50 protein-coding genes (1 of these 50 running past the window's edge) are annotated in these 41,029 nt (G+C 36.2%); 39 read left to right on the plus strand and 11 right to left on the minus strand.

The features are described from left to right. The 3 genes in view from ACFX5D_RS13370 to ACFX5D_RS13380 are tightly spaced (at most 7 nt apart) and all read right to left on the minus strand, a layout consistent with a single transcriptional unit that may run on beyond the window. Window positions 1-102, minus strand: partial view of a hypothetical protein gene (locus ACFX5D_RS13370; RefSeq protein WP_379858710.1) — the start only. The gene continues 1,413 nt to the left of window position 1, outside the view; only the first 102 of its 1,515 coding nucleotides appear in the window; the start codon lies at window positions 100-102; its stop codon lies beyond the left edge, outside the window. Next, the gene (locus ACFX5D_RS13375) at window positions 102-338 is read right to left on the minus strand and encodes a hypothetical protein (RefSeq protein WP_379858711.1); all 237 of its coding nucleotides are present in this window, start codon (window positions 336-338) and stop codon (window positions 102-104) included. Before ACFX5D_RS13375 ends, ACFX5D_RS13370 begins: the two co-directional genes overlap by 1 nt. A 7-nt stretch (window positions 339-345) precedes the next feature. After that, a complete protein-coding gene (locus tag ACFX5D_RS13380; protein WP_158614927.1) occupies window positions 346-807 on the minus strand; it encodes a terminase gpP N-terminus-related DNA-binding protein in 462 nt (153 codons plus the stop codon). A gap of 197 nt (window positions 808-1,004) precedes the next feature. Here ACFX5D_RS13380 and ACFX5D_RS13385 point away from each other — a divergent pair, with 197 nt between their 5' ends. From ACFX5D_RS13385 to ACFX5D_RS13545, 33 genes are all read left to right on the plus strand, one after another. Next, complete coding sequence (locus ACFX5D_RS13385; RefSeq protein ID WP_379858712.1) at window positions 1,005-2,150, plus strand: ATP-dependent Clp protease proteolytic subunit; 1,146 nt, start codon at window positions 1,005-1,007, stop codon at window positions 2,148-2,150. A 104-nt stretch (window positions 2,151-2,254) separates the two neighbouring features. Next, entirely contained in the window at window positions 2,255-3,256 is a 1,002-nt protein-coding gene (locus ACFX5D_RS13390; RefSeq protein ID WP_379858713.1) for a hypothetical protein, read from the plus strand. 44 nt (window positions 3,257-3,300) lie between these two features. Further along, entirely contained in the window at window positions 3,301-3,711 is a 411-nt protein-coding gene (locus ACFX5D_RS13395) for an N-acetylmuramoyl-L-alanine amidase (protein WP_379858714.1), read from the plus strand. 1 nt (window position 3,712) lies between these two features. Next, a complete protein-coding gene (locus tag ACFX5D_RS13400; protein ID WP_379858715.1) occupies window positions 3,713-4,192 on the plus strand; it encodes a hypothetical protein in 480 nt (159 codons plus the stop codon). Between the two features lies 1 nt (window position 4,193). Beyond that, window positions 4,194-4,526, plus strand: a complete 333-nt coding sequence (locus ACFX5D_RS13405; protein WP_379858716.1) for a hypothetical protein — start codon at window positions 4,194-4,196, stop codon at window positions 4,524-4,526. A gap of 2 nt (window positions 4,527-4,528) precedes the next feature. Then, window positions 4,529-5,731 (plus strand): DUF2586 family protein, encoded by a 1,203-nt coding sequence (locus tag ACFX5D_RS13410; RefSeq protein ID WP_379858717.1) that lies wholly within the window; start codon window positions 4,529-4,531, stop codon window positions 5,729-5,731. A 4-nt stretch (window positions 5,732-5,735) separates the two neighbouring features. Beyond that, window positions 5,736-6,170 (plus strand): hypothetical protein, encoded by a 435-nt coding sequence (locus ACFX5D_RS13415; RefSeq protein ID WP_379858718.1) that lies wholly within the window; start codon window positions 5,736-5,738, stop codon window positions 6,168-6,170. A 1-nt stretch (window position 6,171) separates the two neighbouring features. After that, window positions 6,172-6,534: a hypothetical protein gene (locus ACFX5D_RS13420; RefSeq protein WP_379858719.1), complete on the plus strand. Its 363-nt coding sequence runs from the start codon at window positions 6,172-6,174 to the stop codon at window positions 6,532-6,534. A 214-nt stretch (window positions 6,535-6,748) separates the two neighbouring features. After that, complete coding sequence (locus tag ACFX5D_RS13425) at window positions 6,749-8,698, plus strand: phage tail tape measure protein (RefSeq protein WP_379858720.1); 1,950 nt, start codon at window positions 6,749-6,751, stop codon at window positions 8,696-8,698. Beyond that, window positions 8,695-9,354 (plus strand): DUF6046 domain-containing protein, encoded by a 660-nt coding sequence (locus tag ACFX5D_RS13430; RefSeq protein WP_379858721.1) that lies wholly within the window; start codon window positions 8,695-8,697, stop codon window positions 9,352-9,354. Before ACFX5D_RS13425 ends, ACFX5D_RS13430 begins: the two co-directional genes overlap by 4 nt. After that, on the plus strand, window positions 9,351-10,316 hold the full coding sequence (locus ACFX5D_RS13435) for a hypothetical protein (protein WP_379858722.1): 966 nt from the start codon (window positions 9,351-9,353) through the stop codon (window positions 10,314-10,316). Before ACFX5D_RS13430 ends, ACFX5D_RS13435 begins: the two co-directional genes overlap by 4 nt. Continuing rightward, window positions 10,313-10,873, plus strand: coding sequence for a hypothetical protein (locus tag ACFX5D_RS13440; RefSeq protein WP_379858723.1), 561 nt, complete (start codon window positions 10,313-10,315; stop codon window positions 10,871-10,873). Before ACFX5D_RS13435 ends, ACFX5D_RS13440 begins: the two co-directional genes overlap by 4 nt. Further along, window positions 10,860-11,141 carry a hypothetical protein gene (locus tag ACFX5D_RS13445; protein WP_379858724.1) on the plus strand — a complete coding sequence of 94 codons (282 nt, stop codon included), beginning with the start codon at window positions 10,860-10,862 and terminating at the stop codon, window positions 11,139-11,141. The genes ACFX5D_RS13440 and ACFX5D_RS13445 overlap by 14 nt, the downstream gene beginning before the upstream one ends. A 2-nt stretch (window positions 11,142-11,143) precedes the next feature. Beyond that, window positions 11,144-11,542 (plus strand): hypothetical protein, encoded by a 399-nt coding sequence (locus ACFX5D_RS13450; RefSeq protein ID WP_126568799.1) that lies wholly within the window; start codon window positions 11,144-11,146, stop codon window positions 11,540-11,542. After that, entirely contained in the window at window positions 11,539-11,835 is a 297-nt protein-coding gene (locus ACFX5D_RS13455; RefSeq protein ID WP_379858725.1) for a hypothetical protein, read from the plus strand. The genes ACFX5D_RS13450 and ACFX5D_RS13455 overlap by 4 nt, the downstream gene beginning before the upstream one ends. Further along, window positions 11,835-12,668: a nucleotidyltransferase gene (locus ACFX5D_RS13460; RefSeq protein WP_379858726.1), complete on the plus strand. Its 834-nt coding sequence runs from the start codon at window positions 11,835-11,837 to the stop codon at window positions 12,666-12,668. Before ACFX5D_RS13455 ends, ACFX5D_RS13460 begins: the two co-directional genes overlap by 1 nt. Then, window positions 12,658-13,122 (plus strand): hypothetical protein, encoded by a 465-nt coding sequence (locus tag ACFX5D_RS13465; RefSeq protein WP_379858727.1) that lies wholly within the window; start codon window positions 12,658-12,660, stop codon window positions 13,120-13,122. Before ACFX5D_RS13460 ends, ACFX5D_RS13465 begins: the two co-directional genes overlap by 11 nt. Continuing rightward, window positions 13,119-13,928 carry a hypothetical protein gene (locus tag ACFX5D_RS13470; RefSeq protein WP_379858728.1) on the plus strand — a complete coding sequence of 270 codons (810 nt, stop codon included), beginning with the start codon at window positions 13,119-13,121 and terminating at the stop codon, window positions 13,926-13,928. Before ACFX5D_RS13465 ends, ACFX5D_RS13470 begins: the two co-directional genes overlap by 4 nt. A 2-nt stretch (window positions 13,929-13,930) precedes the next feature. Then, window positions 13,931-15,700, plus strand: coding sequence for a hypothetical protein (locus ACFX5D_RS13475; RefSeq protein ID WP_379858729.1), 1,770 nt, complete (start codon window positions 13,931-13,933; stop codon window positions 15,698-15,700). A gap of 10 nt (window positions 15,701-15,710) precedes the next feature. Further along, entirely contained in the window at window positions 15,711-16,349 is a 639-nt protein-coding gene (locus ACFX5D_RS13480) for a hypothetical protein (RefSeq protein ID WP_379858730.1), read from the plus strand. A 77-nt stretch (window positions 16,350-16,426) separates the two neighbouring features. Next, window positions 16,427-16,810: a hypothetical protein gene (locus ACFX5D_RS13485; protein WP_379858731.1), complete on the plus strand. Its 384-nt coding sequence runs from the start codon at window positions 16,427-16,429 to the stop codon at window positions 16,808-16,810. A gap of 173 nt (window positions 16,811-16,983) precedes the next feature. Continuing rightward, on the plus strand, window positions 16,984-17,112 hold the full coding sequence (locus ACFX5D_RS13490; RefSeq protein ID WP_379858732.1) for a hypothetical protein: 129 nt from the start codon (window positions 16,984-16,986) through the stop codon (window positions 17,110-17,112). A 122-nt stretch (window positions 17,113-17,234) separates the two neighbouring features. Next, window positions 17,235-17,804 carry a hypothetical protein gene (locus tag ACFX5D_RS13495; RefSeq protein WP_379858733.1) on the plus strand — a complete coding sequence of 190 codons (570 nt, stop codon included), beginning with the start codon at window positions 17,235-17,237 and terminating at the stop codon, window positions 17,802-17,804. A 32-nt stretch (window positions 17,805-17,836) separates the two neighbouring features. Beyond that, window positions 17,837-18,232 (plus strand): GNAT family N-acetyltransferase, encoded by a 396-nt coding sequence (locus tag ACFX5D_RS13500; RefSeq protein ID WP_379858734.1) that lies wholly within the window; start codon window positions 17,837-17,839, stop codon window positions 18,230-18,232. Beyond that, window positions 18,229-18,912 carry a formyltransferase family protein gene (locus ACFX5D_RS13505; RefSeq protein ID WP_379858735.1) on the plus strand — a complete coding sequence of 228 codons (684 nt, stop codon included), beginning with the start codon at window positions 18,229-18,231 and terminating at the stop codon, window positions 18,910-18,912. Before ACFX5D_RS13500 ends, ACFX5D_RS13505 begins: the two co-directional genes overlap by 4 nt. Before the next feature lie 595 nt (window positions 18,913-19,507). Beyond that, the gene (locus ACFX5D_RS13510; RefSeq protein ID WP_379858736.1) at window positions 19,508-20,035 is read left to right on the plus strand and encodes a hypothetical protein; all 528 of its coding nucleotides are present in this window, start codon (window positions 19,508-19,510) and stop codon (window positions 20,033-20,035) included. Between the two features lie 84 nt (window positions 20,036-20,119). Next, window positions 20,120-21,250 (plus strand): methionine aminotransferase, encoded by a 1,131-nt coding sequence (locus ACFX5D_RS13515; RefSeq protein WP_379858737.1) that lies wholly within the window; start codon window positions 20,120-20,122, stop codon window positions 21,248-21,250. Window positions 21,251-21,321: 71 nt separating this feature from the next. Beyond that, window positions 21,322-22,203, plus strand: coding sequence for an SDR family oxidoreductase (locus ACFX5D_RS13520; protein WP_379858738.1), 882 nt, complete (start codon window positions 21,322-21,324; stop codon window positions 22,201-22,203). A gap of 251 nt (window positions 22,204-22,454) precedes the next feature. Then, window positions 22,455-23,063, plus strand: coding sequence for a uridine kinase (gene udk, locus ACFX5D_RS13525; RefSeq protein ID WP_379858739.1), 609 nt, complete (start codon window positions 22,455-22,457; stop codon window positions 23,061-23,063). A gap of 152 nt (window positions 23,064-23,215) precedes the next feature. Then, window positions 23,216-23,539 (plus strand): FtsB family cell division protein, encoded by a 324-nt coding sequence (locus ACFX5D_RS13530; RefSeq protein WP_379858740.1) that lies wholly within the window; start codon window positions 23,216-23,218, stop codon window positions 23,537-23,539. A gap of 36 nt (window positions 23,540-23,575) precedes the next feature. After that, the gene (locus tag ACFX5D_RS13535) at window positions 23,576-24,940 is read left to right on the plus strand and encodes a methylmalonyl-CoA mutase subunit beta (RefSeq protein WP_379858741.1); all 1,365 of its coding nucleotides are present in this window, start codon (window positions 23,576-23,578) and stop codon (window positions 24,938-24,940) included. A 68-nt stretch (window positions 24,941-25,008) separates the two neighbouring features. Next, on the plus strand, window positions 25,009-27,147 hold the full coding sequence (gene scpA, locus ACFX5D_RS13540; RefSeq protein ID WP_379858742.1) for a methylmalonyl-CoA mutase: 2,139 nt from the start codon (window positions 25,009-25,011) through the stop codon (window positions 27,145-27,147). Between the two features lie 346 nt (window positions 27,148-27,493). Next, window positions 27,494-28,027, plus strand: a complete 534-nt coding sequence (locus tag ACFX5D_RS13545; protein ID WP_379858743.1) for a hypothetical protein — start codon at window positions 27,494-27,496, stop codon at window positions 28,025-28,027. A gap of 52 nt (window positions 28,028-28,079) precedes the next feature. On the opposite strand, the gene ACFX5D_RS13550 is transcribed toward ACFX5D_RS13545, so the two are convergent. From ACFX5D_RS13550 to dapF, 5 genes are all read right to left on the minus strand, one after another. Then, complete coding sequence (locus ACFX5D_RS13550; protein WP_379852092.1) at window positions 28,080-28,721, minus strand: peptidoglycan-binding protein LysM; 642 nt, start codon at window positions 28,719-28,721, stop codon at window positions 28,080-28,082. Between the two features lie 97 nt (window positions 28,722-28,818). Continuing rightward, window positions 28,819-29,715, minus strand: a complete 897-nt coding sequence (locus ACFX5D_RS13555) for a DUF2279 domain-containing protein (RefSeq protein WP_379858744.1) — start codon at window positions 29,713-29,715, stop codon at window positions 28,819-28,821. Between the two features lie 26 nt (window positions 29,716-29,741). Then, a complete protein-coding gene (gene mltG / locus ACFX5D_RS13560; RefSeq protein ID WP_379858745.1) occupies window positions 29,742-30,782 on the minus strand; it encodes an endolytic transglycosylase MltG in 1,041 nt (346 codons plus the stop codon). A 21-nt stretch (window positions 30,783-30,803) separates the two neighbouring features. Further along, window positions 30,804-31,355: a GNAT family N-acetyltransferase gene (locus ACFX5D_RS13565; RefSeq protein ID WP_379858746.1), complete on the minus strand. Its 552-nt coding sequence runs from the start codon at window positions 31,353-31,355 to the stop codon at window positions 30,804-30,806. A gap of 1 nt (window position 31,356) precedes the next feature. Then, the gene (gene dapF, locus ACFX5D_RS13570; RefSeq protein WP_379858747.1) at window positions 31,357-32,139 is read right to left on the minus strand and encodes a diaminopimelate epimerase; all 783 of its coding nucleotides are present in this window, start codon (window positions 32,137-32,139) and stop codon (window positions 31,357-31,359) included. Window positions 32,140-32,274: 135 nt separating this feature from the next. On the opposite strand from dapF, the gene ACFX5D_RS13575 reads away from it, so the two are divergent. Then, window positions 32,275-33,675, plus strand: a complete 1,401-nt coding sequence (locus ACFX5D_RS13575) for a trypsin-like peptidase domain-containing protein (protein ID WP_379858748.1) — start codon at window positions 32,275-32,277, stop codon at window positions 33,673-33,675. A gap of 158 nt (window positions 33,676-33,833) precedes the next feature. Then, window positions 33,834-35,282: a glyceraldehyde-3-phosphate dehydrogenase gene (locus tag ACFX5D_RS13580; RefSeq protein ID WP_379858749.1), complete on the plus strand. Its 1,449-nt coding sequence runs from the start codon at window positions 33,834-33,836 to the stop codon at window positions 35,280-35,282. A gap of 130 nt (window positions 35,283-35,412) precedes the next feature. Here the strand turns inward: ACFX5D_RS13580 and ACFX5D_RS13585 are convergent, their stop codons facing one another. Next, window positions 35,413-35,871 carry an Lrp/AsnC family transcriptional regulator gene (locus ACFX5D_RS13585; protein WP_073211776.1) on the minus strand — a complete coding sequence of 153 codons (459 nt, stop codon included), beginning with the start codon at window positions 35,869-35,871 and terminating at the stop codon, window positions 35,413-35,415. A gap of 201 nt (window positions 35,872-36,072) precedes the next feature. Between ACFX5D_RS13585 and ald the strand changes: the two genes are divergently transcribed. Further along, window positions 36,073-37,203 (plus strand): alanine dehydrogenase, encoded by a 1,131-nt coding sequence (gene ald / locus ACFX5D_RS13590; RefSeq protein WP_379858750.1) that lies wholly within the window; start codon window positions 36,073-36,075, stop codon window positions 37,201-37,203. A gap of 136 nt (window positions 37,204-37,339) precedes the next feature. On the opposite strand, the gene ACFX5D_RS13595 is transcribed toward ald, so the two are convergent. Continuing rightward, window positions 37,340-38,746 carry an APC family permease gene (locus ACFX5D_RS13595; protein WP_379858751.1) on the minus strand — a complete coding sequence of 469 codons (1,407 nt, stop codon included), beginning with the start codon at window positions 38,744-38,746 and terminating at the stop codon, window positions 37,340-37,342. A 414-nt stretch (window positions 38,747-39,160) separates the two neighbouring features. On the opposite strand from ACFX5D_RS13595, the gene ACFX5D_RS13600 reads away from it, so the two are divergent. Next, window positions 39,161-39,448, plus strand: a complete 288-nt coding sequence (locus tag ACFX5D_RS13600; RefSeq protein ID WP_379858752.1) for a hypothetical protein — start codon at window positions 39,161-39,163, stop codon at window positions 39,446-39,448. 94 nt (window positions 39,449-39,542) lie between these two features. On the opposite strand, the gene ACFX5D_RS13605 is transcribed toward ACFX5D_RS13600, so the two are convergent. Next, complete coding sequence (locus ACFX5D_RS13605) at window positions 39,543-39,821, minus strand: hypothetical protein (protein ID WP_379858753.1); 279 nt, start codon at window positions 39,819-39,821, stop codon at window positions 39,543-39,545. 238 nt (window positions 39,822-40,059) lie between these two features. On the opposite strand from ACFX5D_RS13605, the gene ACFX5D_RS13610 reads away from it, so the two are divergent. After that, complete coding sequence (locus ACFX5D_RS13610) at window positions 40,060-40,563, plus strand: ankyrin repeat domain-containing protein (RefSeq protein WP_379858754.1); 504 nt, start codon at window positions 40,060-40,062, stop codon at window positions 40,561-40,563. Then, the gene (locus ACFX5D_RS13615; RefSeq protein ID WP_379858755.1) at window positions 40,547-40,897 is read left to right on the plus strand and encodes a tetratricopeptide repeat protein; all 351 of its coding nucleotides are present in this window, start codon (window positions 40,547-40,549) and stop codon (window positions 40,895-40,897) included. Before ACFX5D_RS13610 ends, ACFX5D_RS13615 begins: the two co-directional genes overlap by 17 nt. Window positions 40,898-41,029: the final 132 nt, after the last annotated feature.

Raw genomic sequence — 41,029 nt, forward strand, 5'->3', positions numbered from 1 at the left:
TTCCTCTTTTGATTCGTTTGGATTTCCTTTACCGTCAGATGCACGAATGAGTTTTATCTTCGCGAGTATCCTTTCTTTAGCTATTTTGTCAGCTACTTTCATTAGTCTGCGTCTAGAACTTTGTTTTCGGCCGTGTGATTTATTTTGTTTGTATTAAAGTCATAAAAAAGACCCGTTATCACTTTTACGCGATACCGTTTTCCGTACAATTTTTTTTCTTTAATGATTTGCCCTATGTGAAATCCACACCCTTTTTTTAGAAGATGCGCACCAATTTGTAATTGCCATTCTTTGGCTGAGGCTCTATTGAGCAATAAGTTTAATATGAGTTTAAACATAATTTAATTAGTATTTAAGGGCTAGTTCGTTTGTATGATTTTCAAAAAATTCTAATAACACTAAATGATGTTTTGGTTCAATTTTAGCAATCATGTCGCTCATAATTAAATCCATCACATTTATATAAGTGTTGTACGGAATTCGGTGTTCTTTTTCAAAGCCGTCTTTGGTTTTGTTGAGTTTGGCAATAGCATCTACAAGCTTTGTTTTCTGGTCCTGTTTAGCTTCGGGATCGTTTTCCATTTCAACAAGCTTTTCGGCATACGCATCAATCAGGTTGTTGATATTCAATAAACCATTTTGAGCAGAACCCAGTAACGCATTCCTACGTTCTTTCCACTTGAATTTTTCAACCCAATCGCCTACAGTTTTTTCACTGACGCCAACTAATTGGGCAATGTCCTTGGCAGTTCTTTTGCCTTTGATGTATAAATCCTCTGCGAGCTTTTGCTCTCTAATTTTTGCCATTGATGCTCTGATTATCTCACAAAATTGCATAATCATTACCTAATCAACCGCAGTCAATTTCTAATATCGGGAATGCGCTCCTAGTCAACAGGATTACACTCCTTATGATAGAATTATGATTTTTTTACCCTCTCTTTTTACCCAAATTTTGTCATCTCAATAATTCATTTATCCACATGAAAACAGTAATAATCTAAATGACGAACACATGTAAACATATATGCATTGTAGGTTCCGGTGGAGCCGGTGTAACTGCTGCGGCTTTTGCTGCAATAGCACACGACTATCCTCTTGTTATAACTGCTGAGGCAAAAGAAAACAAAGCCTATTTGAGTATTACAGGCGTAATCTATGAGTGGAATAATTCAGCCGAAGCAATTACCAGGAGAATAGATGAGTTTCTAGCGGAAGGAATTCAAGATGTACACGTTTATTTGAATGGTCCGGGTGGTGATGTTTTTCAAGCTGCCGAAATAGAAAACCAAATCCAAAGATTTCCGGGTTCTAAAACAGGAACTGCGGGAGCACTTCTAGCATCTGCCTACACCAAAATTGCAATTTCATTAGACAGTTGCGAGCAAGCCGAAAACGGACAATTCATGTACCATAAGCCGTCTGGAAGATTAAGCGGCAATGAGGATGCAATTGCGTCCGGTTTAAAGTTGCTTCAAAATATGTCTATCCAATACAAAGAAGCTTATGCCGCCAAAACAGGAATTACAGCTGAAGTAATTGAAGCCAATTGGAAAACGGGCGATGTTTGGCTTTCGGCTAAAGAAGCCGTAGCGCAAAAGTTTATTACCGGCATTACTAAAAATGCTGCGATTACTAAAGAGACCAAAGCTTTATTTAAGGCGTGCGGTTCTCCTAATATTCCACGAATTACAAATCACACAAAACCTTTAAAAACAATGGATCCAAAACTCCTTGCTCTATCCTTAGGGCTTCCAGAAGACGCTTCTGAAGAAACAATCAAAGCAACGATTAAAGCAAATCGTGACGCAGCTGCGGAAGTAGTTGCCTTGAAAGCCGAAAAGGCAAACAAAGAAGGAATTGAAGCTAACGCCAAAATCGAAACTTTGATTAACGGTGCAATTGCCACTAAAAAAGTAAACGCTGCTCAAGGCGAAAGCTTGAAAACTTGGGCTAAGACTGACTTTTCAGGATGCGAAAGTTACATCAATGGGTTAACGGCTCTTGGTAAAGTATCAGCAGCTATTGTTCCGGGCTCGGAAGGAAAAATAAAAGCTTTTGCAGACATGAGCGAAGCCGAACAACAAACCTTATCTGCGGAAGATCCTGAAGCATTCAAAGCGGCTTATGTAGCCTCATTGGAAAAATAAAAGAAAAAGAAAAAGAAAAAACATAGACATACAAAATCAGGCTAAAGAGCCATGAGCAGTAGCCTGATTTTTTTAAAAGTTAGTAAAACCCAATAATTAGAAACATGAAAAACAAATTTGGAATAATCTTCGGATTAGTATTAATGGTGTTAGCAGTAGCTACAGGCTTTGCAAAAGAGCATCCAAAAGGAGTTGCAATGGCAGCCGTAACCATCGTTGATGGTGATTTATTGAATGAATTGAACGAGAAGTTCATTTTAACAAAGTTCAGAAGTTTAGGCACATGGTTGTCTGAAGTAACAAGTAAGGACAGCTGGGTGGGTAATAACGCCATAAAAATACCAAAACGTAAAGGCGATTCCGCACCGATTGTATTAATTAACAATACGGTGTACCCAATGGTATCAAGCGGAAGAGATGACGAAAAAGTTGTTGTTTCCCTTAATAAATATTCTACCGAAAACAGACACGTAACACAAGATGAGCTTTATGCTATTGCTTACGATAAAGAGGGGGATATTAATATGGAGTTGAAAGAAGAGCTTGAAATCAAAGTAACTGAACATGCTTTATATTCTATTTCTCCGGTTTCTAATTCCGCAAGTACTCCGGTTCTTGAAACTTCAGGAGCTGCCGATGGAACCCGTAAGAGATTGTCTAAAGCAGATGTAATCAGGTTGAAAGCCGCATTAGATGCAGGTTCCGTGCCAAAAACAGGCCGTATCTGGGTAATGAGCTCCACACATGCTAATGACTTATTATTAGAAGATGCCGCCTTTGAAAAAGGGTACCATAACAGAGTAGATGGAACTATTTCCATTAACTACTATGGTTTCAAAATTTACGAAGAGGTTTATACACCAACATACCATGCCACCACAAAAGCAAAATTGGCTTTTGATAGTGTAACTGCAGGTAGAACATCCTCTATTATTTTCCACAAATCAAGCTGTGTAAAAGCAAAAGGAACGGTTGAACGTTTCTCCAGAGATAAAAAAGCAGATCCGGAAAACAGAAAATCTGTAGTAGGATATGACTTGTACTTTGGATGTTTTGCAATCCAAGACCAAGGTTTGGCAGCAATCATTGATGGTGTAGTAGCATAAACTAATAATCCCCGTTTCGGCGGGGATATTAATACAAAAGTCCAATGAGGAATATAAAGTATATAGCCGTGCATTGCACCGCCACAGCCCAAACGGCAACTGTTGAAAACATTCAAAAATATTGGCGTGAACATCTTGGATGGCAAATGCCCGGCTACCACTTTATAATTAAGGCTAATGGTGAAATAGCTCACTTGTTAGATATTGAAAAAGTATCGAATGGTGTAAAAGGGTTCAACTCTGAAACGATTAACATTTCTTATATAGGAGGTGTTGATTCTAAGAACAACGCAAAAGATACTAGAACGCCTGAGCAAAAAGCAACTCTTTTAAAATTGTTAAGAGAGATGAAAAATAAGTTTCCAAAAGCCATAATTCAAGGACATAGAGACTTTCCAAATGTCGCTAAAGCCTGTCCGAGTTTTGACGCTAAAAACGAGTACAAAAATCTATAAGATGAAAAAAGCAATAATCTACTTTTCTATTTTTTCAATTTCACTGTTGTCTCTGACGTCCTGTAGTTCTAAAAAAGGAATCATTCAAAAAGAAATAACGAAAGATTCTATTATTGAAACGCTACACGACACGGTTTTCTCGTTGGAGAAAGATAGCAGCTATTACAAAGCACTTTTAGAGTGTCAAAATGGTAAAGTTATTATTAAGGCGATAACCGGAACGAGCTCCGGGCGCAAATTGAAACCTCCAAAAGTAGTTATCCAGGATAACATGTTACAAGTAGATTGTGAAGCGGAAGCCGAAAAGCTTTTTGCTTTTTGGAAAAGTACTTTCATTAGGAACTACAAAGGAGTTACTGAGCCAGTTATTACGAATGAATTGACTTGGTTTCAGAAAACACAAATTTACATAGGGCGCACCGCTCTTGTACTGGTAATGCTTTATCTCTTATTACTATTATTCAAATTCAAAAAATTATAAAATGAATCCAGAAATAAAAAAAGCGGCAATTGCGGTATTTGAACAATACCCAACCGCAAAAGAGTTGTTTATAACTCCTGATGAGCAAGCCTTCCTTAAGGAAGATAGAGCTCGTATGCACAATAAGGATTTTGTAACGGTAAAACGTTCTGATGTTATTGAGGTACCAAAAGAAGGCTCTGCAGTTAAAAAAACCGCAGCTGAATTAATCGAGTTCATTCCAACGGTTGAAACTTTGGAAGAATTAGCCTCCTTGGAAACTGGCGAAAAGAGAGCCACGGTTTTAGCGGCTATTGCCACTAGAAAAGAGGAGTTAACGCCTAAACAAGACTAACGATGAGTTTTGACGGTGTAATAATAAACAAAGGACAAGGCGGATTAAACCGCTCGGAAACGTCAACCGATGCTGTTATGGCATTGGTGGCGTTTGTCAATGATCCATTGACGAATGCGCCAAATGAAGTTATTGAGCTTACGAGCATTTTAGCTGCTGAAGCTTTGGGCTTTGATGCAGCGTATGATGCAAACGAAGCGATTTTACTTCACTATCATATTGCTGAATTTTTCAGGTTGGCACCAAACGGAACTTTGAAATTGATTGTAACTGAAATTGCCACGGCTAAAGCTTTCTTTGAAAGTGCGACCGCCAAAGCTTTGATTAGAGCTAACACAGATATTAAACGAATTGGATTTGTTTATAATGCCGATGGTGTTACCTTAGATATGGTTGCTGAAATCAATGCGTGCCAATTATTTATAAACGAGTTGTTCCTGGATAAGATCTACTTAAACGGGATTTATCTTGAGGCAAGAAACGTTTCTAAAGATGCAATTAGCAGACGCACGCTTACTGCAGGAAAAGTAAGTTTAGTAATTGCTCAAGATCCTGCCATTGCATCACTTGATGCGGCCTATGCTCATTATGCTGCTGTCGGTTCTATTCTAGGAATGCGTGCCGCCAGAAAAGTAAATGAAAATTTAGGATCTGTTGATATCATCACAAAGCCAAACGAAAGAAAAGGCGAACAAACGTATCCATTAACGGATAGCTTGAGAGGCTTATGGCTTTCGGCAGCGTTGAGCGATGGGACACTGGTTTCCTCATTAACCAATGTGGAGAAAAACACATTGACGACAAACGGATACATCTATGCGGGAAGCTTTCAAGGCTTTGCAGGTGTTTACTTAAATGGTGAGCCTACTTGTATTGCAATCTCTTCAGACTATTCAACAGGAGAAAATAACGGTGTTTGGGACAAAGCAGCTCTAGGAATTAGAAACGCTCTTTTACCAAAGGTCCGTGGTTGGTTCCAACGTAATCCTACAACTGGAAAGTTGAAGGACACGGCAATTACTGATTTAGAAAACATTGGTAAAAAACCATTACAGGCTATGCTTGTAGCGGCAGAAATAAGCGGATTTGATTTGGTAATTCCTGCGGGACAAAACCCAAACGATCAAACGCCTTTATTGGTTAAAACGACGGTAACATTAGGAGCAATCATTCACACTTTCGAGGTTGATTTATCATTAAACTAAAAAGATGGCAAAAGTAGTAACATTAATAAACGCCTTTGGGCGTATGGCTGGGTGGAACTCAGTAACCTTAAACCTTTTCGGAAGAGATGCAGAGGGAATAGCTGAAGTATCGTATGACGATACTATTGATAAAGAATTAATCTATGGAGCCGGTAAAATGCCAATAGGTGTTGGTGAAGGAGATTATAAAGCCAAGTTTGGTTTAAAACTCTATCAAGAGGAAGTTATTGCGATCATGGATTCGCTTCCTCCGGGAGTGCGTTTGCAAGATATAGCTCCTACCGATGTTATTGTACAATACACGTATAATACACGTATTTACAAGGACATTATTCGTAATGTAGAATTTACCAAAGTAGGTAGAGCCGTGAAAAAAGGAGATAAAACAGTAGAGCAAGCTGTTGAAGTTATTTGTACACATATAGACTGGAACGTATAACATGGAAAGTAAAACTGCAGAACAAATAGAAGCCATTGTAGATCCAATAGGATACTTAAATGATGCCGAGTTAACCGCTTTGAAAGCGAAAAACGGCACAAAGTACATTCATGAGGTTATCACTGTAGATGACGATAATGAGGCTCACGCTACTTATTTTTTGAAACCAAATCTTGATCAACTGCAAATGTTAGCGGATTATGCTAAGAAAAGCGAAGAGATGGCCGGTTTAAAAATACTTTTCAATACTTGTAGAGTTGGCGGTTCTGACGCTGTACTTACAGATGACGAAATGAAAGCCTCGGCTTATAAAGCACTAGCTCAACTTTTCAAAAGAAGGGAAGCCGTTGTAAAAAAGCGATAGAGGATGAAAAAATTTCATCTGATGACGAACATGATTTTTACAAAAGAGGTAACGCTCTAATACGAAGTTATTTTAATAGAGAGCCCAAAAAGCTCTCTATTAAAAAATGGGCTCAACTCTACCAAGAGGCAATGTATTTGAAAACACTGGATGCCGAAATACAAACTAACATTTTAGGTAAAATATTTGGCGGTAAACCCGCTACTGAGGAATAATGGCAGATCAACAAACAAATTGGATATTAGAACTTGTCGATAAAATCACGGCTCCTGTAAAGGAGATAACCGGAGGCATTGATAAGCTAGAAGATGCAATTACTCACGTTGATGAAAAATTAGAGAAAGTTGGTAATGATAGTGCAAAGGCATTTGACAAATCAAATACTTCATTAAAAATGTTAGCCTTTCAGGCAAGCTCGGAAGCGATTACCAATTTAGGACAACCATTACTAGACGGTGCAAAAGGGGCTTACGCTTATGATGCTTCCCTAAAGGAATTATCTGCTATTACTGGTGTTGTTGGAAACGACTTGAAAGAAATAGGTGGAAATGCACGGGAAAGTGCGGTTGATTTTGGCGGTGACGCTTCGGAATCCGTTAGGAGTTATACATTATTGCTTTCTAAACTTACGCCTGAAATTGCCAAAAGTCCGGAAGCTCTGGACATGATGGGTAATAGTGTCGCTTTACTGAGCGAAACGATGCACGGCGATTTAGTGGGAGCTACAAATGCCGCTTCCAGTGTTATGAATCAATTTGGCGTTGACCTTACAAATCCGGTTGAAGCTGCAAAAACAATGGATGTGATGTTGAATAACATTACCTCCTCTGCTAAAGTAGGAAATCAAGAAGTAACACAAGTTGCTCAAGCGATTGATAATGTAGGTGCCGTGGCTAAAAATGCCAACGTGTCTTTTATAGAAACGAATGCCGCATTACAAGTTCTTGGAAAATATGGTAAGGAAGGTGCCGAGGGCGGTATTGCATTAAGAAATGTTTTAGCCACAATGGGTAAAAAGGAATTTTTACCAAAAGAAGTTCTAAAACAATTACATGATGCCGGCGTTAATGTTGATGTCCTTTCGGATAAGAACAAAACCCTAGCGGAAAGGCTGACAGAACTTAAAAAACTAGGCGGTAACGATGCCCTTTTAGGAGCAATGTTCGGAACTGAAAATACAGTAGCGATTACTGGGCTTTTAGGGAATGTGGCACTGTTAAAAGATTACACCACTCAAATTACCGCAGACCAAACGGCTCTTGCCGATATGGCAGCCACAATGGGTACCAGTTACCAGGAGTCGAAAGATAGAATTGTTTCTTATTTCGATGATATCAAATTGAGTATTTATGGAGCAACCGGCAGTATGTTGCCGTTTATAGATATTGGCTTACAGGGCATAATGGGAATGATCAATCTTGCACCCGGTGTTTTAGCGATAGTAAACATGGTTACATTATTAAAAGATGCCACAATACTTCAAACGGCTGCGCAATGGATGTTAAATATTGCCATGAACGCTAACCCAATAGGGTTGATTATAACGGGAGTTGCCGCCTTAATTGGTTTGGTTGCCGTTGTCATTACATACTTTGATGATTGGGGCGCATCGCTGACACTATTTTTAGGGCCTTTGGGAATGGTTATAAATTTAGTTCAAAGCTTTCGTAGGCATTGGGATAGTATAACTAACGCATTTTCTGCAGGAGGAATTATTGCAGGAATAAAGCGCATTGGTTTAGTCATTTTGGACGCTTTACTTATGCCAGTTCAACAACTTTTAGAGCTGCTTTCGAAAATACCCGGACTTGGTGGTTTAGCCGGTAGCGGAGCAAATTTTATAAAAGAAATTAGAACCAAACTAGAACTTACTGAAGGGGACCCGAAAAAAGAAAAAGTAAAAGCAGCTACTAAAACAGTTGGACCGGAAGGAAAACAACCTGTAGCTCCAATAGTAACGCCGACCTCTCCAAGTTCTATTGGAGCAGATAAATCAGGAGCCGCAAGTTCAACAGGCGGTAAAATTATTACCATGACTTTGAACGTGTATAATACCTATAAAGTGGCAAAAGAAGATTTAGCCAATTTTGAAAGAATAACCGAGCATGTTGTGGGTAGAATTAACGACACAATGAAAGATGCCTTAATAGCTGCAGGATCATGATAGAGTTTAATGTACCACCGTTAGCGGGTTTGTTTTTAGATGCTTTTGGCGTTAAGATAGGCGGTATTTATAGACCGGAGGCCTCAACCGGTAAAGCGGATGATCCTGCGGGTTTGTTTACCGGGATTGAAATTATTGAGGATATCAATGATGCTTATGAAATGAGCGCTCTTGGAACTCCGATATTATGGCCAATACTTTTTTCAAAAAGTGATTTAGCGAAAAAATATAATAATAAAGGAGAGCTAATTGATTTTAACAGTCAGGATTTCCGCTTGCCCATTGCCTCAATTATTTCGTTTAGACGGGACAAAATAATGAGTACGACTAAGGTTAACGGAGGTCGAGGATCTGTAAAAGAAATCTACGGTTTTGATGATTGGCAAATTACGATTAACGGTTTTTTAATTCCTGATGCCTCACAGCCACAAGGATTAAAAAACTCTTTACAGCAGGAAAAAGAATTGATTAAATGGGATAATTGCGCCAGTAGAGTTGATGTTTTTGGGGAGCTTTTTTCAGTCCGTGGGATTAAAAGCTTAACCATTAAAGGAATCAATTTTGAACCGTTGAGAGGTAAGCCAAATATCAGGGCATACACCATTAACGCATTGAGCGATGAACCAATAGAACTGAATATAAAAAGTAGTATATGACACTTGCAATGGTTTCAAAAATAGTATTTGCGGAAACGGATACTCATGGCGAAATCGTCATAAGAAAATGCAACTCGGTAAAAATTGAAACCTCGTGGGAATCTTTAACGGATACCGCTGTTATTGTTTTAGCAAGAAATGTAAAGGATTTTGACAAATTAAATGTCAAATCAATATTTAAAAAAGGGGATCCGGTTGAAATATATTTAGGCTATGACGAAAATCTACTTTTAGAATTCACGGGGTTTATTAGCGAGGTTTCGGCTGACATACCAATTAAAATTAAGTGCGACGATTATATGTATTTGCTCAAGAAACATCCGGTTAACGTTTCGATGCGCAGCACTAAACTGGAGGACTTGATTAAATTGATTATTCCTCCTGGTATCGAGTACGATGTGGCCGATATTAATATTGGTACAAAGCGTTTTCCAAATATGACAGCTGCTAAGGTTCTCGAAGATTTACAGAGCAATAATATCTATTCTTATTTTAAAGGAAAGAAGCTAATTGTTGGAAAGATTTATACCGATGATGCACCAGAACCGGTAACGTTTAACTTTTCTCAAAATGTGGTTGATAGTGCGCTGCAGTATAAAAATAAGGAGGATGTAATTATAAAAATTATCGCTACATCCACCTTGCCAAAAGGAAGAAAGTTGATAGCGGAGTTTGGCGATGATTTTGGGCAGGAGCAACATTTATCCTATTACAATATTACGCTTGAGACGGAACTATTGAAACTGGCTAAAGCCGATTATGATAAGTTTAAAGTAGAGGGCTTTGACGGTAATATTACCGCTTTTGGCGTGCCAAGTGTAAGCCACGGAATGAAAGCCAAAATAATAAGTTACCAGTACCCGGATAGAAAGGGTTTGTATTACATAAAAAAAGTTACAAAGGAATTTGACGATAGTCCAAAGTATAGACAAATCATTGATTTAGACAAAAAAGCAGAATGAGCGGTAAAAAGTTGACAGAGTTTAAAAACCTACTCACCGATAAAATGAAATCACATGTTCCTATGCAAACGGAATGGGTGAAAGTTTCGGAAGTGGATTGGGAAGAAAAAACAATGACTGCCATAGGTGAAAACAACGGTCTGGAATATTTTGACGTAGTACTTGGTTTAGGAGCCATAAATGTGAAACCTAAAATAGGCTCGCTTGCACTGGTTGGAGCCATTCATAATGGTGAGGCTTGTTTTATGATTTCGTGTGAAGAAATTGAAGAAATTGAATTGATAGATCATTCAGGGTTTAAAGTGAATTTAAACGATGGTTTATTACTAATTAATGGTGAAGAGTTCGGAGGCATTGTTAATGCAAAAGAGCTAAAAAAACAGGTGGATAAAAACACATTGATATTGGAGAAAATGCAAACGGCTTTTAACAATTGGACACCAGTTCCAAATGATGGTGGTGCAAGTTTGAAAGGATTAGTAGCCTCATTTGTTTCACTGCAAAGAGCGGATTTATCAGGTATTGAAAACACAACAATAAAGCATGGAAAAGGCTAACGACATATTATTAGATTCTAATAACGATCTGCAGGTTGTTGCCGGTGATTTTGTTGTAGGCGAAAGCTTACTTCAAGAGGTTGGTATCATTTTACAAATGAGTCAAGGAGAGCTTAAAAGCGATCCTTTTATTGGAGCTAATCTTACCACAATGGTGCGAGGCGTTCAAAATAATGAAAAAATAAAACGACACATTGAGACGCAAATGGAACTGGACGACAAAAATTACGATGAGATAAAAGATTTTTTGAAAACAAATATTAGATAGTTATGGATCAATGGATAGTAGTCGTTAGTGCCTTAGTTACAATGGTAGGTGGTACGGGTTATTTCACTTTTATTTTTGCAAAAAGTAAATACAAACAGGAAGTCGAAAAACTGAGATTTGAAGCCCTACAGGCGCAAAAACTTGCTGAAACCACCGATATCGAAAACGGCTCAAAAGTAGTTGATTTATACAAGGAGGCTCTAGATGATTTAGGCATTCGCTATGAAGAAAAATACAAGCACGTTGAAGAGATGTCGAAAAACATTTCGGATCTGTTTGATGCTAAAGAAAAGACTTTACTGCAGGAAATTGAATATCATAAAAAACAGACAGCATTGTATAAAAAAATGTACGATGACAAAGTGAAGGAATTTACAAAATACAAAAAAGAGCACCCATGATTTACGCAATAGAGAATCAATCGGTTTTTGATGTCGCAGTTCAGGAAAGCGGGAGCGTTTTGGCCGCCTTTGACTGGGCTTTGAAAAATGGACTTTCATTGACAGAAGATTTAGCACCAGGACAACAATTGATTTCTCCTAATTCGGATTTTATCAATGCGGATGTTGCCGGTTACTTCAAAGGCAAAAAGCAGATGATAGCTACCGGATTTAATATTGCGGATGGACAGTCAATAATACCAACACTGGGAATAGGAACAATGAGAGTAGGAACAACATTTATAGTAGGATAATGGCACGATCAATAGGAGTTATACAACAGGAAATGCTTGACAGCATTGCAGCAGACGAAAACTTGGCGGGATTGAACTCGCAAAGTAAAGTATCTATTTATCGTTTGATTGTGCTTATAGTTGCCTTTTCTATTTGGGTATTAGAAAACCTTTTCGACACCCATAAAAAAGAAGTGGACGACATCATTGAGGCCAAAATGCCACACCGTCCATCGTGGTACCGAACTAAAGCGAAAGCGTTTCAGTACGGATTTGCTTTGACAACGGACACTGATAACTATGACAATACAAGTTATACGGATGATCAGGTTTTGAACTCTAAAATTATAAAGTATGCGGCGGTAACGCCAAGTGCGGGACAAATATTAATTAAGATTGCCACTGAAGCTGCGGGAGTTTTGGCACCCATTACGCCCGAACAAAAAGCCTCGTTTGATGCTTACATTCTTGAAATTGCTGACTGTGGCGTGAAGTATATTGTTGTCAATCATTTGCCGGATATATTGTTGTTGAATTTGCAAATATTTAGAGACCCGTTGGTTTTGGACTCTACCGGAATGAGCATTTTAAACGGAAATTATCCTGTACAGGACGCCATCAATGAATATATGAAGGAACTGCCATTTAATGGCGAATTGGTTCTTGCACATTTCATTGACAAGCTTCAAAAAGCGGAAGGTGTGGTAATACCGCACATTATAAATGCAGAATCACAGGCGATTGATATAAATACTAATCAATACCTCGCCGCTGAGCCTATCAATGTAAAAACGGTGCCAGTGAGTGGCTATTTTACAATTCCAAACTTTGACAATGTGAGTTATGTGGTATAAAGTAGATTTTGACCGACTGGTTCTTTTACTGCTGCCTACTTTTTTGCGAAAGCCGGTATTGTTTGGGTATGTCCGGGCATTGATTACGCCTATTGCCAGCTTGCATTATAAGTGGTCACGCATGAGGGATGATAACTTGATAAAGCTGTCGTACAACAGCCAAAGGTGTTATTTGAGAAAAGCGTTGAATGATAAGTATGACCCTGATTTAAGACGAATTACTATTGACGGCACGCTAGATACGACTCAAGATTATATCTACACGCCTGCCGAGAATCTCGATGTGTATTTAGGCATTATGTATCTGGAGCAAGATTTTAATTATAGTAATTCTATTGTTGACTTTCTTGTCAAGGTACCAGGACAACTATTGAATGATAAAATAAACGAAATAACGGCAACGATCAACTTTTATAAGTTGGCAGGCAAAAGCTATAAACTATTGGCGATATGAATACAATAAATTTTAATCAGGTTGGCGGGTTTCCACTCTCTACTACTATTTTGGCAAAGCTTCAAACGGCCTTTAGCCTCTTTAATGCTTTGGGCAATATTGTTGGAGAATTGACCATAATTTCAGGATGTGACGTTGCAGGAACCAATGTAGGCAACGGTGTTGTTTATATCAATGGTGAAGTATTGGAGTTTCGAGGCGGTTTAGCCCAAACCAAAGTTATCATTAAAGAAGATGCCGAAAGTTTACTTTTTGAAAACGGAAACTCTTATCCGGTTGTCAAAACTCGCTATGCCACTTTTGGAACCGGAGTGGGTGCGATAAACTGGGTAGATTTTAAACGTGGGTATCAAACCAAGAACCTGTTAGGAGCTCTCGCGTTAAAAGCCGATGATTCCATTGTTACGGCTATTGCCGATGCGGTGGCTTTGATGCTTGAAAAGTTAAACACGATTGAACAAGGTGCGGAGAAAAACGTACAGCCTAACTGGAGCCAAGCAGATGATACTAAAGATGATTTTATTAAAAATAAGCCATCAACCATAAGTTGTCTTGCGAAAGGAACTTTTAATATTGGCGATGCAATAACGGCTGATTCGCTTAGAACGGTAACGTTTGCAGATGTGGGTACCAATAATTATATGGTTGTTGGGTGCATGGTTTCTACTGGAAGCAATTTTGATGCAGACAATGACGTAATATGGATGGTGCGTGAAAAAGGAAATACCTCCTTTAAATTAACCCTGAGAGAAGTTTCCGGAGTAGTACAAAATTTAAGTTTCGAATACATGTTAATTCCTCTATAATAATGGCAGATAAAAACACACTTAAAAACTGGTTTAAAACTGGTTTAAAACCGACACAGGCGCAATTCTGGGCTTTGTTTGATTCGTATCGTCATAACGATGAAAAGATACCGATTACCGCTATAGATGATATTGAAAATATTCTAGCTGACAAAGCGGATGCTGAAGTATTAACCCACCATTTGATAGGTGAAGAGGCTCACGCTGATTTGTTTTTAGGCAAAGAAGATAAAAGCAAAAGAGGTTCCGCACTTGGGTATGCTCCTTTGAATGAGTTTTCGAAACTTGCCAGTGAGTATTTAAACATTGTTAATGATTTAGTTACCGGAGGTGCAACGGCTTTAGCAAGTGCTGAAACGGTTAAAACGCTGAAAACTCAAATCAATTCCATCAATACGATATTGACCTCTAATGATGTTAACCTGGACAACGTTCAGGAACTTGTTGATGCTATAAAAACCGTGCAAACTTCGCTAAGTACCATCTTGGTTAATGACTTGACCACGGGCGGAACCACGAAAGCGTTGACGGCCGAAATGGGTAAGATCTTGAAAGGTTTGATTGATTCTTTGACAACTGTTGTAGGGAACAAAGTAGATAAAGTTGCAGGCGAACGCCTAATAAATGCCGCTGAAATTACCAAACTTGCGGGATTAGGAAGTATTGCAACAACGGTTAAACCAATTCTCTCAACGGCATTAGCTAGCCAAAATGTGGCGGGTATGGTAACTTACATCAATGCGCTTACACCGGTTCTTGTGGTTGGAGGAAGTGAAATTGTAAAATATACAACCACCGATACGGGCAGGGTTTTTCAACTGAATTTAAGAGGCAGAAGTTTTGGAGTTGGACAACCGGCTATTATTGCCGCCGATATTCTAGAAGTTACGGAGTTCTTGAATAAAGACCTTAAATTAAGTAACTACCCAAGCACTAGAAATGATGGACAATTACCAACGAATAAAGTTCTAAGTACCGATGTTAATGGTAACTTAAAAATGTACACCATTGCAACGGCACCGGCTCCGTATTTGGAAATTTTGATTCCTGATTCTACAATGCCAAGTACGACCACAAATTTCACGTTAAAAGGGGCGTTTTTTACACCGGCCATGACCGTTGCCATTGCAGGGCAAACTGTAAACTACATCACTTTCAAAAGCGACAATTTAGTTTTGGTAAACGTAACTACAGGGGCAACGGAAGGAAGTTATGCGGTTACTTTAAATAATGGGATCGAAGCTATTTTCAATAACGCTTTATTGATCGTTTTAGGGACAGTTTACAAGCCTGAAATTACTGATTGGATTAATATCACACAGCCTATTGATTTCGCAAGTGGAGCTGTACTTACTAAAAATTATGGCTCATTAGGTTATGCGCAATGGAATAAAGTATTAAACCATACAAAGAATTTTGAAATAAGATATAAACCTGTTATCAGTCCTTTAGGGGCAAATTCAAGCAATGCAATGACCTTGCAAATAATGAGAATTAGCGACAACAAAAGAATGTTTTATAACAAATCTGCAGGCCCTTACAACGACCTTTATGTTGATGATGCATATATTATTTCGGCTTTTGACTTTAACCAAACGCAATTTCAAGAAGTAAAATGGAGGTATGCTGGAGGTGTTTGGACGATGTATTATAATGGCGTTTTAAAACACACACACAGCGGGGCGTTTAATAGTCTTACATCGGACGTTTATTTGATTTTCGGTGTACAAGGTAAAAATATGATTGATATAAAATACATTGAATTAGTCTAAAAATAAAATTATGAGCGCACAAATAGTATTAGATTATTTTTTAGAAAAGTTCCAAACGCTTGGTAATACTTTGACAGATATAAATTTTGATAACCTTTCTTTTTTTACCACAAAAGAGAAGATAATCGATATGAAAGGCCAATGGGTTTCAAAATCCTATTATGCCGAAAAGGATAAAGAAGCCATCAGGATAACGTATGATAAATTATACGGGATTCACACACATAACGGTGTTGAGTGGCCAAACACGTTTCTAGGTGTTGGGAAGTCTATCCATTACTTGGACTGGGCGGGTGAAATTGCTTACACCAAAAAAAAGCAACCAGAATATTTTGATTTACAGCCGGTGTTTGTAGGTGATGGTACCGAGACGGTTGTTGGTTTTTCAAGCCAAAAACAAAGGCAAATACTGAAAACAGAGCGATACAATGCAGACGATTATTTGCAAGCTAAAAACCCAAATTTGTATGCGCTGCTTTACGCCAGATACACACAGCACTATGATTATTACCTAAAAACGGGAAAGAAAACCAATTTATTAACTGCCATAAATGGAGAAACTGATCCTGATATTAATGCAGTTTTTAATAATCTTGTTTTCGGCACTGATATCACGGTAAGAGAATTAATCTTAATGAATTTACAGTAATGCTAGGCTCAAAATCTACTTACTTTTTACAACATCCGGACACGCTTAAAAAGTGTAGAATAGAGCTTGTGCTCTATATGAAGTCACAGCGATATGATGTTGTAAAGCGGGAGGTTTATTTGAGAGCGTTTGATTATTTCTGTCAAAATCCAAGTGATTACGACGGTGCAACATTTGTAAAAGATTTGTGCCACATACCCGGACTGGATATCAACGCAATGCTTCACGATTATCATTGTGTCGTTTACAACATCGCAGCGGATTATTACACGAAATGGAAAGGAGATTGGTTATATGCTAAAGAAATGGAGCGAACCGGAAGAGGTCAATTGTCTTGGGTAAACTTCTTTTTGTTGAAATTAATTGGCACGCTGCATGTGATGTATGCGAATTATAAACGGGGTAACATCACCGGCCAACAAATGATAAATTTTGAAAAAGATTATAAAGTTTTAATGTAGTTCTCAGGAGGACGGGAAGTAAAAAATAGTCCTCCAACATTTAAAAACTTTCTGAGGGATTTTAAATATAGCAACAAAGCCACACCGTTGGAGGACATAAGTCTTCTATGGTGTGGCTTTGCTATTTTTAATATAATCCCTCAGAGATACAAAAGTAACTTAAATTTAGAAATATGGCAAAAGAATTTCACTACAAACCACAATATGGAGTTATCGTGATTGTTGAAAACGAGGAGGAGCAAAAGAAAGTCTTTGAGGAGCTCCAAAAAAAAGGAATGAAACTAAAAGTAGTAACAACGTGAAAATAGTAATTGAAAACAGTACGAAAAACTTTGAAAGTTATCGTGCGCAAAGGGTAAAATCCCTTTTTAACGCAGAGGACGGCTCTAGCTTTAAGACAGAGGCAAACATTGATATTGAGGACATGGATTGGGGCATTGGCTTAATTGTGGGTGCATCCGGTTCCGGCAAGACCTCGATAGGTAAACAGTTTTTTGGAGTAAATAAAATGCACGATTTATATGCGGGTTGGGATTGCTCCAAACCAATAGTAGATTGTATTTTGCCGGATGGTGATTTCAATACTGCCACCGGAGCATTGGCGGCCGTGGGGCTTGGTGATGTTCCCAGTTGGCTAAGGCCTTTTAATGCATTGTCGAACGGTCAACAGTTTAGAGCGGGACTGGCACGGCTTGTTACCGAGGCACCGGATGAGGCCATTGTTGATGAGTTCACCAGTGTAGTGGATAGGCAAATTGCTAAGATTGGTGCTTTGGCCTTTGCCAAAAACTGGCGGAGAAATAAGGGTAAAAAAGTGGTTTTGTTATCGTGCCACTATGATATTATTGAATGGTTGCAACCGGACTGGGTATATGATGTAAATACCAAAGTACTAAAAAAAAAATTGAAATCGGGAAACGCCCGCACATCAAGCTTGAAGTTTGGAAGGTCAACGGAACTTACTGGAAACTGTTTAAAGAGCATTATTATTTAGATCTCGCACACCCACCTGCAGCGGAGTATTTTGTGGGAGTTGTTGACGGCGAACTCGTGGCGCATCTTGCCGTTTGCCCAATGTTTACCGCCAACGCATACCGAGCGACACGATTGGTTGTTATGCCGGAGTGGCAAGGAGCCGGCGTAGGAACCGCATTTTTAAATGAGGTGATGCAATACCACCTTGAGGGCAACGGCCGATGTCAACGAAAGTATCACACGTTCTTTCATACTTCGCACCCGCAATTGTGCGGTTACCTTCGAAATGCTGACGTTTGGAAACAAACAAATGCCATTCTTTACGGTGCGAATAAGTCAAGGAGTAACGCCAGTATTATGAAGACTGGCAAAAAAGGAACAATTACCGGCTGTGGTTACGGTGGCCACTTTAGAGCCGTACAAAGTTTTAAATATTTAGGAAAATGAAAAAATTGAGAGTTTTTATAAGTGGTCAGAAGTATTTTGGCCAAGAAGTATTCAGGTTATGCAATGAGCTGCCTTTTGTTGAGATTGTAGGCGTTTGTACTCCACTTGATGATAAGTGTATGACTAAAATGGCGCATACGTTTAACGTTCCTATTGTTGCCGGTGGCACGCTCAGAGAGAACACGCTGCCCGATAATGTTGATTTAGGTATAACTGCGCACTCTTTTGATTATATTGGCGTAAAGACCCGATTTAAGACCAAGTTTGGTTGGATAGGTTATCATCCAAGTTTGTTACCAAGACATCGTGGGCGCTCATCCATTGAGTGGGCGGTTCGTATGCGTGACGCAATAACCGGTGGGACGGTGTTTTGGCTCAACGCAGGGATTGATAGAGGCGATATTGCGTATCAGGACATTTGTTTTATTGATCCAAAGATGTACGGCATGGAGCCTAAAAAGGCGGCAAAACTATTATGGGAACATGAACTGCAAGCGATGGGATTAAAACTGTTAGAGCAAGCGCTCACGGATATTAATAACGGTGTTGTTATCAAGAGGCCACAGCGTAAAGAGTTTAGCACGTTTGAACCTAATGCAGACGCAAAGGATGTGTTTAAGCCTGATTTGTTGATGTTAGAGCAATACAGCTCCGCAAGTAAAGAGAAAAGCCCCAATTAGGGGCTTTTTAAGTATTGTTTAAATACTGATTAAATATTTTATATTTGCCACGAAACTGCATGATTCATTTTGGATTTATGCATGTTTCATTTTTTCGATTATACATTTACAGTAATTTATATTGTTTATAAGTTACCAAAGACCCAAAAAATCCTCAATAAAATTATAATTTTCTTTATTTAAAAAATCATTTAAGTCTAAAATAAACACGCATCTATCTTAGAAACAAAATAGTAAATAATATTTTTTATTTAATACTCTTAAACCCTAAAAGCAGTTCCTTTTAAAACAAAACGATCCAACTTTATATTATTATTAACGGTTTTTCCGATTAATAATTAAAAGAAAAAACCAACTTTATTTAACATTAATTATAGAAACCATTAACCCTAAAATTCTAAAAAAAGTGCTAATTTTATTTGTGCCTAACATTTTCTTGATTTTAAAATTTAAGAAAAAAAAATTGTTAATATCCTGAAGAATAATGATTTATATTAATCAAATAAATTAAAAGGGGAAGAAAACCGTAAGCCTTGTCATAGTTAATACATCATTATAATTCTTTGTAAATAACTATAATTTTAAAACTATTATTATGAAATCATTTATTGTTATTTTGTTTTTTTTAAGCATAACTACGATCTCTTATTCGCAAGACACGCTTAAAGTTGATGGGAATATTAAAATAGAAGAATTACCAGCGGTTGTTATTAAAAAAGCTGGAAAAGACTTTTCTGTATATTTACCGGACAGAAACCCTGATTTAAAAGTGAGAAATTTAGAAGATAAATTTATCGCCTACGATCTGGGTAAAGATTATGAAGGATACGAAAATTATTTGGTGATAATGGAAACTAAAAATGGTTCCTTATCCGCTACTTATAACGAAAACGGAAAATTAACACGAGTTATTGAAAAATATCAAAATGTAAAACTTCCTAGTAGTGTCGTTTTCTCAATATATAAAGCTTTTCCAGGATGGCAAATAATTAATGACAAATATTTGTATTCCCAAGAAGAAGGTGATGTAATCAAAAAAGAATACAATCTTAAAATTAAAAAAGATAAAGAAACTCGAAAACTGGTAGTTAGCGCAGACGGAGAAATCATGAAAGACAAGTAACTACAATTAACTTTAATTTTCAGAAGCTGCCTTCGGGTGGCTTTTTTTTTATACATTTCTGAATAATAATAAATGTCTTTTTCTATGAGTAAACTTCCAAATATTGGCACGAGTATATTTACAATAATGTCTAAAATGGCAACCGAGTATAATGCCATTAATCTTTCGCAGGGTTTTCCTAATTTTCCAGTCGATGAACGATTAACAGATATTGTGGCCAAGCTTGCAAAGCAAAATGTACACCAATATTTACCCATGTCAGGATATCCTCCATTATTGTCAAAAATAGCGATACTAGTAAAGAACTCCTATGGAAGAGCTATTCAACCAGAAACAGAACTATTAATTACAGCAGGTGCAACTCAAGCCATTTTTACCACAATTCAAGCTTTGGTAGAAACTAATGACGATGTAATTATTTTAGATCCAAGCTATGATTGCTATGAAGCACCCGTATTGTTATGCAAAGCAAATCCGGTTCGGGTTTCGCTTAACGATGATTATACGCCAAATTGGGACAGGATAGAAAAAGCTTGCAGTTGGAAAACCAAAATGATCATCATCAATAATCCGCATAATCCGACGGGTAAAATTTTAAACGGATCTGATTTTAAAATTTTAGAATTACTACTGGAAAAATATCCAAAAATCACTGTGCTATCCGATGAAGTCTATGAATATATCACTTTCGATGAAAAACATATTTCAGCACATAGTAGAGAAAAATTACTAAATCGCTGCGTGATGGTTTCTTCGTTTGGAAAATCATTTCATGTTACCGGATGGAAAATTGGTTATTTAGTGGCACCAGAATATTTGATGAAAGAAATCAAAAAAGTACATCAATTCTTGGTATTTAGTGTAAATAGCATCTGCCAGGTTGCCATTAGTGAGTATCTAGATTTAGTTTCTGTGAATGAAATCGGAAACTTCTATCAGGAAAAACGGAACTACTTTAGACAATTATTAAAAGAGAGTCAATTTGAACTTATGCCTTGTGAAGGAACTTATTTTCAGGTTGTATCCTATGCCTCCATTTCTAATAAAAATGACGTTGATTTTTGCAAATGGTTGATAATAGAACATGGAGTGGCCGCTATTCCTATTTCGACTTTTTATGCCGATGGAAAAGACCTTAAACTAATTCGTTTTTGTTTTGCCAAAGATAATGACACGCTGGAAGCTGCCGCTAAACGATTGTGTGCTATTCAGTAAAAAAAATATTATTTTTTTTACTATGCACGCATACTATTTAATTATATTTACAATTCAAATTATAGAACATTATGAGTTATACAGATAAAATGTTACGTGATGATGCCCTGAAAGGTAAAGTAATCGTCGTAACCGGAGGTGGTAGCGGTTTAGGCAAAGCAATGACTAAATATTTTTTGGAACTAGGTGCGCAAGTAGCTATTACCTCCAGAGATTTAGAGAAACTAAAGAATACGGCTTCAGAACTGGAAACAGAAACGGCTGGAACTTGTTTACCTCTTCAATGTGACGTACGCCATTATAAAGAAGTGGAAAATATGTTGCAAGAAGTTTTAAAAGCTTTTGGAAAGGTTGATGTATTATTAAACAATGCAGCAGGGAATTTTATTTCACCGACCGAAAGATTATCTGCTAATGCATTTGATACTGTAATCGATATTGTATTAAAAGGTTCTAAAAACTGCACCCTTGCTTTTGGAAAACATTGGATCGATACCAAACAAAAATCATCTACCATTTTGAATATTGTAACGACTTATGCCTGGACAGGTTCCGCTTATGTAGTGCCTAGCGCTACTGCAAAAGCTGGAGTTCTAGCCATGACAAGAAGCCTTGCCGTAGAATGGGCAAAATACGGAATTCGTTCTAATGCAATTGCGCCAGGACCTTTTCCAACGAAAGGGGCATGGGATCGATTGTTGCCCGGAGATTTAGCCGAAAAGTTTGATATGGCAAAGAAAGTGCCTTTGAAACGTGTAGGTGATCACCAGGAATTAGCCAATTTAGCTGCTTATTTAGTTTCTGATTTTTCAGCATATGTAAATGGCGAAGTAGTTGTCATTGATGGAGGCGAATGGCTAAAAGGCGCGGGTCAATTCAATATTCTTGAAGCCATTCCTGAAGAACTTTGGGATCAACTGGAAATGATGATCAAAGCAAAGAAGAACAAATAAGGTCTCCAAGTAAAAAAAACTTCAAATAAATTGCAATTCGCCAAAAAGTTAGTCGCTATTTGGAGGAATTTTTATGAAAAGAAAAGTTTAGTGCAGTTATCTATTTAAACTTTGCGGTGCAGAATACGTTTTAAAAAAACAAAATCCTCATTAACCAATACCTATATGAAATTAGCAAATATTTCTCCAAAATAAAATTCACTCGCAATTTAATTCCTATTTTTGCGTGATAGAAACATAACAAAAAAATTATGCTCATTATTGGAATTGCAGGCGGAACGGGAAGCGGAAAAACAACCGTAGTTCATCAGATTATGAATGAATTACCGGAAACGGAAGTTGGTATTATTTCTCAAGATTCCTATTATAAAGAAAACCATGGTCTATCCTTTGACGAAAGGGCCTTAATCAATTTTGATCATCCGCGCGCCATTGATTTCCCATTACTGGTAGCACATCTTAAGGAATTAAAAGAAGGAAATAATATTAATCAACCCGTTTATTCCTTTGTAACACACAATAGAACTGACGATACCGTTTTCACACACCCCCGAAAAGTGATGATTGTGGAAGGTATTTTAATTTTGGCAAACCCTGAATTGAGAGATTTATTTGATGTGAAAATATACGTTCATGCTGATTCTGACGAAAGATTAATCCGTCGTATGAAACGCGATATTACGGAACGCGGCAGAGACATGCACGAAGTTATCAATCGATATCAAACGACATTAAAACCAATGCATGAACAATTTATAGAACCTACAAAAGCATTTGCCGATATTATAATACCAAACGACAAATACAATACGGTTGCCATAGACGTAGTTCGTGCGGTAATAAATCAAAAAATTCTATAATTTTATTGTAATTTTATTGCATTAATTATTAGGAGCTATTTCCCGCTTTACGTTACAATCTTTGTAGTTCTGAACTTGTTTTCAGTATCCTGAAACAGGTTCAGAACTACAAAGGATTTTCACTTCACTCGGGGCTATAAAAATATATTTAAATGACAAATCCACATAAAAACAAACCTTGGTTTAAATTTTTAAGTAATAAGTATGTTTGGGTCTTGTTATTTTTTAGTACTTGGATGATTTTTCTTGACAACTATTCGTATTTCGATCACCGTTTTCTGGATAAGCAAATGGACGAACTCGAAGACAATGCTACTTATTATAAAGACGAAATAAAGAAAGACCAAGAAAATATCAAACAATTAAAAAATTCAGAGCAAATAGAAAAATACGCCCGCGAAAAATACTATATGAAAAAAGATAGCGAAGATATTTATATCATTGAATTCGAAGGTGACACAGTTGAAAAAAAATAAATTTGATTTTTCACAATACAATAATTAAATAACAAAATGGCTACAATCCTTTTCGATGATTTCAATCCCGTTTCTTCCAAAAAATGGAAACAAAAAATTCAATTTGAACTCAATGGAGCCGATTATAATGAAACATTAATTTGGAATTCCCCTGAAGATATAAAGGTAAAACCATTTTATCATAAAGATGAATTTACGAAAGCTTATCCAGTTTCTACAAAAGCATCTGAATTTAAAATATGTCAAAACATTTTTGTTTTTGATATAGACAAATCCATTGAAAGAGCTTTAGACTCCATAAATAGAGGTGCAGAAAGCTTACGTTTTACGATCGAAAACGATAGCATTGACATCGAAAAATTGTTAGCGAAACTTCCTTTAGAAAAGATAACCATTTACTTTAATTTGACTTTTCTTTCAATCGATTTCGTGAAAAAAATTGAAATAATTGCAAAAGAAAAAAAAGCTGTAATCTTTTGCAATCTGGATCCAATCGGGCAATTGGCCAAAGACGGAAACTGGTTTGTAACTAAAGAAAAAAATAATTTTGAAACACTGAATCTGCTTTCAAAAGCAGAAACAACTACTTCTATAATAAGCATTAATTCTGCACTTTATCAAAATGCGGGAGCTAATATGGTACAGCAAATCGCTTATAGTTTAGCGCATGCCAATGAATATTTTAATAAAATAGCAATCCTAAATCAGCCTATTGTTTTTGAAATTGCCGTAGGCACCAATTACTTTTTTGAAATCGCAAAACTTCGTGCATTACGGTTGCTTTTCAATCTAATTGCAAAAGAATACAATCATAATCTGGATTGTAATATTATAGTTTCGCCAACAAAACGCAACAAAACAATTTATGATTACAACGTAAATATGTTGCGAACGACCACAGAATGTATGTCAGCAATCCTAGGCGGTGCTGACGCCATTGCTAATTTACCTTATGACGCATTGTATCATAAAGACAATGAATTTGGCGATCGAATTGCCAGAAATCAATTATTGATTCTTAAGCATGAAAGCTATTTTAACAAAGTCAATAATCCAGCCGATGGAAGTTATTATATAGAAAACATTACCAATCAATTAGCCGAAAAATCTTTGGCTTTATTCAAAGATATTGAAGCCAACGGTGGTCTCTTAAAGCAATTAAACGACGGTTTAATCAAGCGCAAAATCCAGGAAAGTGCAGACAAAGAACAAGAATTATTTGATCATGGAAAGGAAATCTTATTAGGTACCAATAAATATCCTAATAAGGATGACAAAATGAAGCACGATTTAGAACTATACCCTTTTGTAAAACAAAATCCTAGAAAAACCTTAATCACTCCGATAATCGAAAAACGGCTGGCAGAAAAAATAGAGAGAGAGAGACTGGACAAAGAGTAATTAAGAGTCATAAGAAAATAAAAACATTCCAACTAATAATCCCGACGCTTCGGACTTTAGCAAAAAAAATGAAAAGGAAAGACTTACAACATATAATCCTTGATACATCTAATTTAAATTCGGAAATTGAAACTGTAGATTCCAAAGCATTTATTACTGCCGAAGGTATATACTTAAAAGAAACCTACTCAAAACAAGATATTGAAAATCTTCCTCATCTTGATTTTGGGGCTGGTTTTGCACCAAATTTACGTGGACCATACGCAACGATGTATGTGCGCAGACCATGGACAGTAAGACAGTACGCCGGATTTTCGACCGCTGAAGAAAGTAATGCTTTTTACAGAAGAAATCTTGCCGCAGGACAAAAAGGATTATCAATTGCTTTTGATTTACCTACACATCGCGGATATGATTCAGATCACGAACGTGTTGTAGGCGATGTAGGAAAAGCGGGAGTTGCAATTGACTCGGTTGAGGATATGAAAGTATTATTCGACCAAATTCCTCTGGATGAAATGTCAGTTTCTATGACTATGAATGGTGCCGTTTTACCAATCATGGCTTTTTATATCGTCGCTGCAGAAGAACAAGGTGTAAAACCGGAAAACCTTTCAGGAACGATACAAAATGATATCTTGAAAGAGTTCATGGTGCGTAATACATATATTTATCCGCCTACTCCTTCAATGAAAATAATTGCTGATATATTTGAATTTACCAGCAAAAAAATGCCTAAATTCAATTCGATTTCGATATCAGGTTATCACATGCAGGAAGCCGGTGCCACTGCTGATATTGAATTAGCATACACGCTAGCCGACGGATTGGAGTACATTAGAACCGGACTTGCCACAGGAATGAAAATTGATGAGTTCGCTCCTCGCCTTTCTTTCTTTTGGGCTATTGGGATGAACCATTTTATGGAAATTGCCAAAATGCGTGCCGGTAGAATGATTTGGGCAAAACTAGTAAAACAATTCAACCCAAAAGATGATAAATCATTGGCATTGCGAACCCATTGTCAAACTTCAGGATGGAGTTTAACAGAGCAAGATCCTTTTAACAATGTGGCTCGAACATGTATTGAAGCTTCAGCGGCCGCATTTGGTGGAACACAATCTTTGCACACAAACGCTTTAGATGAAGCTATTGCTTTACCAACCGATTTTTCTGCCAGAATCGCGAGAAACACACAGCTATTTTTACAGGAAGAAACTAAGATTACTAAAACCGTTGACCCGTGGGCAGGCAGTTATTATGTAGAAAGTCTGACGAATGAAATTGCCGAAAACGCCTGGAAACTAATCGAAGAAGTAGAAGAACTTGGAGGAATGACGAAAGCCATTGAATCTGGAATTCCAAAATTACGTATCGAAGAAGCAGCTGCCAGAAAACAAGCAAGAATAGACAGTAGCCAGGATATTATTGTAGGTGTCAATAAATACCGCTTAGAAAAGGAAGATCCTTTGCAAATCCTAGATGTTGATAACCAAATGGTGCGCAAACAACAACTGGCACAATTAGACCGAATTAAAGCAAGTCGAGATACTGAAAAAGTACAAAATTCTCTAAAAAAATTAACCCTTTGTGCTCAAACTGGGGACGGTAACTTACTGGAAATTGCTGTAGAAGCTGCAAGAAACCGAACCACATTAGGTGAAATCAGCGATGCATTAGAAACCGTTTTCGGAAGGTATAAAGCACAAATTAAATCCTTTAGTGGCGTGTATAGTAAAGAAATAAAAGACGATAAAAGCTTTGAAAAAGCGAAACAAATGGCAGATGAATTTGCTGAAAAAGAAGGCCGTCGACCAAGAATTATGATCGCAAAAATGGGGCAAGACGGACACGATCGTGGAGCCAAAGTTGTCGCTACGGGCTATGCCGATGTAGGTTTTGATGTGGACATTGGCCCACTTTTTCAAACGCCAGCAGAAGCAGCCAAACAAGCCATAGAAAATGATGTACATATTCTAGGGGTTTCTTCTCTTGCAGCAGGACATAAAACGTTAGTTCCACAAGTAATCGAGGAGCTTAAAAAATACGGTCGTGAGGACATTATGGTCGTTGTTGGCGGGGTAATTCCTGCACAAGATTATCAATTTTTGTTTGATGCAGGCGCAGTTGCCGTATTTGGCCCTGGCACTAAAATTAGCGAGGCCGCAATCAAGATATTAGAAATCTTAATAGACGGAATGGAATAATTTTTTTTCTAATAATCTATTTTTGTTCCCAATCTCAGAAAAGTACAATCATGATATTTGAAAGCACCAATTTTATTAATTGGTGCTTTTTTTATTTACTTGTAATAATTGCCCATTTTTCCTATTAAAAAAACAACGTAAAGTCAATTTATATTAACAAAACTTATAGTAAATATTAACTGAAAGTTCTTATTAAGAAACATAAATTTACTAGTAACACTTTTATTTTTGTTTAGTGATATAAATACAGGAAATTGATTTACAATTCATTACGAAATAATAAACAAAAATTAAATTAAATATTTTTAAAAGATTAAAAACAATTACTAATTTAAAACTGAACATTATGAAAACATTTACTATTATTTTAGTCTTTTTGGCTATATCAACTTCGTCTTATTCGCAAGAAACTGGAAAAATTAAAATAGAAGAATTACCTGAAGTTATCATTAAAAGAGCAGGAAAAGATTTTTCCGTTTATTTACCAAGTAGTAGTCCAGATGAAAAAGTAAAAGCTGTAGAACAAAAATTCATCGCGTATGACCTTGGAAAAGATGCCGAAGGAGCAGAAGAATATCTTGTGATTATGAAAGCAAAAAATGGTTCTTTGGCAGCAACTTATGATGACAAAGGAAAATTGATACGTGTTGTAGAAGAATTCAAAAATGTCAGACTTCCTAATCAGGTGATTTACTCCGTTTACAGAACCTATCCCGGATGGACAATTGTTAATGATAAATTCCTTTATACCCAAGAGAAAGGAGATGTTACTAAAAAACAGTATAACTTAAAAATTAAAAAAGATAAGGACGTTATTAAATTAGTAGTTAAACCGAATGGAGATATTGTCAAAACAAGTAAACCAACATTAATAAAATAAAAAAAACCTATCTTGCGATAGGTTTTTCTATTTTCAATAATCCAATCAGAAATTATATGCTTTTAATGGTTGCGTTACTATCAGCAACTATAAATGAGGTATCGTATCCACCAAATGCTTTCATATAACTTTGGATTGAAGTACCATAAGCATCACGGAAAAACCGCTTGCCTTTGTTTTTAAAATATTTTTTTACTGACCCTGGGCCGCCAAGATGCGCAGCAGCTAAAATTCCAGATTCTGTGACGTAGATTCCGTTCAATAACGTTCCAGAATATTTTTCAATTTCTTTTTTTAACTCCCATTTATTTTGCGCCAGAAGTGCGATAAATGCTTTTTCTTGCATTTCAGGACTGTTCAAAAACGCGGTGCTGTTATGAACTCCTACCGACTTTAGCGTTTCTATACCAAATTGATATTTACCTAAATATCCTAAAGAATTGATTTTTTTGTATTTGCTTTCAGATTCTCTGTAGCCTATTGCTTCTTTGAAACCAATAAAGAAATTGCCGGTAAAAGGGATATTCAAATTGGTGTAATCATTTTGTTTTTCAGATGGGAATAAGTAGTGTGATCCATCTTGTTCATCAACTAGAAACCATGGGGTAGTCTCTAAATTAAAAGGTTTAAAACCAGAGCTTAAAAAAGCGATAATAAGGCCCAAACCAGTGTAAAAATACCATTTCTTTATCATAAATTGTTTTTCTTCAAAACGCTGTCCCGTTAAGAAATTTCTGCATGCAAAGATACAACAATTTTAATAATACTGAAAATCAATGTGTTAAAGAAAATTAAAAATAGATTAAGTGCCACTTAATTCCGTTGAACTGCCTTATTTCAATCGTTGGAGCTGGAATTTTTACTGTATTCAAAACGGAAAAAATTGTCCTCAAAAAATGGGAATTTGTTTTGATCTTAGTCAAATCAGCATCAAAACTCAAATAAAATTGTCTGAATCTTTGCGGATTTGGGATTAATTTTTGGTCATAATTTTCCTTATTTCCGGTAATCATTCCATCGCCTCCGTAACCTAAAGCCAAATTTAACCATTTGGGGATTTTTGAGTCTTTAGAAAAGGAATATAAATTTACAGATAGCCAATAGGTTTGCCCGTTATAGTCCTTTAATATTTGCTCCGCAAATGAGCTTCCTAGAACTTCTGGCCTTTGATTAGCATATTGCGTGGTATGAAAAGAAAATTTGGGAGTTATACGTTGCTCTTTCCATAGCAATTCTTGTGAAACATACAAAACCGTACCCGAAGCATTGGCAATTAAATCGCCGGATGATGCCCCCCATTCCGAAGAGAATCCATCAAAAACCTCAACAGCGGTCAGAAAGGCAAATCCTAAACCAGCGCCGTAAACCAACTGCTTTTCTTTGCTGGCTCCACTCCAATTCAAGGCCTCAGCACCTACTCTTCCTAAATGATAGGCCGAAAACAGATGACCTGCTTTATCCATTTGAAGCCATTCCGAATTGTCATTTATAAAATGAAAATCAGATTTTGGATAATCCGCATACCAAAGTTGATTTAAACCAATTAAAGTTCCTGAGGCCAATACCGCTTCAGAAATGATTACGCCATTTTGTCTTTTGGTATTTAAGGAATCGGATGGTTTCAGGAAACTATCGATTTTATTTTGACTAAAAACAGCTTGAAATCCTATTAAAAAAAAAATTAGCAAACACCAACTCTTTTTATATTTCAAAACTATCTTTTTACGCCTTGGCTGTTTATCCAATCAGAATATTTTTTGGCATTTTTATTATGTTCTCCCAAAGTAGCGGCAAATTCATGGTATCCAAAACGGTCCACACTAGCACAGAAATAGATATAATTATTCTTTTCAGGATTTAAAACTGCTTCCAATGCGGTAATATCAGGCATCGCGATAGGTCCCGGAGGAAGTCCGGTATTCATATAGGTATTGTAAGGAGAAGACATGGTCAAATCGTTGTAGAATACTCTTTTGATTATTTGATTAAAATCGTTGGACTTCTTTTTTAGGGCATAAATCACTGTTGGATCGGCTTGAAGAGGCATTTGCAGTCTTAAACGATTCAAATAAACGCCTGCAATTCTGGGTCTTTCGTCTTTTTTTACGGATTCTTTATGTACAATCGAAGCTAGAACAGTTGCCTCAATTGGAGTTAATCCTTGTTTTGCAGCTTTAGCTGTTCGTTCTTTGTTCCAAAAATTACGGTATTCTTTAATCATTTTATCTCGGAATTTTTCAGCCGAAGTGTTCCAGTACAGTTCATACGTATTAGGAATGAACATCGCCAAAACATTTTCCTCAGTAAAACCATTTTCTTTCAAAAAGATGGAATCCTTAAAAGACTTTAGTAACGATAAGCTGTCGGCTTCAATTTGCGAACCCACTCTGCCAGCAAAATTCTCTAATCGTTCTTGATTATTAAAGGCCAGATTTACCGGAACATTACTTCTCAAAGACTTCACTAAATTATAGCTGTTCATTCCTTTTGTAAGCAAAAATCGTCCAGGTTTTACATTTTCCGGGTAATTCCTTTTTTCAGCAACCAATTCAAAACGATTCATATTTTGAATATAAGGCGCAATTATTTTTTTTACATCGTCATAATTGGAATCCGTGGGCACATAAACATACACTTGATTCTCCGAAAATTTTGTATTGTCTGAAAAAATCTGACGTACTAAAATAAATCCGTACACTATTAATCCTGTTATTAACACAACAGATATTATCGTTATAATTTTTTTTAAGTTCAAAATATTTATTTTTTAAAATTGCTACGCCAATTCGCTGACGCTCGTGTGACTATTAATTAATTGAAAAATCGCTTCGTCTTTATAAACGCCGTTAACTAAATTCCAATCTTTTTTTATTCCTATTTTTTTAAAGCCAAATTTAGTAAAAAGACCATTACTAGCTACATTTTCGGTGCCAATATTTGCATATAATTGATGTAGATTAAGATGACGAAAAGCATACTGAATCAACAGTCCTAATGCTTCCGAACCAATATTTTGTTTGCGGTTTTCACTACCTTGGATTACAATCCCAACTCCTGCACGATTATTCTTGGGATCAAAATCAAATAAATCGATTAATCCCAGAGCCGGAAAATCCTGATCCTGACAAATCGCCAATCGCAATTGTTTGGCTTCATAAATATCCTGATGCGCATTTTCTAAATATTGTTTTACCAAAAACCGACTATAAGGCGTGTGCGTATTGCTAACTTCCCAAATGCTTTGGTCGTTTTCAATAGCATAAATAAATTCCAAGTCATTAGGCTCTAATGCACGAATGTAAATATTCTCTCCTTTTAATGTTATCATTTTATATTTCGATAGTTCCTTTAAAAACAAACTCCGCTGGTCCTTTCAAGAAAACATTGGTAAATTTCCCTTCTATTTCATCAAAAGAAACAACCAACTTCCCTCCTTCAACATTCAAGTCTATCGAGTTCGCTTTCGTTTCGCCTAATACATTCATCGCTATTGCTACTGCGGTTGCTCCAGTTCCACAAGCCAAGGTTTCATCTTCTACTCCTCTTTCATAAGTACGAAGTGAAAAAGTAGTTTCATCAATTTTTTTTACGAAATTGATATTGCTTCCTTGTTTTCCATACAATTCTCCGTAACGAATGCGCGCTCCATTTTCTTTGACATCATAATGCTCCAAATCCTCTACCAATTGTATATGATGAGGCGAACCGGTATTCATAAACACATAATCAGCAGTTATTTTTACATCTACAACATCTATCATTTGTAAAGAAACGATTCCGTTTTCAGCAACAGAGGCGTGATGCAAACCGTCTGTCGCTATAAAAGTGGTATTATCTTGAATCACATTCAACTTTTTGGCGAAAGCCACTAGACACCTTCCCCCATTCCCACACATCGAACTTTGATTCCCATCTGAGTTGTAATACACCATTTTGAAATCAGTTTTAGTGTCATTTTCTAATAAAATCAGTCCGTCACCTCCTATCCCAAAACGCCTGTCACATAAATGAGCAATGAGTTGAATGTTCTCTTTTGGAAAAAAATTTGAACGATTATCAATCATCACGAAATCATTTCCGGTTCCTTGGTATTTATAAAATTCTATTTGCATTTTATTTTAATTGTATTAGACAAAAGTACAAACTATTAATGATATGTTAATCATTGTTAAAGAGCGTTAAACTCTTTTTAAAAAAAATATTTTAACGCTATTTTTACTTAAATTAATTTAAAACAGTATTGTAATATGAAACGATTTTTAACCTTATTTTTAGTGTCATTGTTGAGTGGCGCCACTACATTAGGCGCATACAAGTTATTGTTTGACAATAATGGGTATTTTTCTAAAAACAACAACAAAATTGTTACACTTGCCACGGATTCAAATAATAAAAATGTTGGATTATCAGCCGAGAATGTTGATTTTACCGAAGCTGCAGAAAAAACGATTCACACTGTGGTTCACGTGAAAAATGTATCCCGAAAAACAGTCACCAACCCCATGCTAGAATATTTTTACGGATACAAGGGGGGGGAAACCCAGGAACAAGTAGGAACGGGATCTGGTGTAATTATTTCTGAAGACGGTTATATTGTAACCAATAATCATGTTATAAAAGATGCGTCTGAAATTGAAATTACGCTGAACAATAAACAATCTTACAAAGCAAAACTTATAGGAACCGATTCAAAAATGGACATTGCCTTATTGAAAATCGATGCCAATGAAAAATTGCCTTACACGGCTTTCGCCAATTCAGATTCGGTTAAAGTTGGGGAGTGGGTTCTGGCAGTTGGAAATCCATATAATTTGACTTCAACTGTTACGGCCGGAATTGTTTCGGCCAAAGCAAGAAATTTAGACACCAGCGGAATCCAATCCTTCATACAAACTGATGCTGCTGTAAATCCTGGAAACAGTGGTGGAGCATTGGTAAATACGCGAGGAGAATTAATAGGCATCAACACTATGATTTCTTCTATGACGGGATCTTATGTTGGTTATTCTTTTGCGGTTCCATCTAATATTGCTCGAAAAATAATTGAAGACATTATGGAATTCGGGAATGTTCAAAGAGGAATTCTGGGAGTTGAAGGAGGCGAATTGAATGCAACTGCATCAAAACAATTAGGCGTTCCAGAAACACAAGGTTTTTATATCAATGGCATAACTAAAAATTCAGGAGCTGAAAAATCCGGACTTGAAAAAGGAGATATTATCATCAAACTGGATAATCAAAATGTAGCTACCTATGCGGATCTTTCAGGTTATATCAATACAAAAAGACCAAATGATAAGGTGCAGGTTACTTTTATCAGAGACGGAAAAAACAAAGTTCTCCCTGTAATCTTAAGCAAAAATGAATTTTTCAGTACGCAGTTTAAAGGAATGGAATTAGAGAATATTAATGCGACCGATAAAAAGAAATTTAATTTGACTTATGGAGTAAAAATTAAAGCGCTAACAACTGAAAATTTAAGACAATATGAAGACGAGCTTAAAGGAAATATAATTCTAAGTATTGATAATGAAAAAGCAAAGGACGTTGAGACGGTTTCTAAACTTTTAAATAAAAAAGAGGAGAGTCAAAGCGTACGAATAGAAATGATTAATAAAAACGGACAAATTCTACAAATTATTATCTAAATATTTTTCCATTCAAAATTAACAGCCATCTTGCCAAAACAAGATGGTTTTTTTTATTTCAAAAATAAGTCACAAAATAGTTTACGAAATCGATTGAAATAGGTATTTTTGCACCAAATTTAAAAAAATAACTACTTAATTTTTACAAATTTTCAACTATGAATAACACAACTTTGTACCAAAAAGAAGTTTCATTTCAAATCGACAGACGACGTGCCGGAGTCGAATTAATCAAAATTATAAGTGATTTATGGTACGACAAATCCATAGAAATGGTTTTGTTTAAAAATCAATTATTAGACAAAAATGTAAATGAGATCATCAACTTGCATCAATATGCAGGTGAATTTGTGGGAAAACCAATTACCGTTTTCGATTCGGTTGAAATTGCTAGAGTGATATCGGAATTAGATTTACCACCTTCCAAATTGGATATTGGTAAACTTACTTATGAATACCGTTTAGAAGACGAAAAATATCCAGATGCAAGACATTTTGTAATTGACAAATTAAAAGAAGCCAAATCATTTGAAGAAATTCAACCTAAAGATGTAATTCTTTATGGCTTTGGTAGAATTGGACGTTTATTGGCTCGCGAATTAATGTCAAAAACTGGAAAAGGAAATCAATTGCGATTGAGAGCCATTGTAACCAGAGATAAAAATGACGCTACAAGTCTGGAGAAAAGAGCTTCTTTATTGCGCTACGACTCTATTCACGGTGATTTTCAAGGTTCAGTAACTGCTGATCCTGAAAATAATGCCTTAATCATCAACGGCACAACCGTTCACGTCATTACAGCAAATTCACCTGAAGAAATTGACTACACACTTTATGAAATTGATAACGCTTTAGTTATTGACAATACTGGTGCTTTCACCACTCATGAAACATTAAGCAGACATTTAGTCTCTAAAGGAGTTGAAAAAGTATTGCTTACCGCTCCAGGAAAAGGGGTGCCAAATATCGTTCACGGTGTAAACCAAAATGAATACAATCCAGATGAAATAAATATCTTTTCGGCAGCATCATGTACGACTAATGCCATTACGCCAATTCTTAAAGCGGTAGTAGACACTTTGGGCGTAGTAAAAGGACATTTAGAAACGATTCATGCCTATACAAACGACCAAAATTTAGTCGATAACATGCACAACAAGTACCGCCGTGGTAGAGCTGCTGCGCTAAATATGGTAATTACTGAAACGGGAGCCGGAAGTGCTGTTGCAAAAGCATTACCATCTTTAGAAGGAAAATTAACATCTAATGCGATTCGTGTTCCAGTTCCTAACGGATCACTTGTTGTTTTGAATCTTGAAGTATCAAGACATACTTCAGTTGAGGAAATCAATGCTATTATGAAAAAATATGCATTAGAAGGCGAATTAGTAGAACAAATAAAATACTCCTTAAATAACGAGTTGGTTTCTTCGGATATTGTAGGTACATCAGCACCTTCAATTTATGACAGTAACGCAACAATCGTTTCCAAAGATGGAAAGAATATCGTTTTGTACATTTGGTATGACAACGAATATGGCTATAGCCATCAAGTCATTAGACTGGCAAAATATATTGCTAAAGTAAGACGTTTTACGTATTACTAGCAGTTAATTTATAATGCCTTTTTAATTTTTTTTTAGTTTTTTTTAGATTAAAATTCGTCTCGTTTGCAAGAACTTGGCGAATTTTTTTGTTTTGAAAAAGATTGAAATTTCACAATTAGATATGGAAACTCTAAATTGGCAAAACGGTCGTGCTTTTCACTTCTGAAATCACAAAAAAAGTGTTTATTAAAGAAACCTCCGGCAAAATCGATAATTTTTTTTGATGAAAATGATGGTAACTTTCCATGTCCGGCAGTACTATTTTAAGCATATAATCAAAACTTCCTGACACGAAATTACATTCGACCACTTCAGGGAAATTTAATATCGATTGATTAAATCCTTCCGAGATATCATAATTCTGTTTAATTAGTGTAACCTGACAATAAACAGTAAGGTTTATCCCTAATTTTTTCTTGTTCAAAACAGATACATATTTTTCGATAATTCCCTCTTTTTCAAGTCGTTTCACCCGATCATGGACCGGCGTAAGCGACAGATTTATTTTGTTGGCAATATCTTTTAAGGTCATATGTGCATCTTCCTGCAGAAGACGTAAGATTTTTTTGTCGGTTGCGTCTAAAATCATGATCTATTTTAATATTTTAAAGGTGAATATTCAGATTTTTTTTCTTTTTAGAAAGATAAAAAAATAATATTTAGAAAAATTTACTGTAAAAATACCAAAAAAAATGAATATTATCTTAATTTAATATCAGGAGCACTAATATTTTCTTTATGCATTATTTTTGTTGTAGAAATAGTCTCTAAATCAATTATACTCAAACATATGATAATCGGAATCCCAAAAGAAATCAAAAATAATGAAAATCGTGTAGCACTTACACCTGCAGGTGTTGCTGAATTCAAAAAACAAGGACACATTGTTTACGTTCAGGCAACTGCTGGTGAAAACAGTGGTTTTAGCGATAAAGCTTATGTTGAGGCTGGAGCAGTATTGTTACCAACAATTGAAGACGTTTACAGCATTGCTGAAATGATCATTAAGGTAAAAGAGCCTATCGCTTCTGAATATCCTTTGATCAAAAAAGACCAATTATTGTTTACGTATTTTCACTTTGCTTCTTCTGAGCCATTAACTCATGCTATGATTGAGCGCGGAGCAGTATGTTTAGCTTACGAAACTGTTGAAAAAGCAGACCGTAGTTTGCCTTTATTGGTACCAATGTCAGAAGTGGCGGGACGTATGTCAATTCAGGAAGGTGCTAAATATTTAGAGAAACCATTGAAAGGAAAAGGAATCCTTTTAGGTGGAGTTCCGGGAGTTCCTCCTGCTAAAGTTTTAGTTTTAGGTGGTGGAATCGTAGGAACACAAGCGGCAAAAATGGCGGCTGGTTTTGGAGCACAAGTAACCATTATGGATGTAAGTTTAGCGCGTTTGCGTTACTTATCTGATGTGATGCCTGCTAATGTGACAACTGTAATGTCAAACCACTATAATATCCGTGAAGCAATTGCTACAGCTGATTTAGTTATTGGTGCAGTATTGATTCCAGGTGCAAAAGCGCCACATTTAATCACTCGTGATATGTTGAAATTAATGGCTCCGGGAACTGTCGTAGTTGACGTAGCGGTTGATCAAGGTGGATGTATCGAAACTTGTACGCCTACAACTCACGAAGATCCAACATTCATCATTGATGATATCGTTCACTATTGTGTTGCGAATATGCCAGGTGCAGTTCCTTATACTTCTACTTTAGCGTTGACTAATGCTACTTTACCTTATGCATTGCAATTAGCAAACAAAGGATGGAAAAAAGCATGTAACGACAGCGAAGAATTGAAAAAAGGATTAAACGTAGCTAACGGTAAAATCGTTTACAGAGGAGTTGCTGACGCTTGGGGGTTGCCTTTCAACGAAGTAGAATCTGTATTGAATGATTTAGCTACCGCTTAATTAATTCGAAACAATAAATAAACAAGGTCAGACTTGTTACTATAAATATTAAATCCGTCCCGTTATTAAACGAGACGGATTTTTTTATTAACCATTCAGAATTTTAAATCCGGAAACTGTAACTGATCACTCAAAACTACTCTTTCGCTTTGGTCAAGTAATAAATCGGAATTCCAATTAGCATAATCAGAACACCCCAACCACTTGTGCTTGTTTTAGTATATAATAAAGCCAGGCAAATGGCACTTGCAATAACAATATAGAGTCCCGGTAAAAATGGGTATCCAAAAGCTTTATACGGTCTTTCAGCATCCGGCATTTTCTTGCGAAGAATAAATATTCCTAAGATAGTCAAAATATAAAATATCAAAACGATGATGACCACAAAATCCAATAAATCACCATATTTCCCTGTCAAACACAAAGCCGAAGCCCAGATACACTGCGCCCAAATAGACCATGCCGGAACACTCGCCTTATTCAATTCAGCTGCTTTCTTGAAGAAAACACCATCTTGAGCCATTGTATAATACACTCTGGCACCGGCCATAATCAATCCGTTGTTACAGGCAAAAGTCGAAATCATAATCATCACAGCAATAATCAAAGTCCCAATAGATCCAAAGATAACTTGTGAAGCGACAACCGCCACGCGATCAGACTCGGCCGTGGCAATACCTTGCAAAGGCACAACAGCCAAATACATCACATTAGCCAAAATATAAATAACACTAACGATTAAAGTTCCTAAGAACAAACTCAATCCCACATTGCGTTTTGGATTTTTAATTTCGCCTGCAATAAAGGTCACCCCTTCCCAAGCTACACTCGAGAACAATGAACCCACTAAAGCTGCCGAAATTGCTGATATCAATGTTGTTCCGCTTATTGGCATCCAAGAACCCGTAGCCACATCCATAGATTGTGAAGCCCAGGCATTAGTCCAGTTTGCATCCCAAACTTCCGCTTTTGCAGCCATGAAACCAAAGATAATCAAACCTGCCAACGACAGAATTTTGATTACAGTAAGAACCGTTTGTAAGATCTTAGAATTTTTCACCCCACGGCTATTGATATAACTCAATAAAATAATGGTAATAATAGAAACAATTTGAGCGGCATTGAGTTTGAAATCGCCAATCTGATACAAAATATTTTTATCGCTTAAAGGCGCGTATAAATAGGCGGCAAATTTAGCAAAAGCCACACCCACGGCAGCAATTGTCCCGGTTTGAATCACCGCAAAGAAACTCCAACCGTATAGAAAACCCACCAGTTTCCCGTACGCTTCCTTGATATACACATATTGCCCTCCGGCTTTAGGAAACATCGCGCTCAATTCACCGTAACTCACGGCAGCAATCACAGTAATGACGCCAGTAAGCACCCACATGGCAATCAACCAACCGGCTGAACCCAACTGCCGAACCATATCGGAGCTTACAATAAATATCCCGGAACCTATCATAGACCCAACCACAAGCATGGTTCCGTCGAGTAATCCTAATTCTCTTTTAAAATCTTCTGGTTTTTGGTCTTCCATCTATTGGGTTTTTGGTTTTTAGTTGGCTAAAGATATACTTTTTTTGGAAATTTCAGAAAATGGAGCCGAAAATGACCATTAGATTTCTTTTTTAGGGCGTGTCCCGGCAGATTGCTTCGTCGTTCCTCCTCGCCACTTTGGGTCGGGCTGTTCGCTGTATCTTTATTTTCTTAAAAAAGAAAATAAAGGATGCCGCTACCATCCCTCACGCGCACCGAAATAACTACAGCATTTATCCCTTTTAAAAAAATTTGTAAGAAAAATTTATTATATTTGGAAAGAAAACCGCAATTCAATAGCGACAATCTACCCATTTTTGGGTGTATATACGCTATTTTGTAGCGAGTATATACAAGTTATATGATAGCTTATCGTAATCGACAGCTAAAGTAGAAGCGAAAAAACTATGTAAAAATGCTTATTGGACAAATTATAAATGTAATTGATTTACTACTAATAGCTATAATAATAATTTCAGCAGTAGTGTATAGAATTATTGACAATTATAAAAATAAAGAAAAAGATCTTTTAGAAGCTCAACAATTTGAAAGGACGCTGCAACTATTGCACCAACCATTATCCAAAACGTCAGCTTTGCAATCCGCTTGTTCGCCTCCACTATCTGACCATTCTGAATCAATTGAGTGTCAGCAATTGAAATCATTCTTTCAGAATGGTCAGATAGTTTTCTTTGGTAGTTAGACGCAAAATTATCGTTGAACTTTAAGATACCTTCAAAAGTTAGTTTAATATCAAATTGAGCATCTAATCTGATAAAATTGTGTTTAGCTAAATACTAACAAGCTTCAACTAATTTTTCACCTTGTGCTTCTGTATTGTTAGATAATAAAAAAGGCTCTGAATCATCCACATCTGGTGGAATAGGATTAAATTTAGAAATTAAAGTAAAATACCCAATGGAATTTTGTTTATTACTCTCTGTTAGCTTCTCGTTAAACATATGCTTATAGATAACACTAAAACTACAAGAATACGATCTACAATCGTGTATAAGAAAATTTAAAATTTTATCTAAAAACTCTAGATTTTCTAAAATATCTTTATCCTGTGTCATAATTAAAAGTTTAAGTGAAAACCAAAAGTAGGAAATAAATTAATAACTTTACAATAAACAAAAAGCCATCATATAACAGCTACTAAACGCTATAGCTAGATTTTGGCTTAATTTAATGAATATTTTGTACTTTCAGGATTTAGGCAAAACTGAAAGATTAGTAAATTTTAACCCCGCTACATCGCCTAGTAGCAGAACGTTGGCAGAGATTGCAAGAAAACCTTATAAAAAATTGAAAATGAAATATTTAAAAAGTAAAATTATATCAGTACTAATTATCATAAATTCTTTAGTTACGTTCGGACAGAACAAAGACGAGCAATTATATAAAGCTGTAAAAGAAAATAATTTAACAAATGTAGAAGAATTGATAAAACAAAACGCAGACGTAAATTATAGAGAAGAAAAATCTTGGGTAAAAATTAATCTTTTAATTACAGCCATCAACAATAATAATTTTGAAATCACAAAAAAATTAATTGAAAACAAAGCTGACATTAATTGGAAAGATGGTTTCAATACAAGTGCTTTAATGTATGCTTGTTCAAAGGGAAATTTAAAAATTGTAAATTTATTGTTAGATAACGGAGCAGATATTAATGCGAATGACGAACAGGGAAATTCAGTACTTACAGCTGCTAAAGAAAGTAACAATAAAGATTTGATTTTACTAATCGAAAATAAATTGAAAAATAAAAAAAAGAATAGTAAGTTAAATGATCTAATTGAAAAAGCTAGATAAATTAAGTATAGAAGGAAAAAATTATAAGAAAGCGATTGAATTATATACTTATGCACTAAATTTTAATGAAAATCAGATAGCAATTTATACAAAACGTGGAGGAACTTTTTATGCAATGCAAGATTTTGAAAATGCGATATTAGACTTTTCAAAAGTAATCGAATTAAATCCTAAAGATATTTCTACCATTTATTTTATGAGAGGATTAAGTAAAACATTATTAAAAAACGAAGACAAACTTGGAGGTTGTTCAGACATTAAAAAAGCAATTGAATTAGGATATAATGTATCAGATTTAAACGGACTTGATGAATATTGTAACTTTAAGAAATAAAAGCAACCATCTGCCAACAGCTAGGGTTTCGTTGTGTGCGCAGCACGAACAATGAAGCCCGTGTTGAACGGAACCGAGTACCTGCCGTCAACACTATGGAGTTATCGTAAAGATTGTAGAGGTATTTTCAAG

The sequence above is a fragment of the Flavobacterium fructosi genome (assembly GCF_042787335.1).
GTDB classification, from domain to species: domain Bacteria; phylum Bacteroidota; class Bacteroidia; order Flavobacteriales; family Flavobacteriaceae; genus Flavobacterium; species Flavobacterium fructosi.

Excerpts from the sequence above, each read along its gene's own strand:
- ACFX5D_RS13375 (WP_379858711.1), bottom strand. The coding sequence starts at position 338 with ATGTTTAAACTCATATTAAACTTATTGCTCAATAGAGCCTCAGCCAAA.
- ACFX5D_RS13380 (WP_158614927.1), bottom strand. The coding sequence starts at position 807 with ATGGCAAAAATTAGAGAGCAAAAGCTCGCAGAGGATTTATACATCAAA.
- ACFX5D_RS13385 (WP_379858712.1), top strand. The coding sequence starts at position 1,005 with ATGACGAACACATGTAAACATATATGCATTGTAGGTTCCGGTGGAGCC.
- ACFX5D_RS13390 (WP_379858713.1), top strand. The coding sequence starts at position 2,255 with ATGAAAAACAAATTTGGAATAATCTTCGGATTAGTATTAATGGTGTTA.
- ACFX5D_RS13395 (WP_379858714.1), top strand. The coding sequence starts at position 3,301 with ATGAGGAATATAAAGTATATAGCCGTGCATTGCACCGCCACAGCCCAA.
- ACFX5D_RS13400 (WP_379858715.1), top strand. The coding sequence starts at position 3,713 with ATGAAAAAAGCAATAATCTACTTTTCTATTTTTTCAATTTCACTGTTG.
- ACFX5D_RS13405 (WP_379858716.1), top strand. The coding sequence starts at position 4,194 with ATGAATCCAGAAATAAAAAAAGCGGCAATTGCGGTATTTGAACAATAC.
- ACFX5D_RS13410 (WP_379858717.1), top strand. The coding sequence starts at position 4,529 with ATGAGTTTTGACGGTGTAATAATAAACAAAGGACAAGGCGGATTAAAC.
- ACFX5D_RS13415 (WP_379858718.1), top strand. The coding sequence starts at position 5,736 with ATGGCAAAAGTAGTAACATTAATAAACGCCTTTGGGCGTATGGCTGGG.
- ACFX5D_RS13420 (WP_379858719.1), top strand. The coding sequence starts at position 6,172 with ATGGAAAGTAAAACTGCAGAACAAATAGAAGCCATTGTAGATCCAATA.
- ACFX5D_RS13425 (WP_379858720.1), top strand. The coding sequence starts at position 6,749 with ATGGCAGATCAACAAACAAATTGGATATTAGAACTTGTCGATAAAATC.
- ACFX5D_RS13430 (WP_379858721.1), top strand. The coding sequence starts at position 8,695 with ATGATAGAGTTTAATGTACCACCGTTAGCGGGTTTGTTTTTAGATGCT.
- ACFX5D_RS13435 (WP_379858722.1), top strand. The coding sequence starts at position 9,351 with ATGACACTTGCAATGGTTTCAAAAATAGTATTTGCGGAAACGGATACT.
- ACFX5D_RS13440 (WP_379858723.1), top strand. The coding sequence starts at position 10,313 with ATGAGCGGTAAAAAGTTGACAGAGTTTAAAAACCTACTCACCGATAAA.
- ACFX5D_RS13445 (WP_379858724.1), top strand. The coding sequence starts at position 10,860 with ATGGAAAAGGCTAACGACATATTATTAGATTCTAATAACGATCTGCAG.
- ACFX5D_RS13450 (WP_126568799.1), top strand. The coding sequence starts at position 11,144 with ATGGATCAATGGATAGTAGTCGTTAGTGCCTTAGTTACAATGGTAGGT.
- ACFX5D_RS13455 (WP_379858725.1), top strand. The coding sequence starts at position 11,539 with ATGATTTACGCAATAGAGAATCAATCGGTTTTTGATGTCGCAGTTCAG.
- ACFX5D_RS13460 (WP_379858726.1), top strand. The coding sequence starts at position 11,835 with ATGGCACGATCAATAGGAGTTATACAACAGGAAATGCTTGACAGCATT.
- ACFX5D_RS13465 (WP_379858727.1), top strand. The coding sequence starts at position 12,658 with ATGTGGTATAAAGTAGATTTTGACCGACTGGTTCTTTTACTGCTGCCT.
- ACFX5D_RS13470 (WP_379858728.1), top strand. The coding sequence starts at position 13,119 with ATGAATACAATAAATTTTAATCAGGTTGGCGGGTTTCCACTCTCTACT.
- ACFX5D_RS13475 (WP_379858729.1), top strand. The coding sequence starts at position 13,931 with ATGGCAGATAAAAACACACTTAAAAACTGGTTTAAAACTGGTTTAAAA.
- ACFX5D_RS13480 (WP_379858730.1), top strand. The coding sequence starts at position 15,711 with ATGAGCGCACAAATAGTATTAGATTATTTTTTAGAAAAGTTCCAAACG.
- ACFX5D_RS13485 (WP_379858731.1), top strand. The coding sequence starts at position 16,427 with ATGAAGTCACAGCGATATGATGTTGTAAAGCGGGAGGTTTATTTGAGA.
- ACFX5D_RS13490 (WP_379858732.1), top strand. The coding sequence starts at position 16,984 with ATGGCAAAAGAATTTCACTACAAACCACAATATGGAGTTATCGTGATT.
- ACFX5D_RS13495 (WP_379858733.1), top strand. The coding sequence starts at position 17,235 with ATGGATTGGGGCATTGGCTTAATTGTGGGTGCATCCGGTTCCGGCAAG.
- ACFX5D_RS13505 (WP_379858735.1), top strand. The coding sequence starts at position 18,229 with ATGAAAAAATTGAGAGTTTTTATAAGTGGTCAGAAGTATTTTGGCCAA.
- ACFX5D_RS13510 (WP_379858736.1), top strand. The coding sequence starts at position 19,508 with ATGAAATCATTTATTGTTATTTTGTTTTTTTTAAGCATAACTACGATC.
- ACFX5D_RS13515 (WP_379858737.1), top strand. The coding sequence starts at position 20,120 with ATGAGTAAACTTCCAAATATTGGCACGAGTATATTTACAATAATGTCT.
- ACFX5D_RS13520 (WP_379858738.1), top strand. The coding sequence starts at position 21,322 with ATGAGTTATACAGATAAAATGTTACGTGATGATGCCCTGAAAGGTAAA.
- udk (WP_379858739.1), top strand. The coding sequence starts at position 22,455 with ATGCTCATTATTGGAATTGCAGGCGGAACGGGAAGCGGAAAAACAACC.
- ACFX5D_RS13530 (WP_379858740.1), top strand. The coding sequence starts at position 23,216 with ATGACAAATCCACATAAAAACAAACCTTGGTTTAAATTTTTAAGTAAT.
- ACFX5D_RS13535 (WP_379858741.1), top strand. The coding sequence starts at position 23,576 with ATGGCTACAATCCTTTTCGATGATTTCAATCCCGTTTCTTCCAAAAAA.
- scpA (WP_379858742.1), top strand. The coding sequence starts at position 25,009 with ATGAAAAGGAAAGACTTACAACATATAATCCTTGATACATCTAATTTA.
- ACFX5D_RS13545 (WP_379858743.1), top strand. The coding sequence starts at position 27,494 with ATGAAAACATTTACTATTATTTTAGTCTTTTTGGCTATATCAACTTCG.
- ACFX5D_RS13550 (WP_379852092.1), bottom strand. The coding sequence starts at position 28,721 with ATGATAAAGAAATGGTATTTTTACACTGGTTTGGGCCTTATTATCGCT.
- ACFX5D_RS13565 (WP_379858746.1), bottom strand. The coding sequence starts at position 31,355 with ATGATAACATTAAAAGGAGAGAATATTTACATTCGTGCATTAGAGCCT.
- dapF (WP_379858747.1), bottom strand. The coding sequence starts at position 32,139 with ATGCAAATAGAATTTTATAAATACCAAGGAACCGGAAATGATTTCGTG.
- ACFX5D_RS13575 (WP_379858748.1), top strand. The coding sequence starts at position 32,275 with ATGAAACGATTTTTAACCTTATTTTTAGTGTCATTGTTGAGTGGCGCC.
- ACFX5D_RS13580 (WP_379858749.1), top strand. The coding sequence starts at position 33,834 with ATGAATAACACAACTTTGTACCAAAAAGAAGTTTCATTTCAAATCGAC.
- ACFX5D_RS13585 (WP_073211776.1), bottom strand. The coding sequence starts at position 35,871 with ATGATTTTAGACGCAACCGACAAAAAAATCTTACGTCTTCTGCAGGAA.
- ald (WP_379858750.1), top strand. The coding sequence starts at position 36,073 with ATGATAATCGGAATCCCAAAAGAAATCAAAAATAATGAAAATCGTGTA.
- ACFX5D_RS13595 (WP_379858751.1), bottom strand. The coding sequence starts at position 38,746 with ATGGAAGACCAAAAACCAGAAGATTTTAAAAGAGAATTAGGATTACTC.
- ACFX5D_RS13600 (WP_379858752.1), top strand. The coding sequence starts at position 39,161 with ATGCTTATTGGACAAATTATAAATGTAATTGATTTACTACTAATAGCT.
- ACFX5D_RS13605 (WP_379858753.1), bottom strand. The coding sequence starts at position 39,821 with ATGACACAGGATAAAGATATTTTAGAAAATCTAGAGTTTTTAGATAAA.
- ACFX5D_RS13610 (WP_379858754.1), top strand. The coding sequence starts at position 40,060 with ATGAAATATTTAAAAAGTAAAATTATATCAGTACTAATTATCATAAAT.